The sequence below is a fragment of the Kineosporia sp. NBRC 101731 genome (assembly GCF_030269305.1).
In the GTDB taxonomy this organism is placed as follows: domain Bacteria; phylum Actinomycetota; class Actinomycetes; order Actinomycetales; family Kineosporiaceae; genus Kineosporia.
Window position 1 is genome coordinate 112936 of sequence record NZ_BSTC01000010.1, and the last position, 57671, is coordinate 170606.

Below are 57671 nucleotides of genomic sequence, written 5' to 3' on the forward strand. Positions count from 1 at the left end.
GGCCGCCTGCTGACCCGTCTGGACGAGCCCACCGAGGGCACGATCTCGCTGGACGGCCGGGACATCGCGCACCTGTCCGACTCCGCGATGCGCCCGCTGCGCCGTGACGTGCAGATGATCTTCCAGGACCCGTACTCGTCGCTGAACCCCCGCCACACCGTGGGCTCGATCGTCGGGGCGCCGTTCCGCCTGCACAAGACCCTGCCGTCCGCGCAGGTCAAGCCGGCCGTGCAGGAACTGCTGGAACTGGTGGGCCTGAACCCGGAGCACTACAACCGGTACCCGCACGAGTTCTCCGGCGGCCAGCGCCAGCGCATCGGGGTGGCCCGGGCGATCGCCCTGCGCCCCAAGCTGGTCATCGCCGACGAGCCGGTCTCCGCCCTGGACGTGTCGATCCAGGCGCAGGTGATCAACCTGCTGGAAGACCTGCAGAACGAGTTCGCCCTGACCTACGTGGTGATCGCCCACGACCTGTCCGTGGTGCGGCACATCTCCGACCGGATCGCGGTGATGTACCTCGGCAAGATCGTCGAGATCGCCGACCGGGACGACCTGTACGAGCGGCCGATGCATCCGTACACGCACGCGCTGCTGTCGGCCGTGCCGGTGCCCGACCCGGACGCCCGCGTCAACCGGGAACGCATCCGTCTGCGCGGGGAGACCCCGAGCCCGCTCAACCCGCCGTCCGGCTGCCGGTTCCACACCCGCTGCTGGAAGGCCCAGGAGATCTGCTCGGTGCAGGAGCCGCCGCTGGAGCCGATGGTGGGCAACCACGAGGTGGCCTGTCACTTCCCGGAGAACCCGCCGGGCGACCGCCTGACCGCCCACCCGATTCAGCCCTCCGAGTAAGACTTTCCGAGGTACAGCTCACGAACGCCCCGGACCAGGGCGGCGTTGCCGGTCACCGGCCCGCCGTCCGGTCCGGTGAGCGTGTCCTCCAGGCCGATCCGGGTGTCCAGGCCCAGGGCCAGGGCGTGACGGAGCACCGGCCAGCACGCCTCCTGCTCGCCGTGCAGCAGGACCGGCACGCCCGGATCGCCGAGTTCCTGGAGGATGGCGTCGGCCTCGGCCACCGCCTTCTCCGGCGGTACGCCGATGATCTCGACGAGTACCCGGATGATCCCGGGAAGAGGGCCCGACCCGAGCAGGCGGGCGTCACGGGTGGTCCAGACCCCGGCCTCGATCCCGATGCCGATCTCGCGCAGCACCGCCGCCAGTTCGAGGGCGCTGGGCTCGGACAGGTTCACCGAGGCGAAGTCGGGCCGCTCGGCAGGCCGCAGCGCCACCCAGCCCCGGACCAGCTCACGTCGCGCGGTCACGTCGCGCGCGGTGATCCACAGCCCGGTGGACACACCCACCGGAATACCGGGGCACGCCTGACGGACGGCGCTGACGGCCGCCGCCACCTCGACCGCCAGCAGCGACTCCGCCCCGTCGACCCCCCGGGGGTGCAGATGCAGGCAGTCGGCGCCGGCCTCCACCGCCGCCCGGGCGGCGCCGGCGAGCTGGGCCGGCGTGACCGGCAGCCCGGGATGTTCCGACCGGGTGCGCGATCCGTTGAGACACACCTTCAGCACGGTTCCTCCTCCACGTCCGATCAGTAATGAACCGCTTACGGACGCGGGAGTCCAGCGTAAGAACCGTGTCGTCCGGCACCGGGCCCGGCGGGCCCGGGGTCCGCACCTCTACGCCGGGCCGCGGGCCTTCTCGACGTAGGGCCGGATCGCCTCCGGCACCAGGTCGTCGGCGCCCCAGCCGGCCAGCACCTCGGCCAGGGTGGGCGCCTGCTGGATCCGGGTGTCCTCGGCCATGAGCAGCAGGGCCGCCGGAACCGGGGCGTCGCGTTCCAGCACCGAGCGCAGGCAGGCTCTCACCTCGTCCTCACTGCCGGTGCACTCGAACGGCTTGGTGCCGTGCAGCCCGGCCATCCGCTCGTAGAGCCCGGACAGCGAACGGTCTTCGAGCAGGTCCCCGCCGAGTTTGGCGACCGCCAGGTCGTGCCCGAACAACACCGAGGTGGCGAGGAAGACCCAGGCGCACTTGGCGCAGGCCCGGCACCAGCCCGTGCTCTTCGCCTGGTTACAGCTGGCGGTACGCAGGTAGGCATCGACGTCGTCGGTCAGCAGCGAGACGATCTGCAGTTCGAGCAGAGGACGCAGCGGGCTGGCGTAGGGGGGAGCCGCCGGCACCCAGCGGTGCCGGTAGTCGGCGAGGTTCGCCTCGAACTCGTACGTCTTCGTCCACTGATGATTGACGGGACGGCCGCGGTAGGCGCTGATGTTCGGCTCGTCGTCGCTGCGGGAGTTGCCGGCCAGCACCAGGCTGTTGCCGCGCAGGTAGCCGGCCAGCATCGCCGCGAACGCCAGGTAGGCCGAGTACGGCGTGTGGCCGTTGGGGTGGCCCTGGGCGTTGAGCCGCAGCAGGTCGGGCAGGATCCGGCGCTCGAGGGTGATCACGCGACCGGGCCGTAGCGTTCCGGTCAGCGCGAGCTGGCCGGGTGTGGGGTTGTAGAGGAAGACGTCGATCGGCATGGCGTGCCGGGTGGTGAGGGCCAGGGCGAGGGAGTCCTTGCCGCCGGAGAACATGACGAGGGCGGGGGCCGCGGGCGCCTCGACGGCCCGGGCGCGAGGGGCGGGGTCGTCCGGCCCGGTGGCCCGCAGCGTCAGGAAGTCTGGTGCGGTGAAGTCGATGTCGTTGCGGTAGAAGAACTCGCCCAGGGCCGGGGCCCAGAAATCGTTCCACCAGGTGAGTCGGCTGCCGCTGCCCGGAATGACGAGTTCCGGGCTGCAGAACGCCTTCCAGTAGGAGAAGGCCTCGACCACGGCGAGGGCCCGGAGGAGTTCGCGGGCCGGATCCTCGTTCGCCCGGGTCAGTTCGTGCGCCTCCAGACCGCTGAGCGTGATCGAGGGCTCGAAGGTGTGCTGTCCTACCGTGAACCGGAATCGGACGACGAGTCGCCCGTCGTCGATGACGCAGACCGGTTCGGCCACCGTGAAGGTGGGGTGTGCGGTGCGTAGGGACCGCAGGAGGCTGGGGTCCACCGGGGTGCTCACGACGTCGTCCGTTCCCTTGTTCACGAGTACAGTCGCTCGAGATCGATGAGAAGAACCTGGTCGTCCGTGGTGGCGACGGCCCTGAGTTCTTCGGTGAACCCGGCGCCACCGTACAGGGCGAGCACGGTGTTCTCGGTGTGGTAGCTCTTGTTCTGCAGCAGGTCCCGCGCTCTTCTCAGACGCCTGAGGTGATCGAGCCCGATCACCTCTCCCCATTTCACCTCACCCAGGGAGACGACCTGCCGGGGGCCGTTCGACTGCTGGGCCGAGAACGCGACCACATCGATCTCGATCTGTGTCCGGTTCGCCGGGTCGTTGATGATGCCGGAACCGACCTCGGAGGGTTGCTCGCCGAAGAGATCGGCGCCTGCGTCCAGCGCGAACGACCGGCACAGGGACTCCAGGTGAGGGCCCACGACCTGGGTGAGAAAGGTCTGCCGGGTCGTGGCCCAGACCTGTTCCGCCCGGTGGATCTCCAGTTCGGCCCAGCGTTTGCGCATGATCGCCTCGTAGAACGTGATCAGCGGTTCCACGATCCGGTAGTGGGACCGGCCGGGCCGGAACAGGTCCGGCTCCCGGGCGATCAGGGCGCAGTCCTCGAGAACATTGAGAGGGTGGGAGATCTGGTCGGACCGGCGCCCGATGAAATTCGCGATTCCCCCGTTCGTGGTGTTCCCGGCGGCGATCGCCGCCAGCACCGAGTGGTACAGCGCGGGGTCACGGATGGCGGACTCCTCGGCCAGCAGGTACCGCGCCTCCCGGAACAGGGGCGTCTGCGGGTTCAGCGCAGTGCGTACCACCCACGGGTCGAAGTCCTCGATGCTCGAAGGAGCATCTCCCCGGGTGAATTCATAGCGGTAGGCGGGGGTACCGCCGACAACCGCGTGCACCAGCACCGCGAGCCGGGGATCGGTGATGCCCCAGAACCGGGCTGCTTTGCGATACTGGAACGGCTGAACCACGAGCTCGAGACTGGCCCGCCCGCGCAGTGGCGCCTGACCGGCCAGCAGATTTCCCATGACCGACATCGCCGACCCGCACAGCACCAGACGGACCGGGCTCGTGCGGCCGCTGCCCCCGGGGCCGAGCTCACGTTGAATGATGGACGGCAGCGCCGGTGATGTCTTGGACAGGAAAGGGAATTCGTCGATGGCGATGAAGGCCGGCCGGTCCCACGAACTGCGGAACAGGTGTGCGATCGCCTCGTTCCAGTCCCGCGGGGGCGCGCCGATGAACTCTCCGGTGTGGCGGGAGAGCGTCTCGGCGAAGAGGCGGAGCGATTCGGTCTCGGTGGCCTCGGTGGCGGCGAAATACATGCCCCCGGCCGTCTCGGCCATGGCCTGGAGCAGGAAGCTCTTTCCCTGCCGGCGCCGGCCACTGACGATTCCCAGTGCGGCGCCGCCCTGGGTCGCCTCCGGGGGAGTGCCGGCGAAGGCGGCCAGGCCGTCCCACTCGCGGGACCGACCGAAGATGCGTGAGGGTTTTTCCACGGTGCGATCTCCCGGGGAGGTTCGGGTCACAGAAGTGTACTTCACGGAAGTATACTTCTGTCATGCCGGACACTCTGCGAACTGGTCCCTGGAAGCGGGGCGGGACGGCGTCCTCCAGCAGGCAAAACAAAGGTGCGGCCCGGGAGCGAACCCGGACCGCACCTGACGACCGGAGGATCAGGACGACAGGCCCGACACCGGGGAGAACTCGCCGGCCATGCTGACGGCGGCCTCCTCGCGCTCTTCCTGCGCGGGCACCGGGCGGTGGCCCCGCACGCCGAACAGGCCGATGAGCGCGACGATCGCGAAGGCGATGGCGCCCATGGTGAAGATGACCACGTAGGCACCCTCGGAGGGGAGCCCGGTCCGGTCGTCGGCCATGGCCGTGAGCAGGCTGACGATCAGGGCGCTGGCCACGGCGCTGCCGACCGACCGCATGATCGAGTTCACGCTGTTGGCCACGCCGGTCTCGGCGGGGGAGACGCTCTGCACGAGCAGGGCGGGCAGGGTGGCGAAGCCGAAGGTGACGGCGAGCTGGGTGAAGATGCCGAACACGATCATGTGCCAGGACTGGTCGTGGAACAGGGCCATGCCGGCGAAGCCGATCAGGCCGAAGAGCGCGCCGGTGGCCAGGGCCCGGCCACCGCCGACCCTGTGCACGTACTTGCCGATGAACGGGGCGGCGATCACGCCGGCGATACCACCGGGCAGCAGGTACAGGGCGCTGGCCCGCAGCACGCTGGCACCGAAGCCGTAGCCGGTGACCTGGCTCGGGGTCTCGACGAAGTCGGTGATGCCGAGGAACGCGCCGAACAGGCCGAACCCGACGAGCAGACCGGCCAGGTTGGTCATCGCGACGCCCCGGTTGGCCAGGAGTTTGGGGCTGGCGAGCGGCTGGGCGATGCGACCCTCGATGACGAGCCAGAGGCCGAGCACCACGACGGCGGCGACGAACAGGCCGATGGTCAGGGGCGAACCCCAGCCCCAGCGCTCACCCTGCGAGATCGGCAGGAGCAGCAGCACCAGGCCGGCGCCGAGGATGAAACCACCGATCCAGTCGACCGAGGTGTGGTGACCGTCGGGCGCCCGGCGGGGGAGCGCGAAGAAGCCGATGACGAGGGCGACCAGGGTGACGACGAGGCCGAACCAGAACGGGCGGTGGTAGCTCGCGTCGCCCTGCGTGAGCAGGCCGGTGGCCAGCAGGCCGACCACGCCGCCGACGCCCAGGGTGGCGCTGACCAGGGCCATCGACGAGGTGAGCTTCTGCGGCGGGACCTCTTCGCGCAGCACGCCCATGGAGAGCGGGAACAGGCCGTACGAGGTGCCCTGGAGCACGCGGGCCAGGATCAGGAGGGGCAGCGAGCTGGTGAACAGCGCCAGCAGGATGCCGATGAGCACGGTGACGAGGATGCCGAGCATCACCGGGCGGCGGCCGTACACGTCGCCCATGCGCCCGAGGACCGGGGTGGCCACGGCGGCGGCCAGCAGGTTGGCGGTGAGCACCCAGGCGACGGCGGTGAGGTCGGCGTCGAGCTGCTCGGCGATACGGGAGAGGACGGGGACGACGAGGGTCTGCAGCAGCGACAGCGTCATCACCGCCGTGGCCAGGCCGACGACCAGGAGGCCCGTCTTCTGCTGCCCGTTCTCGGACTGGGATGTGGGACTCGACGAGTCGACCGCGACCATGAAGCTTGTACTCCGCCTTCTCTTGCTGAGGGTGTGAAGCGCACACGTCGTCGCTGACGTGGGGAGGTACCCGGGGATGATGACCGTTCGTTGCGGACGGCAACTAACTCACGGGTGCAGCGTAGAGGAGGGGTATCCGTATTCCCCTCCGAAGATCTGCCGACCGGGTGACGCCCGCCACCCCCACCGGCCCACGGGCCCGCTTGCTGCGGATATGGGAAGGGATGGGGCGCGAGCGTGCTTCCGCCGGGCCCTGCGTCGGCTGTCGGGACCGCAACCTGTCGGTGGTACCCAATAGAGTCTGTGATCGTCCTTCAGGAGCACCGGGCAAGAGGTGGAAGAACGTGACAGTTTCCGTCGAACAGCGCATCGCCGACGAGCTGCAGGTGCAGCTGTGGCAGGTGGTCGCCGCGATCGGGCTCCTCGACGACGGTGCGACCGTGCCGTTCGTCGCCCGGTACCGGAAAGAGGTCACCGGCACCCTCGACGACGCGCAGCTGCGCACGCTGCAGGAGCGCCTGGCGTACCTGCGGGAGCTGGAGAAGCGGCGCGAGGCGATCCTGGAGTCCATCGGGTCCCAGGGAAAGCTGACCCCCGAGCTCGAGGCCCAGGTGCGTGAGGCGGAGACCAAGTCCCGCCTCGAGGACATCTACATGCCGTACAAGACCAAGCGCCGCACCAAGGCCCAGATCGCGCGCGAGGCCGGACTGGCGCCGCTGGCCTCCGGGTTGCTGGCCGACCCCTCGCAGGACCCGAAAGACGTCGCGGCCCAGTACGTCGACGCCGAGAAGGGCGTGGCCGACGTGAGCGCGGCGCTCGAGGGCGCGCGGTCGATCCTGGTCGAGACCTTCAGCGAAGACGCCGACCTGATCGGCACCCTGCGCGAACGCATGTGGAACAAGGGCCGGCTGGCCGCCACCGTGCGCGAGGGCAAGGAGGCGGCGGGCGCCAAGTACTCCGACTACTTCGCCCTCACCGAGGCCTACACCAAGCTGCCCTCCCACCGGGTGCTGGCGATGTTCCGCGGTGAGAAGGAGGAGATCCTCGACCTCAACTTCGAGCCCGACGACGAGGCCCCGCCCGCCCCCGGCGAGTTCGGCGCCTCCGAGCGGTTCATCGCGCACCGGTTCGGCATCACCAACCAGGGCCGCCCCGGCGACAAGTTCCTCACCGACGCCGTGCGCTGGGCCTGGCGCACCCGGATCTCGGTGCACCTCGGCCTCGACGTGCGCTCGCAGCTGCGCACGGCCGCCGAGGAGGAGGCCATCCGCGTCTTCGCCGCCAACCTGCGCGACCTGCTGCTCGCGGCCCCGGCCGGCAACCGCGCCACGATGGGCCTCGACCCGGGCATCCGCACCGGCGTCAAGGTGGCGATCGTCGACGGTACCGGCAAGGTCGTCGCCCACAGCACGATCTACCCGCACGAGCCGCGCCGCCGCTGGGCCGAGTCGCTCGACGAGCTCGAGAAGCTCGCCCGTGCGCACCACGTCGACCTGATCGCGATCGGCAACGGCACGGCCTCCCGTGAGACCGACAAGCTGGCCGCCGAGCTCATCGCCCGCGCGAGCGATCTGAACATGACGAAGGTCGTGGTCTCCGAGGCCGGTGCCTCGGTCTACTCGGCCTCCGCCTACGCCTCGGCCGAGCTGCCCGATCTCGACGTGAGCATCCGCGGTGCCGTCTCCATCGCCCGCCGCCTGCAGGACCCGCTGGCCGAGCTGGTGAAGATCGACCCGAAGTCCATCGGCGTCGGTCAGTACCAGCACGACCTGCCCGAGTCCTCACTCGCCCGCTCGCTCGACGGCGTGGTGGAGTTCTGTGTGAACGCGGTCGGCGTCGACGTGAACACCGCCTCGGCCCCGCTGCTGCGTCAGGTCTCCGGCATCGGAGAGACCCTGGCCGCGAACATCGTGTCCCACCGCGACGCGAACGGCCCCTTCACGAGCCGCAAATCGCTGCGCAACGTGCCTTTGCTGGGGGCCAAGGCCTTCGAGCAGTCGGCGGGCTTCCTGCGCATCCAGGGAGGCGACGACCCGCTCGACGCCTCCGGTGTGCACCCCGAGGCTTACCCGCTGGTGCGGCGCATCCTGACCAAGGCCGAGGTCGACCTGCCGAAGCTGATCGGCAACACGGCGCTCATCCGCTCGCTGAAGCCGGGCGAGTTCGCCGACGACACGTTCGGTCTTCCCACCGTCGAAGACATCCTGGCCGAGCTGGACAAGCCCGGCCGCGACCCGCGACCGGCGTTCAAGGCCGCGGTCTTCGCCGACGGCGTGAATACCGTCACCGACCTGCGGCCGGCCATGGTGCTCGAGGGCGTCGTCACCAATGTCGCCGCGTTCGGTGCCTTCGTCGACGTCGGCGTGCACCAGGACGGCCTCGTCCACGTCAGCGCCATGTCGAACAAGTTCGTGTCCGACCCGCGCGAGGTCGTGAAGCCCGGTGACGTGGTCAAGGTGAAGGTCATGGAGGTGGACGTCGACCGCAAGCGCATCTCCCTCAGCCTGCGGCTCGACGACGAGATCGGTGCCCCCGCCGGTGGTGGCCGGGGCGCTCGCGGCGGTGGTAACGGTGACCGGGGACAGCGTTCCGGTGGCGGTCAGGGCCGGGGTGGCCAGGGTGGTCAAGGTGGCCAGCCCGGTCAGGGTGGTCGTGGCGGCCAGGGCAGTCAGGGTGGACGCGGTGGTCAGGGCGGCCCGGGTGGACGCGGTGGTCAGGCTGGTCAGGGCAGCCGTGGCGGTCAGGGCGGTCAGGGTGGCCAGAACGGTGGACGTGGTGGTCAGGGCGGCGGGCGCAGTGGCGCTTCGGTGCCGGACACCGCGCTCGCGGATGCGCTGCGTCGCGCCGGGCTGCTGAACACGTAGGTTCCGGACCAGGAGAACCCTTACCAGCGGGTGGGTTTCGCGCGGATCACCGTGCGGCACCCACCCGCTGCCGGTCGGTGCCGGTTCCCTCTGGCCGGAACGGGCGAGAGGCGCCCGGTACTGCCGGATCAGGCGCGGGCGGCGGCGAGCAAGGATCTCACCTGGGTGAGGAGCTGCTCGGCGGTCAGGTCGAAGGGCTCGAGGGTGCGCTCGGCGCGGGCCAGGACCACGGCGCCCTCACTGGCGGCGATGAGGAGGGTGGCGAAGCCCGCAGCGCTGTCGGCGGGCAGCCCACCGTGCTCGAGCAGCTGAGCCAGTCGGGTGCGCCAGCTCCGGAACACCGAAGCGGCCTCGTCAAGAAGGGTTTTCGTATCCACGGCGGCGACGGTCACGGCGAGCACGGCGCAGCCGGTGGTGCAGTCGGAGCGGGACAGCAGCAACCGCCAGCTGTGCAGGAACCGCTCGGTGACCACGTCGGCGGCGTCACCGTCCCACCGGTCGAGCCATTCCCGGGTGCGCTGACCGGCCAGGCCGAGCGCCTCGGAGACCACCTGTTCCTTACCGCGGGGGAAGGAGTGGTACATCGATCCGCGGGCGGCCTTCGAGGCGCTGAGGATCTCGGTGAGCGACGTGGCCTGCAGGCCACGTCGGGCGAGGAGCGCGGCCGTGCCCTCGACGATGCGGTCACGGGCGCTAGCCCGATGCGCCGGTGATGTCCCGGTCCGGGGAGCCGGGACCGAGACTTCCAGGGTGCTGACCGAGATCGCGTCCGAAGTCGTTGTTCTCGCCACCATTACGTCATGCAATCACAACCGGCCCGGACAGGACCCGAAACGCGCCAGCGGTCCGGCCGTCTGATCCTCGGTGGTGGGCACTCAGGGTGGGGGCAACTGCCGGGCCTGGGCGCTCACGGCCGTCCCATCGGTGAGAGTGATGCGTAGATGGGCGAAATGGCCCTCCACGAGCAATTCTCCGAGCCGGTGCCCGGCCCGGCCGGCGGCGGCCAGGTCGGCGGTCGCGGTACCGGGCAGCGACGCCGCGGCCCGGGTGACGCGTTCCGGGTCGGCGGGCAGCGGAACGGTACGGGTACTGCCGGGCACCTGGGCCCAGGGGCCGCCGAGGCCGACGGTGAGGGCGGGGACCGCTCCCCGGCGATGTGCGGTCATCGTCAGGGGTAGGCCCGGGCGGGCCCGGGCCTCAATGAGGAGAGCCGCGTCGCAACGGCTTTCGGCGTCCAGGGCATCCGCTTCGCGGAGCAGGCCGGCGACCCGGCGGCTGACCCGGTCGCCGCTGGTGAGGCTGGTCAGGCCGGTCGGCTCGGGGTCGGTCGCAGGGCCGGGGGAGGACAGGCGCAGGGTCACCGGGAAGCCGATCTGGGCGGCGGCCAGTGCCACGGCCGTGGCGACGGCCGCGGGGTCGGAACCGCTCGGGGGGACCGGCACGACGGCGTGCCGGAGGACATCGATCCCGGCGGTGTCGAGCACGGCCTTCATGCTGTGCTCGGCTGGGAAGGGATGGCGGCTCCCGGGGCGGGTCCGGGCCGGGGTGGTGGGGGCCGCTGTCCGGGCCACCTCGGCGATCTGGGCGAACGCGGCAATCCGGTCGAGACGGGTTGCGTCCGGCGGTGGTTGGCGCAGCTGGGCCAGGGCGGCCAGGGCGGCGGGCAGACCGGAGACCGCCCCGGCCGGTTCCTGCCCGGGCATCGCGGCGACGACCAGCACGTCGATGTCACCGTTGAGGCGCAGTGGTGGGACGTCCGGTTCGTCGTGCACGTAGACCACCGTGCCCACACCGGGATCCGCGGCCACCGCGGCGGCGACGGCGTCCAGGGTGTCGGCGTGCAGCTGGGTGGTGTGGTGCAGCGGGTTGGACGGCGTCATCGTTCTCGGGAGGTGGCTGCGGAGCTTGAGCCGGGTGGTGGCCTGGAGCGCGGCCAGCTCGATCCCGGCGCCGGCGGCCAGGTCCTCGGCCAGTGCCGCATCGCTCGTGCAGGTGGTGATGACGGCAACGGGTTTTCGTGATCGTCGCCCCTGGGCCAGGGCCCGCGTGGTTTCGATCAGCTGGTGCACGTCGGCGCACGGCACCGCCCCGGCCTCGTGCAGCAGCGCGTCGAGCACCTCGGAGTCACCGGTGCGGCGGCCCGTGCGCAACACCGCGAGGCGCACCCCGGCGTCGGCGCACACGGCGAGGGCGGAGGCCAGACGGGCGCCGGGCGGGACCTGCTCCAGGTACAGCGCGATCGCCCGGACCCCGTCGGTGGTCGCCAGAACCGTCAGGGCGAGCGCGGCGTCGACGACGGCGCCGTTGCCCAGGGAGACCACGGTGTGCAGGCCGGTGCCGCCGCGGTGGGCCAGCGCCCGCCGTCCGACGGCGCTGCTCTCGGTGATCAGCGCGATGCCGGTGTCGGGCTCGGCCGGGCCGGGCAGCGTCACCGGGTCGCGCCAGAGGCAGGCCCGGGCGCGACTGCTGACCAGGCCCCCGGTGTCCGGGCCGAGCGTCGGCAACCCGTACCGGCCGGCCGCGGCGACCAGACGCTGTTCGGCGGGCAGGTCACCGGCCTCGGCGAACCCACCGGCGAAGACCACCGCCCCACCGCAGCCCAGCCGCCCGGCCTCGGTCAGGTAGTCGGGCACGGTGGCGGCGGTGGTGGCCACGACGACGGCGTCGGCCGGTGCGCCGATCAGGTCGAGTGCACCCGACAGGTCGGGCCGGCAGGCGACGCCGAGCACGTCCGCCTGCCGCGGGTGCACTCCCGCCAGGGGCCCGGTGAATCCGGAACGCCGCAGGTTGAGCAGGGTCTGGGCGGCGTAGGAGCCGGCCCGGTCGGTGGCCCCGACCACCACGACCGACCGGGGCGCCAGCAGGCGTCGCAGATCCGGGCCGGGCGACGAGGGGAAGGGTCGCGGCTCCCCGGCCTCAGTTACCACGCAGGCAAGTATTCGCGGTTCGGGTGCCGTTCGGGTGGTTTTCCCTCGATCTACCGTGATCCACAGTGATCACGGTGGAACCAGGGGTCACCGCACCGGTGCGGTGAGAGCCGGCGCGACCTCGGGGCACCCGGCGGGCTGGGTCTGCTCGGCCCGCCGGGCCAGGAGTTCGGCGCCCACGGCGAGCAGAGCCATGGCGATCACCACGAGACCGAACACCGTGGTCGTGGGCCGTAGCCCGAACTGCGGCACGGCCAGCCCGGCCAGTACCGCGGCGCCCCCGAACGCGCCGTAGCTCGGGACGAAGACGGCCGACAGCAGCTCGGCGCGCTCGTGCGGAAGGACCAGCTGGGCCACGGAACCCAGGGCCCCGACGAATCCCGCGCCGAAGCCCAGGCCGGTGACGACCAGTCCGACGAAGAACAGCGGGAGAGAGGTGATGTCGACCGCCACGAGCACCACGGCCATGCCGGCGGCGAGCACCAGGGAGGCCCACAGCATCGTGGTGCGGGCCGGCCGGCTGCGCACCACGAAGGCGGCGACCGAGCCCGAGCCGGCCATGGCCGTCACCACGATGCCGCCGATGACGTGGTTGTTCACGCCGAAGACGCCCACGGCCAGCGACCCGCCGAGCGAGAGGATCAGCCCTCCGATCGACCAGGTCGCGACCAGGACCGGAACGGCGTTGCGGAACGCGCGCCGGGCGCCGCGCGGGACGGATGCGGTGGGGCGCAGGCTGGCCAGGGCACCGGGCCGCGGCTCGGTGAGGCGGGGCAGCACCACGGCGCAGGCCACCAGCAGCACGGCCAGGAGCACGGTGAGCACCTCGAACACCAACGTCGTCGGTCGTGGGGCGAACTGCACCAGCACACCGGAGAGCAGAGCACCCGCGGCCAGGCCGAAGGTGGGCGAGGCGACGTTGAGACCGGAGGCCAGGGCCGGTCGTTCCGGCGGGGCCAGGTCGCTGATCGTGGCACCGAGCGCGCCCAGCCCGACGCCGGTGGCCAGTCCCTGCAGGGCCCGGCCGATGATCAGCTCGGTCACGCCGTCCGCGACCAGGAAGACCACCAGGGAGACGATCTCCAGGGCGACGGCCGTGACGATCACCGGTCGGCGGCCGACGAAGTCGGACAGGCCGCCGACCACGAGCAGCGTCAGGAGCAGCACGACGGCATACACCGCGAACACCAGCGTCAGCATCGGCGCCCCGAAATGCCACTGCTGCTGGTAGACGACGTAGAGCGGTGACGGCGCGCTGGCCGCCGCGAGGAATACCACCGAGGTCAGCGCGACGAGCCAGAAGCCGGCCGCCCGACGGGACTGCGTGATCATCCGGGCCCCCAGAAGGTTCGAACAGAATGGAACTGTGGCAGCCTAGGCCTAGGTTCCGAAATTGTCGAACTATCTGCCGGGCGGGTTTAGGGTGAGCGCATGAGCACGTACGAGCATCCCGAGGTCGCGGATCTCAGCCTTCCCGCGGTGCTGTTCGCCCTGAGCGACCCGGTGCGACTGGAGATCGTCGGGCAGCTCGCGCTCTGGCGCGAGGGGGAGATGCCCCTGGTGTGCGCGTCGGTCGGCCCGCAGATGCCGAAGTCCACCCGGTCGCACCATCTCAAGGTGCTGCGCGAGGCCGGGGTGACGCGTTCGGTGCAGAGTGGGCGCGAGCGCCAGTTGTCACTGCGCCGGGCGGATCTGGACGAGCGCTGGCCCGGACTGCTGGACGCCGTGCTGCCGGGGCGGACGGTGCTTGCTCCCTCGGCCCGGAACCCGACGGCCGGGCCCACGGAAGTGGACCCGGCCGACGCGTGATGTGCGTCTTCAGTGACCGGAGGACGGCGTGACCACAGCGGCCGCACCACCACCGCGCCGGGTGGGCTCGGCCGCCGCGACCAGGTGCTTTCCGCCGAGGAACCGGATGCCGGTGGCGGCGCCGATCTCAGGGTTGGCCTTGAGCTGATGGCCCAGCGTGGTCAGTCCCACGCCCAGCGCGGTGCCGGTGATGCCCGGTTCGGCCTCGGACGTGGCCCCGTTGCGCGACGACAGGCGGGGCGCGGCGATCGCGTCGACCAGGGACAGGTTCCGGTCCAGGTTCCCGAGCGCGACCTGGAGCACCGTGGTGATGATCGTGGCGCCGCCGGGTGAGCCGAGGGCCAGATAGGGCTCACCGTTCTTCGTCATGATCGTGGGGGACATCGACGATCGGGGACGTTTGCCCGGACCCGGCAGGTTCGGGTCGGGGACGCCCGCGCTGAGGGGGACGAAGTTGAAGTCGGTGAGCTCGTTGTTCAGCAGGAAGCCGTAGCCGGGCACGGTGATGCCGGAACCCCCGGTCTGCTCGATGGTCAGGGTGTACGCCGCGACGTTGCCCCAGCGGTCGGCGACGGTGAGGTGCGTGGTGCCGTGGTCGTCGCGGGCGGCCGGCTGGGCCACCGTGGTCGTGGTGCAGTCGCCGTACCGGCCGTCTGGCGTGCCGAACGGGATCGGCCGGGCCGCAGCCTTTTCCGGGTCGAACAGCTGGCAGGCCCGCTCGGCGGCGAAGTCTTGCGAGACCAGCTGCGCCGTCGGCGTGCCGACCCGGTCGCCGACGTAGCGGTTGCGGTCGGCGAACGCCGTGGCACTGGCCTCGGCCAGGCGGTGCAGGTACTGGGTCTGCGACAGCTTGCCCAGCGGCCCGCCCGGGTACTCCTCGAGCAGGTTCAGGGCCTCGGCCACCGCGATACCACCGGACGAGGGGGTGGGCATGCCGTACACGGTGAGGTCTTCGTAGCGGCTCTGCACCGGCCGCTTCACCAGGGCCCGGTAGGAACGTAGGTCTTGCGTCGTGATCTGGCCCGGGTACACGGTGGAACCGTCGGTGGTCGGCGGGGCGCTCGCGGTGGCCACCACGGCGTCGGCGATGTCGCCGCGGTAGACGGCCCGCACGCCCTGCCGGCGCAGCACTGCGTAGGTCTTGGCCAGGTCGGGGTTGGTGAACACGGTGCCGACCTCGGGGGCCTGGCCGCCGGGCAGGAAGAGCTGGGCGGTGGCCGGGAACTTCGCGAAACGTGCGGCATTGGCCGCGGTCTGGTCGTGGAACGTCTGGTCGACCACGAAGCCCTGCTCGGCCAGGCGCTGGGCCGGGGCGAGGGTCTGGCTCAGCTTCCAGGTGCCGAACTTCTGCGACGCCTTCTCCCACAGCGCGGGGGTACCCGGAACTCCTACCGAAAGGCCGGAACTCACCACGGTCGCGAAGTCGAGGGCGGTGCCGTCGGCCTTCTGGAGGGTGGTGGGGGTGAAGGTCTTCGGAGCGCTCTCGCGGCCGTCGATCGTGCTGACCCGCTTCTTCTTCGCGTCGTAGTAGACGAGGAACCCGCCCCCGCCGACGCCCGAGGAGTAGGGCTCGGTGACGCCCAGGGCCGCGGCGGTGGCCACGGCGGCGTCGGCCGCGTTGCCGCCCTGGCGCAGCACCTCCAGCCCGATCGCCGTGGCGTCGGCGTCGACACTGGTGACGGCGCCACCGGAACCGCTGGCGCTCGGCTGTTTCGGGGTGGGGGCCTCACGGGTGGACGCGGTGGCCGGGCCGGCGGCGACGGCGACAGTGGTCAGGGGCGCGCAGACCACGAGGGCGCCCAGTGCGGCCAGGCCTCGTCGGCGGACTCTCGTCCTGGCCGGCCCGGTCGGGCCGGTCAGACTGGTCGGACTGGTCAGGCTGGTCGGGAACACGATCGGGGGCCGGCTCGACATCGATTCTCCCTGGCAGGCGGCTCGGTGGCGGTACGCGGAATGCCGGCATGCTATCCGGGTCCGGACCACTCCCGGCAACCTTCGGTAACGCCACGGAAGCATGGGGTTAACGGTGGCGGGTGGCGTTGTCGATCCGGCGCCGCCCGCCACCGGCCCTCAGACCGGTACCGCCTCGGCGAGTTCTTCCGCGTCCGGCACCCGCTGTTTCTGTACGAGGGCCAGTCCCGCGTTGGCCGCGGCGAACGCGGCCGCCACCAGGATGCCCCGGTGGAAGGCGTCGACCAGGGCGGTCTGCGGATCGGCGCCCTCGGCCAGACGGCTGTTGGCCAGCGACGTGGACAGGGTGTTCACGACGGCCAGTCCGAGCACCCCGCCGATCTGGTAGCCGGCCGACACCAGCCCGGAGGCCGCGCCGGCGTCGCTGTGATCCACCTCGGACACCGCCGAGATCTGCCCCGGCACGCCGACCCACATGATCCCGAAGCCGAAGAGCGTGAATCCGGGAAGTAGTTCGGCCGCGTAGCTGCCGTCGGCGCCCGCCGTGGTGAGAAGCAGGAGCCCGGCCACGCTCATCACCGCACCTGCGAGGTGCACCGGCCGGGTGCCGATCCGGGTGACGAGGGCGGAGGCCAGGGTGGCCCCGACGATCGCGGCGAGGCCCATGGGCAGGAACTGCACGCCGGTCTCGACGGCCGAGCGGCCCCGCACCTGCTGCAGGAAGATGGCAGCCAGGAAGAACATCGACAGGAACGCGGCGCCGTTCAGGCCCAGCTGCACCGACGACAGGCTGAGCGAGCGGGAGCGGAACATCCGCAGCGGCACCAGCGGGGCGGTGGAACGGCTCTCGGCCCCGACGAACCCGGCCAGCAGCACGACCGCCGCGATCAGGGAACCGAACACCTCGGGGTCGCTCCAGCCGAGCGGTTCGGCGCGGATGACGCCGTAGGTCAGGGCCAGGGTGCCGGTGGTGGCGAGCAGGGCACCGGGAAGGTCGAAGGTGCGCCCGCCCGAGGCGTTCTGGACCCGGCTCTCGCGCACGATCAGCGGCGTGATCACGATGAGGGCGACGGCCACGGGCACGTTCACGAAGAAGACCCAGCGCCAGCTGGCGTCGTCCACCAGGAAACCGCCCGCCACCACACCGAGCGTTCCGCCCAGCCCGGCCAGACCGCCCCAGATGCCGAGGGCGATGTTGCGGTCGCGCCCCGCCGCGAAGGTGACGGTGAGAATGGAAAGGGCTCCGGGGGAGAGCATCGCGCCGCCCAGGCCCTGAACTGCCCGGAGGGCGATCAGCATGTTCGGGGACTGCGCGAAACCTCCGGCCAGCGACGCCAGGCCGAACACGACCAGGCCCGCGACGAACAGCCGACGCCGGCCCAGCAGGTCACCGGCGCGTCCGCCGAGCAACAGGAACCCGCCGAAAACCAGGGTGTAGGCGCTGATCACCCACTGCAAGCTGTCGGTGCTGAAACCGAGATCGGTCTGCATGTCGGGCAGTGCGACATTCACGATCGTGACGTCGAGCACGACCATGAACTGGGCCAGCGCCAGCACGGCCAGTGTCGACCAGGGACTACGCCTCATGGCGAAACCTTCCGAAAGGAGAACTGTACGACGTACATGTACAGCGTAAAGGAGTGCTCGCGCAAGCCCGCCCTGTACGGGGTACAGTTGGTCTCGTGGCTGGTAAGAGGAGTGTCAAAGAGCGCCTGAGCAGGGACGTCATCGTCGCGTCGGCGCTGGTCCTGGCCGATTCCGAAGGGCTGGATGCGGTCACCATCCGGCGCTTGGCAACCGACCACGGCGTCACCCCGATGGCCCTCTACTGGCACTTCAAGGACAAGGACCTGCTGCTCGACGGCCTGGCCGAGCGGGTGCTCGACGAGGTGGAGATCCCGGTCTACCCGGCCGGCGAGCTACCCGCGTGGCACGTGCGCATCCGCGACGTCTGCCGGGCGATCCTCCGGTCGCTGCAACAGCATCCCGAGGTCGCCGACCTGGTGCACAAGCGGTTCATGGGCTGCACGGCCGGGCTCGACCTGGCCGAGATGTTCTTCGCCGCACTGCGCGAGGCCGGTTTCGACGAGCAGCGGATGGGCGAGATCGGCATCCAGGCGCTGCACAACATGGTGGTACTGGTGACGATGGAGCCGGGCGAACGCGCGCCGAAGGCGTCGGAGGAGGAAGTGCACCGGCGCACCCGGGAGAAGCGGATCGTGCTGGAGAGCCTGGCGCCGGAGCGGTACCCGAACATCGTCGCCTGCGCGCCGATCCTGGTCAGCAAGTCGGTGGAAGACCACTACCTGAACCTCGGCGTGGAGCTCATGGTCGAGGGGATCCGGGCGGTGCAGGCGAAGCTCTAGGAAGGCTCGAGAGTGTGCCAGCGCTCGGCCGCCTGAAAGCCCATCGACTCGTACAGCGGTTGCCCGGCGGTACTGCTCTGCAGGCAGGCCACGGTGAAGTCCTGCGAGAGAGCGGCTTCGGTCAGCGCCCGGCCGACGCCCCGCCCGCGCGCCGACGGCCGCACCGCGACGTTGAACACGCAGAGCGCGCCGTCTTTCAGCGTGCTCAGCGCGGTGCCGACCGCACCCTCGGCGGTGCGGGCCAGATAGCCGCGGAACCCGGGCAGGCCGAGCACGGGGCCGCTCATCACCTCGCCGAAGATCCCGGCGGGAGCCCCGAAACCCCGGGTGAGGACGTCGGTGTACTCCTCCCAGCGCTCCGGCCCGACGGTCTCGACCGTCTCGACCGTCGGGGAGGTCAGAGAGGTTCGGCGGCGGACGAGATCCTCGGGTCGGCAGGTCATGAACTGAGGACGCGCGTGCTGGTCGAGTCCGAGACCGGCGGCCAGGTGGATGATGTCGTTCGAGGGCTCGGACCGGAACTCCATGCCCCACGGCACGCCGTAGGCCGGCATCGCGGCGGCAGCGCTCGCCACGTCGGCCGGGTCCGGGTCGGGCGTCATCACCATGACGTAGTTCAGGGACGAGGTGGCCGCGCCGGACACCAGAACGGTCGCGTCGCCGTGCCGCTCGAGGGCCCCGCCGGGTGTGTTCGAGCACAGTTCGACCATCGCCCAGGCGAAACCCTCGACCGCGGCGTCGATCACCGGGCCAAGACCTCCGGCAGCGGTTCGGAGTGCACCACCGTGAGCCCGGTGACGGCCCGGGTCAGCACCACGTAGAGCCGCCGCAGCCCGGTGCGCTCGTCCGGTTCCTCGGCGGCGATCGTCGTGGGCTCCAGCACGATCACCCAGTCGTACTCCAGGCCCTTGGCGGTGGTGGCGGGCACCACGCTGACCCGCAGGCTCAGGGGGTCGGGGGCATCACAGGCGCCGTCCAGCTCGGCTCCGTGCGGCCCGAGCACGGAATGCTCGATCCCGGCGTCCCGCAGCTGCGCGGCGACCGCGAGCACCTGCGAGTCCGGCACGATCAGCCCGATCGACCCCAGCTCGGCCAGGGCCTCCCGCACGGACGTCTCCACGAGCGTCCACCGTTCCCCCTCGTCCTGCGCCGGGAGGATCCGCAGGCTGCCCGGCGAGTCACGCACCGAGGTCGGGGCGTTCAGGCCGGGGGCGATCGAGGGCAGCAGCCGGGCCGCGTAACGGATCACGGCGTCGGGTACGCGGAAACCCCGGTCCAGTTCGTCGATCACGGCGCCGACCTGGCCCAGGTGCTCCAGCGTGACCTCCCACGACGGGGTGGCCCAGGGGGTGGTGCCCTGCGCGATGTCGCCCAGCACGGTCATCGAGCCGGTCGAGCACCGCCGCCCGACCGCGCGCAGCTGCATCGGGGAGAGGTCCTGGGCCTCGTCCAGCACCACGTGACCCATGCTGGGCGAACGCCGGGTGAGGTCGGTCATCTCGTCGATCAGGACCGCGTCGGCCTGGCTCCACTTCGCTGAACCAACCGTGCGCGAAGGCTTTTCCCAGATCAGCAATTTCTGCTCGGCGTCTGTGAGAATGCCCTCGGCGTGCCGGGCCAGCACCTGTGGGTCGGAGAGCAGTGAGAACAGCAGCTTCTTCGGGTCGACCGCGGGCCAGACCGTGTCGGCGTACTTCTTCACCTCGCGACTGCGGGCCACCGCGTCCTGCACCCGGTCGTCGGGCGAGTCGCCGGCCTCTTCCATCATCAGCAGCACGGCGTGCGAAATACGCTGCGGCAGCATGTCCTTGGCCGCCGCGTAGCGCACCCCGCGGTTCTTCAGCTCCTCGACGATCTCGGCGATCTGATAGCCGGGCACGCGGTACTTGCGGGCGCCGCGAGGAAGGACGAGAGCGTCGACCGGCTTCGTGACCCCGGCCCAGACCGCGCGGCGCAGCACCTCGGCCATCCGGGCATCGCCCTTCAGGCCGGTCACCGCCGGGGTGTCGGACCCCTTCACGGTGAGCAGGACCTCGGCCCCGCCCGGCGACGTCACCACCAGTTGCTCGACCGTGGCGTGCCGCACCTGCGCCTCGCCCAGGCTCGGCAGCACCGCGTTGACGTGCTCCAGGAACGACTCGTTGGGACCGACCACGAGCACGCCCGAGCGGGCCAGACGGTCGCGGAAGGCGTAGAGCAGCCAGGCCGCGCGGTGCAGGCCGACCGCGGTCTTCCCGGTGCCGGGCGCCCCCTGGATGCAGACCGAGGTGTCGATGTCGGCCCGCACGATGACGTCCTGCTCGGGCTGGATTGTCGCGACGATGTCGCGCATCGGCCCGGCGCGTGGGCGCTCGATCTCGTGCGCCAGGATCTGGCTCTTCTTCTCCGGCTCCCCCTCGGAGGCGGTGTCGGTGAGCACCTCGTCCTCGTACGCGGTGATGGTGCCCTGCTCGATGCCGAACCGGCGGCGTTTCTGCACACTCATCCGGTCGTTGCGGCTGGCCTGGTAGAAGGCCTTGGCCACCTCGGCCCGCCAGTCGATGACGACCGGGTCGCCCTTCGGGTCGGCGACGTGCCGGCGCCCGACGTACCAGCGGTTGCCGTTGTCGTGGTCGGTGCGGCCGAAGAACAACGTGGTGCCCGGGTCATCCCGCAGAGCCTGCGCACGGTGGTACAGGGCGGCGCTCAGGTACTGGGCCGACACCTCGTTCCCACCCTGAACGTCCAGCGAAAGCACCTGCTGACGCATCATTTCGAGGTCGGCGCGGGCCCGGGCCAGGTAGTCCTGCTCCGAACCGAGGACATCATCAAGGGCGGCAGACACGAGGGGGCACCTTACTCGCCCTTTTCCAGCAGGTCGAACGAATTACCGTCGGACCGGATGCTTCGTTCTCTTCGTGGGCACGGCGCGCGCCGGGTCGTCGGGCCACGGGTGCTTCGGGTACCGGCCCCGCATCTCCGACCGCACCGACGGATAAGCGTTCTGCCAGAACGATTCCAGGTCGCCGGTGACGGCCAGCGCCCGGCCCGCCGGGGAGAGCAGGTGCAGCACGACGGGCACCCGGCCACCGGCGATCCGCGGTGCGGCCGCCCAGCCGAACACCTCCTGCAGTTTCACCGCGAGCACCGGGTCGGCGGGGTCGGTCAGGTCGTCGGAGTAGGCGAGGGCGATGCTCGAGGAACTGGGGACGACGATGCGCTCGGGTGCCAGTTCGTCGAGTTGGGCCCTCTCCCGATGGTCGAGCAGGTTGCGCAGGGCCTGGACCAGGTCGACGCGCTGCAGGTCGGAGCGCTTGCGGGCGGTGAGGAGCCATTCCTGCGCGCGCTCCAGCAGGGCCGCGTCGGACACGTCGGGCCAGTCGAGGGCCCGGTGCAGCAGGGCCAGCCGCGCCCGCAGACGAAGGGCGGCGGGGGTCCACCGCAGCAGCCCCAGACCCTCCTTCTCCATCCCCGCGCGCAGCGCCTCCTGCACCAGGGGCGTCGCCGGGTTCTTCAGCGGACGTTCGCTGAGCACGATCGCCCCGAGCCGGTCGCGCTGCCGGGCGACGACGTCACCGCCCGACCAGACCACCTCGTCCACTGTTCGCAGCATCTCGCCCCCGGCCTCGAGCGCCGTGGTCTCGTCGATCGCCGCCGCCAGGCGCACCCGGGCGGCCTGCGCCCCGGCCTGGCGCTGCGCCACGGCGACCGCGAGCCAGGAGATGCCGGTGAGTCCGGAACCGGGGGAGAGCTCGGCCCCGGTGCCCCCGGACATCAGGTAGCCGCCCGTGCGGCGCAGCCGGGCAATGCGCTCGGGAAAGGCCAGCCCGGTGACGAGCCCGGCGGCCAGGTCGTCGCGGGGAGCGTCGGCAGGATCACGGACAAGGCTGTCGGGGATCGCCGACCGCAGCCGTCGCACCTCGTCCCGCCAGCGCGCGGCCAGCGGATCGCCCCTACCGGCGGTGCGCAGCCGCCGCCAGGCCGCCGCGAGATCGTCCGTGCCCCCACCCAGTGAGTCGTCGGCGAGCAGGGCCACGATCTCGGACGAACGCCGCGCACCCACCAGCGCGGCCCCGTCGAGCAAGGCCCTCGCCAGCCGCGGATGCACCCCGGCCGCGGTCAGCCGGGCACCCCGGGTGGTCACCCGGCCGTCGTCGGAGACCGCCCCCAGCGCCTGCAGGGTCTGCCGGGCGACGGCCATCGCCGAGGCCGGGGGCTGCGACGGCAGGGGCAGCGTGGCCGGGTCGGGCGAGCCCCAGACCGCGAGCGACAACGCGAACCCGGTCAGGTCGGCCACGTCCACCTCGGGCACGGGATGCGCGGGCAGTCGGTCGTGCTCGGCCTGCGACCAGCAGCGGTACACCACGCCCGGGGCCTCGCGCCCGGCCCGGCCCGCCCGCTGGTGCGCCGACGAGCGGGACACCCGCACGGTGGCCAGCCCGCTCAGCCCGCGCGACAGGTCGGTGCGCGGCACCCGGGCCAGGCCCGCGTCCACCACGCACCGCACGCCGGGCACGGTCAGGCTGCTCTCGGCCACCGAGGTCGAGAGCACCACGCGCCGCCGGCCGCGACCACCGGTGAGCACCGCGTCCTGGTCGCGCCCGCTCAGACGACCGTGCAGGCGCAGCACCTCGGCCCCGAGCGACCCGGCCGACCCGAGCGACCCGGCCGACCCGGCCGACCCGACCGACCCGACCGAGGAGAGCCGCCGCGCCACCCCCTCGATCTCGCCGGCCCCGGGCAGGAACACCAGCACGTCACCGGTGGTCTCACCCAGCGCCCGCCGCACGACCACCGCCACGTGGTCGAGCAACCGCGGATCCACCCGCAGCCCGTGGGGCGGGTCGACCGGGCCCGTCGGCGGGCACCAGACCGGATCGACGGAGAACAGCGGGGCATCCGCCCCGATCACCGGGGCATCCCCGAGAAGTGCTGCCATCCGGTCGCTGTCGGCGGTCGCGGAGGCAGCCAGCAGCCACAGGTCGGGGCGCAGCGCCGAGCGCACCTCGGCCGTGAACGCCAGCGCCAGATCGGTGTCCAGATGCCGTTCGTGGCACTCGTCGAGCAGGACCACGCCGGTGCCGGGCAGTTCGGCGTCGGCGAGCAGCCGCCGCACCAGCAGACCGGTCGTGACCACCTCGACCCGGGTGCGCCGGCTCACCCGCCGGTCACCCCGCACGGAGTACCCGACCGATTCGCCGACCTCCTCACCCAGCAGCCACGCCATCCGCCGCGCGGCGGCCCGGGCCGCGACCCGTCGCGGCTCCGCGACCACGACCCGCCCTTCGACCGAGTCGGCCAGGGCGAGCGGCACGAGCGTCGTCTTACCGGTACCGGGCGGCGAGACGAGCACACCCGCACCCGATCCGGTCAGGGCGGCCAGCAGCGTGGGGATCGTCGAGCTGATCGGCAGCGGGTTCCCGAGCGCCCGCTCGGCGGTGGCCAGGAGTGTCACGGACGCGGGCCCTTCAGCGACCGGCCGGGCCGCACGGGAACAGGGATCAGCATGGCCCCATCCTCTCAGCCCGCCCGGCCGGGATCAGCGGAGCTCAGCGGATGAGGATCTGGTCCAGGTCGGGCGCCGGGTCGTTCTGGTTGAAGAACCGGATCACGTTGTCGCCCTTCACCAGATCGATCTTCGTGCTGAACCGGGCCGGCGTGTCCCAGCTCTGCGCGCCCTTCACGCTGAAAGTCCGCACCGGGTCGGAATTCACCATGATGTCGAGCTCGCGTTCCTCGGGGTCGCAGGCGCAGGTGTAGATCACCGTCAGGGTGCGCCGGCCGCCCACCCGCAGGTTCTTCAGGCGCACGATCACGTAGTGCCCCTGCCCCAGGTACTGCACCCGTTTTCCCGAGGCGCAGGTCGGGCAGTCGATCACCGCGATGCCCGAGGTCTCGTTCGCCTTCGCCCAGGGATTGATGGTCAGGGCCTGGAACGTGGGCTTCGGGCGGGGTTTCGTGGTGGTGGGACGAGGGGACGCCGTGGTCGGCGCGGCGGTCGGGGTGACCATCGCGGTGGTGGTGGGAACCACGGTGGGCGTCATCGAGGGGGACGCCGAGGGTGACACCGTCGCCGACCCGCTCGGGAGAGCAACCTCGTCCTTCATCGGCTCTTTCGCCGGCAGCACCCGGGGCACCGCGAACGACGAGGCGGCCACCAGGAGCGACAGCAGCCCGATGCCCCACCAGTGGGTCGAGACCGGTCGTGCGCGGGATGCCATCACTAACGCCAGCCGTGCCAGCGGGCCAGCGCCTCGGTGCGGCTGGTCACGTCGAGCTTGCCGAACACGTTGCTGAGGTGGTTCTTCACGGTCTTCTCCGACAGCCGCAGCTGCTGCGCGATCGCGGCATTGGACAGCCCGTCACCCACCAGTTCGAGCACCTCGATCTCCCGCCCGCTCAGCCCGAAACCCCGCCGGGTACGCCGCAGGTTGCCGTGCCGGGCCCCGGCCGCGCGCTCGCGGGCGTAGGCGTCGCGCACGGCCCCGGTCGCGACCGAGGCCGCCGCCGGGATCAGCCAGCCCTGCCCGGAGGCCACGGCCCGCACCGCGCTCACCAGATCGGCAGGGTCGAACTTGCCGTAGACCAGGTAGCCGCGCGCCCCGCCCTGCAGCATCGGCGCGATGATCTCCTGGCTGTCGTTACTGGTCAGCACCAGCACATTGCTGTGCTGCGCGATGTCCTCGATCACCGACAGCCCGTCCGCGATCGGCATCTGGTAGTCCAGAACGGTGACGCGGGGCCGTAATCGCCGGGCCTCGGCCAGCCCGGCCGCCCCGTTGCCCGCCTCGGCCACCACACTGATCTGCCCGTCCGACTCCAGCAACGGCCGCAGCGTCGCCCGGATGGTGGCGTTGTCGTCCACCAGCAGCACCGTGATGCGGGTGTCGGTGGGGGAGACCGGCAGCGAACCGGTGTTCAGCCAGCCCACGGCATCGAAACTGGCATCGAAACCGGCGTCGGGACCGTTCACAGCACCGGCACCCGCACGCGGATCATCGTGCCCAGACCCGGCTCCGACTCCACCGTCAGTGAGCCCCCGATCGTGCGTGCGCGCTCCATCATGCCGACGATACCGGCGTGGCCCCGGTGCTGAAGAGCCGCGAGGTCCGCTTCGAACGGGACCTCGAACCCCCGACCGTTGTCCCGGACCGTCATCACCAGCCCTCGTCCACGCTCGCTGATGGTGATCCCGACCCGGGTGGCGGCCGCGTGCCGTTGCACGTTGACCAGGGCCTCGCCGGCGATCCGGCTGAGTTCGTACCGTACGGCCACCGGCGGATCGACCGGCGCGACGGTAGCCGTGGCGCTGATCCCGGTCTCGGCCGACCACAGGGCGCAGACCCGCTGCAACGTGGTGGCGAAGTCCTCCTCCGGGGCGTCCAGCCGCATCCCGTCGATCAGTTGCCGGGCCTCGGCCGACGCGGCGGTGGCGCCCTGCGAGATCACGTCGGCCAGTTGCTCGGCCAGGGCGGGCTGGCGGCGCAGCGAACCGGGCAGCGCGACCGCGGCCAGCGACATCGCGCGCAGGGTCTTGGCCACGGAGTCGTGCAGTTCCCGGGCCAGGCGGGCCCGTTCGGCGGCCGCGGCGGAGCGCTGGGCGTCGGTGATCAGCTCGACCGTCCGGCTCATCTGCCGGGTCAGCATCCGCTGGGCGAGCACCGTGCCGATCCCGGCCAGCACCGCGGCGGGCGGGGCGGCGAGCAGGAAACCGGCGAGCGCGCTGGGGACCTCCTGGCTGTCGAGCAGCACGGCACAGACCGCGAGACCCTGCACGGTCTGGGCCGCCCACAGCGGGATCGCGGCGAATCCCAGCGCGGCTCCGGCCAGGGCCGCGGCCCCGGCGGCGTACACGAAGTAGGTCATGCCGCCCGAGCTCAGCCCGAGCACGACCAGCAGCAGCACGGCGTCGGCGGTGAGCAGAGGCACGGGGGAGCGCACCAGCGTGGGCCAGCGGGGCAGCGCGGCCACCCCGGCCGCGGTGGACAGCAGCAGCACCAGGATCAGGAGGGCCGACCGCACGCCGTCGGTCTGTACGAGCAGACTGACGACAGCGCTGGTCAGACAGACGGTGGCCCGGGTGAGCAGCACCGCCCGGCTGAGCGCCACGGCCACGATCTGCTGCACCCGGTGCTGGGGGAGCTCGTCCACCTGGTCCTCTCAGCATCCTCTCCGGCGCGTTCCGTCGCCGTGAAGGTACCAACCAGCAGGCCCCAGCCCGGCCACGGGCCTAGGACTTTGGGCCTACAGCGGTTTCACAGGTTCGCGATTGAGTCGTCCCTGACCACCCCGAGCTCGCCCTGAAGGAGAAAAACACGTGTCACCACGACGTCCCCGGCTGCTGCGCCCGGCGCTGGCGGTGGCCACGGCCGCTGTTCTGGGACTGACGGCCGCCGTCGCGTTCGACGTCGTGCCGGGTGCCAGCGCGGCCAACTCGACGCCCCTGGCCGCCACCGCGACACACGGTCATGAGCAGGCTGCGACCAGCGAGGCGACCCAGGAGGCGAAGGCCGGGGCGAGCACGGTGGCACCCACCACCGAGCACTCCACGGCGCACGGTGAGAAGGCTGCCTCGACCGCTACGTCGAAGGCTGCGGCCCAGTCGACGACGTCGAAGGCCGCCGCGACGACCGACGCCCCGATCCACGTGATGAAGATGCCCAAGGGCAAGTGGATCAACGTGGACAAGAAGGCCTGGGCGGCCCAGCTCGCCGACTTCAAGACCACCAAGCCCCGCAAGGTCAAGGCCGGCGCGAAGATGAACCCCGAGTTCAACGCGACCTGCTCGTACAGCCATTCGGGCAAGAACGACCCGATCGTGTTCCCGAACCAGACCGGTGCCTCGCACCTGCACTCGTTCTACGGCAACAAGATCACCAAGGCGAACACCACGGTCGACGACCTGATGAAGTTCACGGCCACCACCTGCGTGCCGAAGAAGGACCACTCCTCGTACTGGGTGCCCTCGCTCACCAATAAGGCGACCGGTAAGAAGGTCCAGCCGAACATGCTGATCGCCTACTACGGAAGCCTTCTCGACGACAAGAACAAGAAGAAGACCGTGCCGATGCCGAACGGCATGCGGATGATCTACGGCGACGCCAGCAAGCAGGTGAAGACGCCGGCCGGCAGCCGCGACGCGTTCTACTGCTCGGGCGGCCCGCTGGAGGGCAAGTCGCGCAGCACCGACGGCAACTGGCCGGTCTGCGGCGACGGCGGCACGGTGCACTTCATGATGCGTTTCCCGGACTGCTGGGACGGCAAGCACCTGGACAGCCCCGATCACAAGTCGCACGTCAGCTACGGCTCGCAGGGTGACTGTCCCAAGGCCTTCCCGGTGCGGATCCCGGCGATGACCTTCTCGATCTACTACCCCACGCACGGCAGCAAGGCCGGGTACTCGCTCTCGTCCGGCATGGCCTCGTCGATGCACGCGGACGCGTTCATCGCCTGGGACGTGAAGACCATGAACGACCGGGTCAAGAGCTGCGTGCGTCAGCTGGCCACCTGCGCCAGCAACGGGAAGTTCTGATCCACCCCTGATCAACCGGGTGGGTTCGCCAGGGAGTCAGGCCCCTGCGAACCCATCCGGTTCACTAGTTTCACTAGTTTGCGGCCTATGACACTGCTGGAGATCTGCTTGGAGGACGCGGCCGGCGCCGCGGTCGCGGAGGCCGCCGGGGCCGACCGGGTCGAGATCTGCTCGGCGCTCTCCGAGGGTGGGGTGACCCCCAGCGGGGGTCTGGTGCACCGGGTGCTCGCGAGCACCTCGCGGATCGGGGTGCAGGTACTGATCCGCCCGCGGGGCGGCGATTTCGTCTTCAGTCCCGCTGAGGTCGAGGTCATGATCGAAGACGTTCGCCAGCTCCGGTCTCTCCCGCGCGTGGGTTTCGTGCTGGGTGCGCTGAGCGTCGACGGGCATGTCGACGTGCCGGTGCTGGAACGACTCCTGGAGGCCTGCGACGGGGCGCCGACCACCTTTCACCGGGCCTTCGACGCCTGCCGCGACCTGCCCGCATCCCTGGAGATCCTGGTGGGGCTGGGGTTCGACCGGGTGCTGACCTCCGGCGGCGCGGCGTCGGCCCTCGAAGGGGCGGCGGTGCTGAGGGCGCTGACGGAGCAGGCGGCGGGCCGTCTGACGGTCCTGGCCGGGGGCGGGGTCCGGCCGTCGAACGTGGCCGAGCTGGTGCAGCGGGCCGGTGTCGCCGAGGTGCACGGCCGGGCCTCGGAAACGGTCGGTTCAGCGGCGCTTTTCAGCAACCCGGCCGTGCCCTACGACGCGGCGGTGCGAGGGGTCACGTCGCGGGCGGCGGTGGAGGCGATGAGAAAGGCCCTCGACGAAGAGTTCTAGAACGCTGGGGAGGTTTTGCATGATCACGGAGGGTTTTCCCGCCTTCTTGGTCGTGATCATGCACAACCTCCCCGGAGATCTATCACTCCGGGGAGGCGTCGTGCATGATCAGGCGGCCTGGGACCTGCCCGTCGCGGCGGCGGGTTCCAGGGCGATCTCCAGGACGTCGGCGACGTCGCTGACCTGGTGCACGATCAGCTGGCCGAGGACGTCCTCGGGAAGGTCGTCCAGGTCGGGGCCGTTGCGGGCCGGGATGATCACCTCGGTCAGGCCGGCCCGGTGGGCGGCGAGCAGCTTCTGCTTCACCCCGCCGATGGGCAGGACCCGTCCGGTGAGCGAGACCTCGCCGGTCATGCCGATCTCGGCGCGCACCGGGCGGCCGGTCAGCAGGGAGGCCAGGGCCGTGGTCAGGGTGACGCCGGCGGACGGGCCGTCCTTGGGCACCGCCCCGGCCGGGAAGTGCACGTGGATGCGGCGGTGGGCCAGCTCCGACACCGGCACGCCGAGCCGGGAGCCGTTGGCGCGCAGGTAGCTCAGCGCAATCTGTGCCGACTCCTTCATCACGTCACCCAGCTGGCCGGTCAGTTCCAGCCCGCCGTGCTCCGCCTCCATCGCGGTGGTCTCGACGAACAGGACGTCGCCGCCCGCGCCGGTGACGGCCAGTCCGGTCGCCACGCCCGGGACCGCCGTGCGCTCTGCCGATTCCGGCGTGAACCGGGGCCGGCCCAGGTAGGTGACCACATCGTCCACCGACACCGTGACCCGCGGTCGTTCCGATGCGTCCGATCCGTGCGATCCGTGAGCGGACGCGTCCTCGAGCTCCGTGGTGACCTTGCGCAGAATGCGCGCGAGCGAACGTTCCAGCTGCCGCACCCCCGCCTCGTGGGTGTGCTCGGCGGCCACGGCCCGCAGGGCCTCGTCGTCGATCCTCACCTCGTCGGAGGTCAGTCCGGCCCGCTCGAGCTGCCGGGGCAGCAGGTGGTCGCGGGCGATGGAGACCTTCTCGCGCTCGGTGTAGCCGTCCAGGCGGACGACCTCCATCCGGTCGAGCAGGGCCGAGGGGATGGTCTCGAGCACGTTGGCGGTGGCCAGGAAGACCACGTCGGACAGGTCGAGGTCGAGGTCCAGGTAGTGGTCGCGGAAGGTGTGGTTCTGCGCCGGGTCGAGCACCTCGAGCAGAGCCGCGGCCGGGTCGCCGCGGAAGTCCGAGCCGACCTTGTCGATCTCGTCGAGCAGCACCACCGGGTTCATCGTGCCGGCCTCCTGCAGCGCCCGGACCAGGCGACCCGGCAGCGCGCCGACGTAGGTGCGCCGGTGCCCGCGGATCTCCGCCTCGTCCCGCACGCCGCCCAGGGCGACCCGCACGAACTTCCGGTTCAGCGAGCGGGCCACGGACTCACCCAGCGAGGTCTTGCCCACGCCGGGAGGGCCGACCAGGGCCAGCACCGCACCCGAGCCGCGTCCGCCGACGACCTCCAGGCCACGGGCGGCCCGGCGGGCCCGCACGGCCAGGTGCTCGACGATGCGTTCCTTCACGTCGTCCAGACCGGTGTGGTCGGAGTCGAGAACCTCACGGGCGTGCCTGATGTCGGTGCTGTCGACCGTCCGGGAGTTCCACGGCAGGTCGAGCACGGTGTCGAGCCAGGTCCGGATCCAGCCGGCCTCGGGAGACTGCTCCGACCCCCGCTCCAGCTTGTCCACCTCGGCCAGCGCCGCGGTGCGGACCTTCGCCGGCAGGTCGGCCGCCTCGATCCGGGAGCGGTAGTCGTCGGTCCCGCCGGCGTCCTCCTCGCCCAGTTCCTTGCGGATGGCCGCGAGCTGCTGGCGCAGCAGGTACTCCCGCTGCGTCTTCTCCATACCTTCCTGCACGTCCTCGGCGATCTTCTCGGAGATCGCCGTCTCGGCCAGGTGCTCGCGGCCGCGCTCCAGCAGGAAGTCCAGCCGCTTCTCCACGTCGAGGGTCTCCAGCAGGGTGACCTTCTCGGACGTCTCGATCCAGGTGGCGTACCCGGCCACGTCGGCCAGCTCGGACGGGTCGGTCATCCGCTGCACCGCATCGAGCACCTGCCAGTTGTTGCGCTGCTGCAGGACCGTGGTGAGAACCTGCTTGAACTCGGCCGCCTTCTCCTTCACCCGGCCGTTGGGGTTCCCGGGCACCAGGGCCTCGGCCTCGACCCACAGCGCCGCACCGGTGCCGACCACGCCCTGGCCGATCCGGGCCCGGCGGTCGGCGCGCAGCACCGCGGCGGGCTCGCCGCTGGGCAGCCGGCCGATCTGTACGACCTGCACGATGGAACCGACCACACCCGACTTACCGTCGATGCGGGGAACGGCGAGGACCTCGAGGGGCTTTTTCGGGTCGCTCCCGGACGAACGAGCAGCCCGGGCGGCGTCGATCGTCTGCTGAGCCTGGGCCGTCAGCTCGATCGGCAGGGCCATGCCCGGGAGGACGACGACATCATCGAGGAAGAGGACGGGGTAGGTCTCGGTGGTCATGCCCGATCAATGCGATGGCGTGATGACTTAGTTCCGGGTTCGCCCTGAGCGGAGTCGACTCAACGTACCGGCCGGTTCGGTGACCGGGTCACCGCGATCGGTGCCTGCCGGACGGGTGACGCAGGCCACCCCGCTCACGGTACGCACCGCCACGGGTGGTGCGGTTCCTGGTTCGAACCGTTCGAAGGGTCGCCCGGATCGGCCGTGTGACCTGCGAAGATGTGTCCCCCGAGCGGGGGACTTCCAGTTTTCCTCAGGATCGGGGCCGGTTGGGCCGATAAGAGGGTGTGACTTCCAGCCGCCAGGTCTCGCCGCCGCGAGAGACCACCAGGGTCCCCGCTGCCCGGGACCCCAGGGACGGCCGGGCTCAGCACGGCATGCTCGCCGGGTTCGAGATCGTCGAGCAGCTCGGCAGTGGTGCCGAGAGCACGGTGTTCAAGGTCCGTCGCCCCGAGGACATGGCCCAGGGCCGCCGGGCCGAGTACGCCCTCAAGATCCTCGACAAGCCCCTGGCCGACTCGCACGAGGCCGAGGTGGCCTTCCGTCGCGAGGCCGCGCTGCTCGCCGGCGTGAACCACCCCGGTCTGCCGCGGGTGTACGAGGTCGGGGCCCTGGACCGGCGCCCGTACCTGGTGATGGACCTGGTCTCCGGCAAGCAGCTGGCCGGCGTGCTCGAGGGCGGGGCGCTGGCGGCCGACAAGGTCGTGGCGCTGGCCCTCGACATCGTCGAGCCGCTGTCGGCCGTGCACGACAAGGGCCTGGTGCACCGCGACCTCAAGCCCGCCAACGTGATCGTCATGGAGGGCGGTGAGGCGCGCCTCATCGACTTCGGCCTCACGGCCCGCGACGGTGAGGACGACGAGGCCCACGCCGCTGTCGGCACCCTGGCGTACTCCTCGCCCGAGCAGGGCGGCACGCTCAAGCGCCCGGTGGACAACCGGTCCGACCTGTACTCGCTCGGCGTGATCATGTTCCAGGCGCTGTCCGGCGTGCTGCCGTTCAGCAGCCCCGATCTGGGCGAGCTGCTGCGCATGCACGCCGTGGTGCCCGCCCCCGACCTGACCCAGCTGGTGCCCAGTATCCAGCCGGCGCTGGCCGAGATCGTCGGCACGCTGCTGCAGAAAGACCCGGACGACCGCTACCAGAGCGGCCGCGACCTGGCCGCCGACCTGCGCGCGCTGGCCGGGATGCCGCGCCGCACGGCCGAGGTCACCAGTGGTGGCGAGGCTCCGCTGTTCGGCCGCAACGCCGAGATCAGCGTGCTGTCCGGGCGCTGGAACGAGGTCCGCAACGGCCGCAGCGGCATTGCCCTGGTGCACGGCGGCGGCGGCACCGGCAAGACCCGGCTGGTGGCCGAACTGCTGCACCAGGTCCGGGATTCGGGCAGCACCGTGCTGCAGGCGACCTGTGTGCCGGACAGCCCGGTGCCGTTCGCCCCGATCCGTGACGCGATCCTGGGCCATCTCCAGGAGATCGCCCGGATGCCGGTGGGCGACCGCTGGCGGCGCCGCTCGAAGATCCGCGCGGCCTCGGCCGGCTGGTCACCGTCGATGCTGGGCCGGATCGCCCCCGGGCTGGAGGCCATCCTCAACGGTTCCGACACCCTCAAGGGCAAGGACAACCTGACGGCCCGGTCGGGGCTGGGCGGCGCCCGGCACACCGCGCCGGAGCAGGCTCGCCAGTCCGAGCCCGAACCGATGAACGAGAGCCAGTTCGCCGTCGCCATCGCCGGTTTCCTGGCGGCGCTGGCCCGCCAGACCGGCGACCTGCTGCTGTTCCTGGACGACGTGCAGTGGCTCGACGAGGGTTCCCGGCAGGTGGTGTCGCACCTGGCCGGCCAGATGGCCGACAGCAAGGTGCTCATCCTCGCCGCCAGCCGCGACGAGGTGGAGTACGCCGAGGGCCTGGGCGCCTTCTACCACGCGGCCGGCATGTCGCTGGACGTCGAGGTGCCGGTGCTGGAGCTCGACGAGGGCTCCATCGGCCAGCAGATCCGCTCGCTGATCCCTGGCCTCGACGTCGGCTCCAGCCTGGTCGACATCCTCTCCCGCCGCAGCAACGGCAACCCGTTCGTCGCCGGCGAATACCTCAGCGCCGTGATCGACGCCGGTCTGCTGCAACCGTTCTGGGGTGCCTGGAAGCTCGACGAGGAGGGCCTGGACCGCCTCGAGCTGCCGCAGGACGCGGTCGGCCTGGTGCTGACCCGCCTGCAGAACCTGGCCCCGGGCACCTACGAGCTGCTCGTCACCGCCGCGGTGATCGGGAACGAGTTCCACGGCGAGATCCTCTCCTCGGTGATGGGCATGACCGGGGAGGAAGTCCTGCCGGCCCTCTCCGAGGCGGTCGGCCAGCGGCTCATCGACACCCGTGAGGGCGGGGCCTACGTCTTCCTGCACGACCGCGTGCGACAGGCACTGCAGGCCCAGCTCGACGAGGACGAGCTGGCCGCGCTGCACCTGCGCATCGCGCAGGCGCTGGAGACGGCGCCCGACTCACCGATGACGGTGCGCCCGGAGCACGCGTACTCGATCGCGCACCACTACATGCAGTGCGACCCGGACAGCGACGAACGGCTCGAGCGGATCTTCGGTGCCGCCTGGCGCGCCGGTCGCCTGGCGCTCGCCAACCACGCGCCGAACGAGGCCATCAACTTCCTCGAGTTCGCCGCCGGCCTGCAGGCCCGCCCGCCGACGGCGTTCCTGGTCGAACTGGCCCACGCGCTCAAGCAGAACGGCCGGATGGAGGCCGCGCGCAACCGCACCCAGCAGGCGCTCGCGGGCGAGACCGACCCGGTGCGCCGGGCCGAGATGTACTCGCTGCTCGCGGACCTCTACAAGGACGACTGGGACAACGACGCGTCGCTGACCGCGGTCCGTAGCGGTCTGGCCGAGCTCGGGGTGGAGTGGCCCCGGACCCGGACCGCGCTGGTCGTCACGTCGATGCTGCTGTTCGCCGGCGCCACCCTGCGCGGCCTGTTCGGCGACCGCCACCCGCTGACCGACGAGGACCGGCAGCGCCGGCTCGTCACGGTACAGCTGCACAGCACGGCCTCGTTCGTGGCGCTGTTCGCCCAGGACCACCTGCTGGCGTTCTCGCACGCGCTGCGGGCCCGGGTCTGGGCGCTCCGGCTCGGCGAGGGCACCGCGAACGTGATGTCCCACGCCGCGATCGGCATGGTCGCGGCGTTCAACGGCTGGCGCGGCAGTGCCCGCCGGGCCTTCGCGCGGATGGACGCCGACCCGGTCTCCGAGCTTCCCACGCGCCGGGCGACGAACGCGTACCTGCGCGGAACGGCCCTGTACGGGGGCGGTCTCGCCGACGGCACGCAGTGGGCGCGCGACATGGAGGCCGACGGTCCCTGGATGGACCTCGGCCAGGAGCTCGACGCCATCGCCGTGTTCGCCGTGCGCTCGGTCGTCATGGGCCGCACCGCCGAGGCCCAGCACTGGCTGGACCGTGGCCGCAGCCGTCAGACCGGCCGCAACGTCGACGCCACGCCGTTCATCGTCGCGGCCCCGATGACCCTGTCGCTGCTCGGCCGTTTCCCGGAGGCGGGTACCGAGCTGCGGCACATCCGGCAGGTCTGCGAGCGGGTACCCACCCTGGACCTCCTGCGCCACATGGCCACCCTGTTCCAGCTCGCCGAACAGCAGGACTTCGCCTCGGCCTTCGAGACCGTCGCGTCCGAGGTGGAGGCCGCCAATCCCCGCCCCGAGCAGGTCTTCCGCGCCCACCACCCGCTGTTCTACCTGATCGCGACGGGCCGCCTGGCCCAGCTGCGGGCGGCGGACGAGGCGGAGCGGCCCGTGCGCCTGGAGATGGCCCGGTTCGCCGTGGAGCAGGCCACCCGGCACCCGGACGCCCCCGAGCTGGAGGCCCTGGCCCGGCTGGTGCGCGCCGACCTGGAGGTCGCCGAGGGGCGGCCGGGCGACGCCCTGGTCACGCTCACCCGCATCGGCCAGTTCCTGACCCCGGACGCCCCGACCGTGTCGTTCGAGGTGGCCCGCATCCGGGCCCGGGCGCTGAAGGCACTGGGCACCCCGGAGGCCCGCCGGCAGGCGCAGCACGCCTACGCCGTCGCGGTCGGTGAGGGCTGGCCGCACCGCGCCCAGGCCGTCAGCACCGAGTTCGGGCTCGGCACCGACTGGCTCGGCGTCGCCAGCAGCGGCTCGCACAGCACTACCGGCAACGGCACGCACACGACGGCGGGGCACGACCGGCTGCGGCTGCAGGCCCTGCAGACCGTCAGCGCGGCCGCGGCCAAGGTGCTCGACCCGCGGGTGCTGGCCCGGATCGCCCTGGACGAGACCATCAAGCTGCTCTCGGCCGACCGCGCCTACCTGTTCCTGGTGCCCGACGACGAGGAGGAGGCCAGCCTCTCCGGCGGCCTGGCCAAGTACCTCGGGCGCGACGCCGACGGCCGGGACGTCCCCGAGCTCACGGGCTACAGCACCACCCTGGTCGACCGGGTGCGCCAGACCGGCCAGGCCCAGGTCTTCACCGGCACCGAGGAGGGTGCCGTGCTCGGCACCAAGAGCGTGGTCGCCCACGGTCTGCGCTCGGTGCTGGCCGCGCCGATGAAGGTCGACGGCCGGATGACCGGTGTGGTCTACCTGGACAGCCAGGTCGCCAAGGGCATCTTCACCTCCGGCGACGTGGAGATCCTGTCCGCGCTGACCAACCACATCGCCACCTCGATGGAGACGGCCCGCGTGGCCCAGCTGGAGGTCTCGGTGAAGACCGCCGACCGGGAGCGGGCCGTGGCCAACAACCTGCGCGACGCCCTGCGCGAGATGGCCGAGAAACTCGACGACCCGAGCAAGGTGCTCAAGGAGCTGCTCCTGTCGACCTTCCCGGTGCTCGGGACCGACCGGGCCTGGCTGCTGTCGGTCAAGGACGGCACCCATCTGCTGCGCGACGCCGGCGACGGCGATCCGGTCGAGATCGCCGAGGACGCGAAACTACGCGGCCTGCTGACCATCCAGCAGCCCCGGGTGGGCAGCGCCGAGCTGGTGCCGGGCGGTCTGTCCGATCAGCTCGGCGAGGCCACCTCGTGGATCGCCGTGCCGATGCGCTCGCGGCGCGCCGACCTCGGCGTCATGATCGTGGCCAGCACGACCACCAACGGACCCACCGTTGACCTGGCCCAGACCATCGACACCGCAGCGGTTCTCGCGGCGCAGGGAATGAGCGCCTACGACAACTCCACGCTGTTCCAGCAGGTGCAGAACCTGGCCGTGGTGGACGAGCTGACCGGGGTGCCGAACCGCCGCCGCTTCTTCGAGGTGAGCGCGCGGGACCTGGCCGGCGCCAAGCGGCACGGTCGCAGCCTGACCGCGCTGATGATCGACATCGACCACTTCAAGAAGGTCAACGACACCTACGGGCACCCGACCGGGGACGACGTGATCAAGACCGTCGCAGACCGGTTCCGCCAGCAGATCCGCAAGACCGACGTGCTCGGCCGCTACGGCGGCGAGGAGTTCGCGGTGCTGCTGCAGGACGCGCAGTTCGACGGGGCCCTGCCCGAACGACTGCGGGCCTGTATCGCCGAGGAGCCGGTGCAGACCCGGTCCGGCCCGCTGGAGATCACGGTCAGCGTGGGCATGACCTTCCTCGGCGACGACGACGACACCGTCGAGACCCTGCTGGCCCGGGCCGACCAGGGGCTCTACAAGGCCAAGCAGAACGGCCGCAACCAGGTGCGGTTGCAGGAGGAACTCGAGGAGAACACCGCCGGGTAGCGGGTTAGGGTCTGCCGTGTGGTCTGCCCTGAGGTCGTCATCGTCGGAGCGGGGCCGGTGGGGCTGGTGCTCGCCCTGCTGCTGGCCCGCCAGGGGGTGCGCTCGACGGTCCTGGAACGACAGGACGCGGCGTACCCGCTGCCGCGGGCGGTCCATCTCGACGACGAGTGCGCGCGGATCCTTCAGAACGCCGGTTTGGCAGCTGGTTTCGCCAGTATCAGCCGTCCCGCGGCGGGTCTGCGCCTGCTCGATGCCCGGCACCGGCCGCTCGCGCAGTTCCGGCGGTCGCAGCCGGTCGGTGTGCACGGGCATCCGCAGGCCGGGCTGTTCGACCAGCCCGAACTCGAAACGCTTCTGCGGGAAGCAGTCTCGAACTCACCACTGATCTCGATGCGGCTCGGTACCGAGGTCACGGGGGTGGACGCGGCGGGTCGGGTGCACTGCGGCACCACCGTTCTGGCGGCGGACGCGGTGGTCGGGTGTGACGGGGCCGGCAGTGTGGTGCGAAGGGCACTGGGAGCCCGGTGGCGCACCCTGGCGGGCGACCAGACCTGGTTCGTCACCGACCTTCTCGGTGAACCTCCGGTGCGGGAGGAGGACTTCGTCGAGCAGATCTGCGATCCCCGACGGCCCGCCACCTACCTGCGGGTGGGCGAACGGCGGCTGCGCTGGGAGTTTCGCCTGTGGCCGGGGGAGACCGCCGGTGACCTGACCGCCCGGCTCGGTGAGCTCGTCGACCCCTGGACCCACGACGGGGTGGGGGAGCGACAGGTACTGCGCACCGCCGCCTACACCTTCCGCGCCGTGGTCGCCGACCGCTGGCGCCGCGGCCGCGTCCTGATCGCCGGTGACGCCGCCCACCTCACTCCACCCTTCATCGGCCAGGGCCTCGGCTCGGGACTGCGCGACGCCGCCAACCTCAGCTGGAAACTGGCCCGGGTCCTTCGGGGTCAGGCCGGGGACGACCTCCTCGACACCTACCAGGCCGAGCGCGCCCCGCACGCCACCGCCCTGATCCGGCTGGCCGCGCTCGCCGGTGGTCTGATGGCCTCACCCGCCGCCCCGCTGGCGGGGATCGCCGGGCGCTCGGCGCGCCTGACCGAACGGATCCTGGCCAGCACCGGCCCACCGTTACGGGCGGGCGCGCTCACCCCGCCCCGCCGTTCCCGGCGTGCCTCACTGGTCGGCACGCTCGTCCCTCAATTCCCGACAGGGGACGAAACAGTGGACGAGGAAAGCCTTCCCTGCTTCGACGATCTCCTGGGCCCGGGGTTCGCCCTGCTCACCCGGGGCGGCCCGGGTGCGGCCGGGCTCGAGGACCTGGCCGCCCGGCTGGACGCTGTCGTGCTCCGCACCGACCGAGGCACCGACCGAGGCACCGACCGAGGCACCGACCGAGAAACTGAGCGACCGGAGCTGACGCGCGTCCACCATTGGCTGATCGAGAACGCGACGGACGCCGCCCTGGTGAGACCCGACCGGGTCGTCGTCGCGACCGTACCCGCACGGGGTGCGGCGCGAAACCTGGGTGTGATGTCAGTGTGACGAAGTTGTCCGGACACCTGCCCGGCCTATCCGGGGCGCCCTGGATAGAGTGAACACGACGCACATCCGCCCGTAGCAACCTCGAGGAAGAGAAGGCCATGACTTCGTCCGCACCATCAGCAGTCACTGTGACCGTCACGGGCGCCGCCGGTCAGATCGGCTACGCGCTGCTGTTCCGGATCGCCTCCGGGCAGCTGCTGGGTGCCGATGTCCCGGTCAAGCTGCGCCTCCTGGAGATCCCCCAGGCCGTGCGCGCCGCTGAGGGAACCGCGCTGGAACTGATCGACGGAGCCTTCGGCGCCCTCGCGTCCGTCGACGTGTTCGACGACCCCACCAAGGCTTTCGAGGGTTCGAACGTCGCCCTGCTGGTCGGCGCGCGCCCCCGTACGAAGGGCATGGAGCGGGGCGACCTGCTCGAGGCCAACGGTGGCATCTTCAAGCCGCAGGGGGCCGCGATCAACGCCGGCGCCGCCGACGACATCAAGGTGCTCGTGGTCGGTAACCCGGCCAACACCAACGCCCTGATCGCCGCCTCGCACGCCCCCGACGTGCCGGCCGAGCGCTTCACCGCCATGACCCGCCTCGACCACAACCGGGCCCTCGGTCAGCTCGCCATCAAGCTCGGCGTGCCGGTCTCGAGCCTGGCCAAGGTCACCATCTGGGGCAACCACTCCGCGACCCAGTACCCGGACCTCACGCAGGCCACGGTCGACGGCAAGAGCGTCACCGAGGCCATCAACGACCAGGCCTGGGTGGAGAACGAGTTCATCCCGCGCGTCGCCAAGCGCGGCGCCGAGATCATCGAGGTCCGGGGCGCGTCCTCGGCGGCCTCCGCCGCGTCGGCCGCGATCGACCACGTCTACAGCTGGGTCAACGGCACGCCCGAGGGCGACTGGACCTCGGCCGCGATCGTCTCCGACGGCTCCTACGGCGTGCCCGAGGGCCTGATTTCTTCGTTCCCCGTCACCTCGACCGGTGGTTCCTGGGAGATCGTCCAGGGCCTCGAGCTCGACGCGTTCTCCCGCGCCCGCGTCGATGCCTCCGTGGCCGAGCTGGCCGAGGAGCGCGAGGCCGTGCAGAAGCTCGGCCTCATCTGATTCGTCCGTACCGCTTGCCCGTGCTCCCGGTGAACTACAGCCGGGAGCGCGGGTCGGCCGGGGGAAGCGGCGGCGGCTCCCAGTTCACGATCGACGCCAGACCGCTCGCCAGCGGCGTGCCCGGCAGGGCATTGAGCACCTGGGCCGTCAGTACCTGCGCCCGGTGCGGGGCCGCGGAGTTCAGCCGGCCCAGCTGCCGGGACCGGCGCGCCACCATCTGGGTGCGTGCCTGCCGCACCTGCGTGAACTTCTCGAGGGCCGGCGGGATCGGCACGTTCTCGAACTCCGGACCCACCCGGCCCTCACCCACGAGCGACGCGAGCACCACCGCGTCCTCCAGCGCCATCGAGCCACCCTGACCCAGATCGGGGGTCATGGCGTGCGCGGCGTCACCGATCAGGGCGACCCGGCCCTGGTGGAACGCGGACGGCCCGGGGTTCAGCTCCTCCACCGGGTGCCGCATGACCTGTTCCTCCACCAGGTTCTCCAGGAGGGCGGGGATCGGGTCGTGCCAGTCGCCGAAGAGTCGCCGTAGCTCCTGCACACCCGACGAACCGGTCTCGTTGTCCCCGTCATCCCTGTCATCCCTGTCATCCCCGGCACCCCCGTCACTGGCAGCCGTGGCGTAGCAGTACAGGCTCTGGTCCTTCAGGGGCATCACGGCGAACCGGCGTCCGTCCGGGCCCCAGGTCTCGAAGCCGGTGTCCTCCGGCGACAGGCCCCCCGGATCCGGCACCACCATCCGCCACGACGTGTACCCGACGGGCGCGGGGGCGACGGGCGAGGGGAACAGCAGGCTGCGCACCACCGACCGGATGCCGTCGGCCGCCACCACCAGGTCACCCTCGCTCTCACCGTGCTCGGTGATCAGCGCGGCGGGAGTGTCGGCGTCACCGGCCCGCACCCCGGTCACCCGGGTGTCGGCCTGCACCACGCCGAACGGCAGGGCCTGCACGATCACGTTCGCGAGCTCGGCCCGGTGCAGCGCCACCACCGGGTCGCCGTACTTCTCCTGAACGGCCGCGGAGATGTTGTTGCGGATCAGCCAGGTGCCGTCGGGCTGCCGCAGGCCACCGGGGCCCGGGACCCGGCCGATCTCCCGCACGGCGTCACCGATGCCGAGCCGGTCGAGGGAACGCAGCCCGTTGGGCCACACGCTGATGCCGGCGGCGACCGGTTCCAGGGTGATGGCCTGCTCGAACACGCAGACGTCCCAGCCCCGGCGGTGCAGTGCCGCAGCGGCGGTCAGACCCCCGAGGCCTCCGCCTGCGATCAGTGCGCGCCGTCGTGTCACGTAGGCCTCCTCGGGGGAAATGGGGTTGATGATCACCATAGGTGCGGATGGTTCGATCGGCGCGTTATCGGTGTCGGGGCCGGCCAAAGCACGAAGAGGCCGGGAGCTCGATGGCTCCCGACCTCTTCCGCCCGCAGGAGGGGGTGCGGGCGTCGGGCCCATTGTCTGGACCCTGACGTGTCGTTCCGGGGTGCTGCCCGACCTAGACCTTGACCCGTCCCACCGAGTAGCTGGAGGTCCAGATGGTTTCCTTCTTCACCGAGCTACCGGGCTTCGGCGCGTGCCAGATCTTGCCGTCACCGGCGTAGATGCCCACGTGGTAGACGTGACCGCCGCTGGAGAAGAAGACGAGGTCGCCCTTCTTCTTCGCGCGCTTGGAGACCTTCTTGGTGTCGGACACCAGGCCCGACGAGGTGCGGTTGAGGTGCGTCACACCGGCCTGCCGCAGCACGTAGCCCACGTAGCCGGAGCAGTCGAAGGCGTTCGGGCCGGTGGCGCCGTAGACGTACGGCGTGCCCTTCTTCTTCGCCGCGTCCGAGACGATCTTGGCGCCGAACTTGACCCGGCCCAGACGCTCGGCCTTCTCAACGGCCCGGTGCTTGGCCTTCTGCTTGGACTTGGCGACGGCCTGTTTCTTGGCCGCGGCGATGGCGGCCGCCTTCGCCCGCTCGTGCGCCTTCTTCTTGGCCGCGGACCGCGCCTGGGCGACTGCTCCGTCGTAGCTGGAGGCGCTGGTCGTGACCGTGACCGTGCGGGTGGCCTTGGCGGTGCGGGTGCTCCACGCCGTGACCTTCGCGGTGGCCTTGACCTTCTTGGTGATCCGCGCCGTGGCCTTGGCCGTGGCCTTGCGGGTGATGCGTGCGGTCTCGGTGTCGCTCACCTTGACGGTGGCGGTCTTGAGACTCGCTGTTTCGGTGTTCGCCTCATCGTTGCCTGCGGCCGCGGAGCTGTCCGCGGCCATGGCCGGAATGCCTCCCGAGAGCGTCAGCGCAGCACCGGTGACGACGGCGCTGAGCGGCATGACGGATCTTCGAACGCGCGATTTCTGCAAAGGGGTGGGTGTCCTTCCCTCGCCTACCAGGTGAGCTGACGGGCTCGGGCGGAAGTTGCCCGGACGGCTCTCGCGAGCCGCCTTAGCCCCGTGACGACCGGACTGTGGGTGGTCCGGTGTCGAGGTGGTTCCCCGGCGTCCGTCTGGGAACTTGGGTGGCCGCCGACGGACCTCGGCAGGACGGTCACCCGGTCCTTCGGGTGAAGGACCGATGGGGAATCTACGGGCATTCGGGGAGTAATCAAAATGTGATCACCAAAATGTGACCCGTGTAATAGGCCGTGGCACCTTGTGTGCTACGTGTCCGGACACCCTCCGTGAGGCTCCAGAACGTGTATTTCTGCAGCTCAGACGCTCTGATGATCAACGGTGACACGATGTGTCCAGTATCATGCGGATTTAACATGCACCACTACGCACTGTGTCGTGCGTCGCCCTTTCGGGCATCCCTCCAGTTCAAGCCTCAAATAGCTCACCGTGATTATTAAATAACGTAAAGCTTCCATCAAAACGGGACCGACCGGGGGCACTGCCCCGGCCGGTCGTGACGCGCTGTGAGGCGAAGGCCTACTTTTTGTTGCCACCGAAGAGCTCCAGGAACTTCTTCCCGCCCTGGGGGAACGACTCCGTCAGGCTGTGCTCGCCCTGGTAGGAGTTGAGGTTGAAGTAGCTCGCGTAGGCGACGTTGTTGGGCGCCCAGGTGATGTAGTCGTGCATGAACTCGATGAAGAGCGGGTTGTCCTGGCCCCCGGAGCCGTCGTAGCGGTCCCACAGCCCCCACTCCGGCAGCGAGATCGGCTTGTCGTGCTGCTGGGCGAAGTCGGTCCAGAACACCAGGCCCCGATCGCCCCCGAAGATGACCTCGTTCCAGGCCCGGGTCTGGCGGTTCTCCTTGCAGGCCTGGTTGCAGTTCTTCGGGTACGGGTACAGGCCGCTGTGGAGGTCGTAGACATCCACCCCGACGTAGTCGACGTACGCGTCGCCGGGGTAGTAGTCCTGGCCGTCGTAGGGGTTGTAGCCGTTGTTGGGGTTCCAGTCGAACTCGAACTCCTGGCCCGGCACCGACCGCATCGCGGTGACGATCTGCCGGTAGAACGTGATGTACGTGGCGTGGTCCTCGATGCCCCACGGCCATGACTTCAGGTTGAACTCCCAGCCGACGCGCAGGATCGCCTTCTCCTGGCCGTTCTCCACCAGGTGCTCGGCCAGCGTCACGAAGTACTCGTTGAAATCGCCGCTCGCCCCGTCTTTCATCGAGGCGAGCTTGGTGTCGTTCAGGTTGTCCGGAATCATCGGCACGGCCATGACGACCCGGTAGCCACTGTCCTTCCACTCGGTCAGGTGCTCGCCCGGATTCGCGATGTCGTCCCAGGTCTCACGGTCGCCGAAGATCGTGGCGTAGGTGAGTTTGCGGCCCATCCACGTCTCGAAGGCCTTCGTCCGGGCCAGATCGGTGCCGCTGAACACACCCAGCTTCCCCTTCAGGGACGCCTCGGTCACCAGGGGCGTCGGGGTGGCGGTCGCGGGACCGGTCGTCGCCGACGCGCCCAGGCCGGTGGTCGTGGACCGGCCGGACTTGTACGCCCCGGCCACCGCGATGAGGATCACCAGGGCGGTGACCAGCCCGAGCGTGATCACCTGGCTGCGGCGCAGGGTGATCTGGTGGGGACGCCAGTCGCGCCAGGTCTTCTTCTGCGGGCGCAGGCCCTGCGGCTGCGGCCGGTTCTGTGGGCGGTTCTGTGCGCGGCCCGCGCCCCGGTTCTGGTGGGGCGGGCGCTGCGGGGGACCGCCGAGCAGGCTCGGGCCGTCCTCGTCGAAGGGCCGGCCGGGCAGGCCACGCGGTGCTCCCTGGTCGAGGTGGTCAAGATGGTCAACGTGGTCGAGGTGGTCGAGGTGGTCCCGGGCGGGCGGGGCGCCGTCGAAGCGCGGCATGGAGCGGTCGCGCCGGCCGTTCGCACCCGGGTTCTGGTGCGGGTCCGGGTTCGGCCCCGGACCACGACCCAGCACGGGACGCCGACTCGGGCCCGGGAACTCGGCGTCCGGTCCGGCGAGCCCCTGAACCGGTGACCCGGAACCGAACCCGGGCAACCGGCCGTCCCGCCGCCCCCACCCGCGGGGGGCCTCGGCCCCGTCGGACCGGACGCCCTCCTGGGTGCTCCCGGTGTCGTGGGTGTTCTCGGCGTCCCGGCCGAGCAGACCCGGCAGCGGTGTGCCGGACCCGTCGGCACCGCGTTCCCGGCGACCCCGCATCCGGGCCCGGGCGTCGCGGCCGAGCAGACGTTCCGGCGGGTTCCCGAGTTCGGGTTCGGGGGAACCCGCGGGATCGGGGAGGTCCGGCTGGGAACGCGCGAAAGGACTCTGGCCCGGCGGTTCCTGGTCGGGGCGGTCATCGTAGGCCGTCAGTTCCGGGGCGGACACGTGCGGGGCGGGCCCGGCGGAGAACCCGAAAACGTCGTCCTCCGGGTGACCCGGCCCGGTGAAGGGGACCTCCTGGCTCCGCTCGCGCCGCCCGTGCACCGGCGTGCCGGGGCGGTCGCCGGGGAGAGGGGTGTCGCGGCTGCCGGGAAGTTCACCGGGCAGCGGGGCGCGATGCGAGCTGGGGTCCCCGAGGGGAGAGCCACCACGGTGAGATCCGTCGCGGCGCGATGCGCTCCGGCGGGAGTCGCTGCGGTGGGAATCGGCGCGCGGAGAATCGTTGCGGGATGCCGGGAACGGGTCTGCCTCGCGAGGGGAATCATCCGGCGGGGAGGCGGGGAAGGGGTCCGTCTCGCGACGGGAAGTTTCCGGCGGGGAGGCGGGGAAGGGGTCCGCCTCGCGACGAGAAGTTTCCGGCGGAGAGATGGGGAACGGATCCGGATCGCGGTCGGAACGGGTTCCCGGGAAGACCGGGAACGAGTCCGGGTCGCGGGGGGAGTGAGCCCCCGGGAACGGGTCGTCGAGCGAGCGCGCCTCGTGGCCCGGGCGTGGGGAACCGCCGGTCGTCGGGCCGCCGGACAGGGATCTTGGGGGTGCCGGTGTGTAGGGGCCACCCGCGTCGCGGTTGCGTGGACCAGTCCCCTCCGACAGCGGGGAGGCGGCCGGGCGGGATCCGGGCAGGGGACGGTTCCAGCGTGCGTCCGGCTCGCCCGGGGAAACGCTGGATCGGGAGATACCGGGCCGTGGTGTGTCGGGCCGGGCCGAATCGGGCCGGGCCAGATCGGGCCGGGCGACATCTGGCCGGGCCGTACCGGGCCGAAAATCGTCGGGGCCTGCAGTACCGGATCGGTTGCGCCGCAGACCACACTGCTCCACCACGCGCTGACCAAAGTCGCGTGGATCGGCGTCGCGTGGATCGGCGTCGCGTCGATCGGCGGGGACGCCGAAGCTGGGCCGGCCGTCAGTAGTGCTGACGTCGCGCTGGTCCTGGGGGGCTCGGTGGTCGCGCCGGTTCTGGGGGGAACCGGTGGTCCGATGCCCACCGGCCGGGGGAGTGTCGATCGGAAGCGGGATGGACGCGGGGGTTTCCGCCGACGGGCTGAAGATTCCCGATCCTCCGTCGAGCCCGGAGGGCTGCGAGACGGGTGGCACGGGTGAGGGACGCGGAGGGGCCCAGGCAGGGCCGTCCGGGCGCGCGGGCGGCGCGGGTTCGGAACGGCGGTGCCCCGGGGCGGTACCGGACTGGGGTCGGGCGCCCGGGTGGCCCGGAACGTCCTGGACCCACTGCTGCTGCGCGGGCTCGTGCCCGTCGCCGCGGTGGCGGCTCCAGGCCAGGTCGCTGCGGCGGCCGAGCGAGTCCAGGCCCGACGGGGCGGAGTCTTCGGTTACGGTGGAGGTGGCTGTGGGTGCCTGTCCGAATGCGGTGCGTGGTGCTTCCGGTTCGACCGGCACCCCGGGCGCCGACGGCTGCGGGCCCGGCCCGGAATCCGGGTCGGAGGGGGCGGAATCAGGGGCGGCGTCGGACTGCGGGGCTGATGCCCTTCGGCGTTCCAGCTCCCGCATCTCTCTTCGGCTGCGGGGGCGCTCTTCCTGATCCGGCGCGCTCGGGTGCGGCATGTCGCAGCTTTACCTCTCTGCCTTCGCTCAAGCATGGACGGGCTTCTCGTCAATGGCCCGGCATCACGCGAGCGCTCGGCCACCCTAATCGTTCCCGGGTGGACAGGTCAGCCGATCGCTCACATCCGGTGCACGGCATGTGAGAAGCCACACCCCGACTCACAGGTGCGTCTTTGCTGGTCAGAGGTAATTCACAGGCAAATGCGGCAGACCGGGGTAACGCGGAGAGGGCCCGAACGGGCGATCCGGGATATACGCGTTGTCATCAACCGGCAACGCCGGAGGGAAGCCACGCACGCCATTTATCCTCATTCGCGTCCAGCCATTTCTGGGCTGCTTCGTCGGGCTTCATCCCGTCGTTCAGATCGCGGGCAACCTGGTTCTGATCGTCATTGCTCCACTGGAACTTCTGGATCAGTTCGGCGGCCGGACTGCCCGAATAGGCGAATTCCCGGTTCTGGATCTTGTCCAGGTCGTAGGGCTGATAGTCGCAGCGCACGGTCTTCGGGTCGGCGTCGCAGCCCGGGGTGTAGGCGGGGAGCTTGATGTTGACGAGGTCGATCTCCGACAGCAGCCACTGCGGTGAGTAGAAGTAGCCGATCATCGGGGTGCGGTCGGCCTCGGCCTGCCGGAACGCCGTGATCAGCTTGTCCTCGCTGCCGGTGTAGGCGACGGTCAGGTCGAGCCCGAGGTTCTCGATCAGGGCCTTGTCGTTGGTGACGTAGCTGGGGTCACCGTCGAGGAACTTGCCGTCGAACAGGTGGGCGTACTTGTTCAGGTTCTTCCAGTTGGTGATGTCGGGGTACTCCTTCGCCATCCACTCCGGCACGTACCAGCCGATCACGCCCTTGTTGCCGGTCAGCCCGGCCTCGACGGCGACCTTCTCGTTGTCGATGTACTTCTTCTTCTCCTCGTCGTGACCCCAGTTCTCCAGGATCGCGTCCACGCTGCCGTCGGCCAGGTGCTGCCAGGACGCGTCCTCCGCCTCGGCGCTCACCGTGACCTCACAGCCCAGCTCGGTGCGGGCGAGGTAGCTGATGACGGCGAGGTTGGCCGAGTACCCGACCCACGGGTTCTCGGCGAGCGTCACCGTGCCGCAGTCCGTGGGCTGGATGCCGGGCGCCGCCACCCGTTCGGGCGCCGGCCCGCCGCAGGCCGTCAGGGTGCTGAGGGCCAGGAGGCCCGCCCCGGTGAGGCGGGCGATCAGGGGGGTGCGGCGGGTCACGGTCTCTCCTCGAAGAACAGAACACAATGGGGGACGCCGGTGGGCGCGGTCGATCGGCCGGCTCACCGGTCCGGTTCAGCGGCTCAGCACGGTTCAGCAGCTCAGCGCGTTCAGGGACTCAGCGCGTTCAAAAGCTCAGTACGCGGCTGCCTGCTCGGCGAGCCGGCGCACCAGGACCTCCTCGGTCAGCGCGACCAGCACGCTCTTGACCGATTCCCGCCGCCGCGCGTCACACAGCACCAGCGGTACCAGTCCGTCGACGCCGAGCGCCTCGCGGACCTCCTCCAGCTCGAACCGGCGGGTGTCCTGGAACTGGTTGACGGCCACGAGGAACGGCACACCGTGTTCCTCGAAGTAGTCGATGGCGGGGAAGCAGTCCTCGATGCGGTTGGTGTCGAGTAGCACCACCGCCCCCAGGGCGCCCTCCACCAGGTCGTCCCAGAGGAACGCGTAGCGGTCCTGCCCCGGCGTGCCGAACAGGTACAGGCGCAGGCTCTCGTCCAGGCTGATCCGGCCGAAGTCGAGGGCGACCGTGGTGGTGACCTTGCCCGGTACCGGGTCACGGTTGTCGATGCCCACCGACTCGTCGGTCATGTCGGCTTCGGTCAGCAGTGGCTCGATCTCGGAGATCGAACCGACGAAAGTGGTCTTGCCGACGCCGAAACCGCCACTGATGACGATCTTGACGGAAATCGGGGCGACGGCGTTACCGGGGTGACGGCCGGTGGACCGGTCAGAGAGCGCGGACACGATCGCGGATCCTCTCGATCAGCTGTATCGACAGCTCTTCGCGTTGGGTGACGACCACCGACCCGTCGGCGACCAGGTCGGACACCAGCACCCGGGCCACCCCGAACGGCACCTTCAGCGAGGCGGAGATCTCCGCCAGCGAGGTGGGTTCGCGGCACAGCTGGACGATCTGACGATGTTCGAAACGCAGCCCGGCCGAGGTGATCCGGTCGCGGGCGTGAATGAGTGTCTCCACTCTCAGCCCGTCCTGCACCGGCCGGGTGCGGCCCCCGGTGAGGAGGAACGGCCGGATCACCATGTCCTCGGCCGCATCGTAGGCGTCCGCGTTCATCGGGGCGTTCATTGGGGCAGGTGCTGCCGCGACTCGGAGATCAGAGACGGAGTCAGCAGTGGACCGAAACGTTCTGCCAGGGAGGCAATCTCGTAGCCGATCAGGCCCAGGTCGCAGTCTCCCTCGGCCACCACGCCCAGGCAGCTGCCACCGGCGATCGCGGAGACCAGCAGGAAGCCGCGGTTCATCTCGATCATCACCAGCTTGAGACCGTCGAAGTCGTAACGCCGGGCGGCCGAGCGCCCCAGGCTGGACAGGCTGGAGACGATCGCGGCCAGATGGTCGGCCTCGGTGCGGCTCAGGCCGTCGGAGCTGGCGATCAGCAGCCCGTCGGACGAGACGGCCACCGCCTCCCGCACCCCGTCGGTGTTGTGCACGAAGTTACCCAGCAGCCAGCCGAACTGATGCCGGTCGGTATGGGTGTGGACGCTCATCCTCTAGGACTCCTCTGACGTCGGGCGGCTGGAGGTGTTCGTGACCGTCCCGGTGGTACCGGATCTGGTACCGGGCTGGTCACCCTGACCGCCCTGCCCACGGCGCATCCCTGCGCGCAGAGCGGTCAGACGGGCGCTGACGTCGGCAGGTGAGTCGGCCATACCCGGCCGGCCCCGCTGGGAGCGTTCGGCCGCCGCGTCCAGGTCGATGACCCGGCGCGGAGAGCGGGCCGGACCGCCGCCATCCTGCCGCTGGCTGCGGGGAACCCGCTTGCGCAGGCCGTTCTGGGTGTGATCGACGGGGCCCCCGGCGAGCGGGATGCCCGCCGTCTGGGGGGACCCGGAGGGCGACACCCGGCGGGGCGTACCCGGGGTGCGCGCCTGCGCCGGCCGCAGCGATCCGGTCGGGCGAGTACCCGAGGGTGGGGTGCCGGGAGCCGGCTTGGCCGCGGGCAGCCCCAGACCGGCGGCCGGGGTGCGAAGATCGATGAAGCTGCCGTTGTGGGGCTGGGAACCCGGCCCCCCACGGTCCTCGTCGTCGGCGCCGGTGCCCTCGTGCGTCCTCTGCTCGAACTGGTGGGCCACCAGATCACCCGGCTTCGCCCACCGGGGGGTGCCCGCGACATGGCCGGGCGCCGGAAGGTCGGCGGTCAGGCCCTGACCGCCGAGAAGCTGGTCGTCGAAACCCGGGCCGGCGAAGTTCTGCTCACCGGGACCCTGATCGTCACCCCGGTGGGCCGGGGCCCGGCCGATCTCGGGGGCGAACCCGCGCTCGTCGAACCGGTCGACGGCCGGCTCGATCACCGGCAGGTCCTGGACCCGGGGACCGGGAACCCCACCGATCTCGCTGATCTGGGCGTCGTCGACGAGCTCGCCCGGGTCGTCCGGCACCCGGGGGATGTCGCGCAGCTGGTCGTGCAGCGGGTCGTCCAGTGCGTCGAGCCGCGGCAGGGCCAGCAGCGGGGCGGGCTGGTCGTAGTGCTGGACGACCGGCGCCTCCTGCAGCGAGCGCACCTCGACCGACAGCGACGCCGCCAGCAGCGAGGCCGGCAGGATCACCCGGGCGGTGACCCCGGTGACCGGGGAAGGCAGCAGTTCGACCTGAACACCGGTGTCACGGGCCAGTTTACCGACCACGAAGTGCCCGAGGAAGCGGGTCGGGGCGGCGATGAAGTCGCCCTCGCCGCGCAGTCGGCTGTTGGCCAGACGGAGTTCCTCGGGAGTCATGCCGACGCCCTGGTCGGTGACGGCGATGAGGTAGCCGTCGGCGATCCGGCGGCCCTGCACCTCGACCTCGCTGTCGGGCGGGGAGAAGGTGAGGCCGTTCTCGATCAGCTCCGAGAGCAGGTGCGCGATCGAGCCGATCGCGCTGCCCAGCACGTTGGCCTCGTCCACCCGCCGCAGTGCGACCCGGCGGTACTCCTCGACCTCGGAGACGGCGGCACGGATCACGTCGGCCACCGGGACGGCCTGGGACCAGGTGCGTGGACTGGACGCGTCGACCAGCACCAGCAGGCTGGAGGCGTTGCGCCGCATGCGGGTGGCGAGGTGGTCGAGCTCGAACAGGTTGGCCAGGGCGTTCGGGTCGACCTCCTCGCGCTCCAGCGAGGTGATGAACCCGAGCTGGCGGCGGATCAGGTTCTGGTTGCGGCGGCCCAGGTTGGCCAGCGACTGGATGGTGTCGCGCCGCTGCAGGGCCTGCTCGGTGGCCAGTTCGTAGGCGGCCGCCTGAAGGTGGTCCAGAGCAGTTGCCACGGAACGAATCTCGTCGGTGGCGCGGGCCGGGACGCGGACGGTCCCGGGCGGCTGCGGCGGGGAGTCCGGATCGGCGTTCTGCGCGCGGCGCACGGCCTCGGGCAACCGGTTGACGGCCAGGTCGTCGGCCTCGGCGGCGAGCGAGGCCAGCGGTCGGGAGATCGACAGCGCGGCCAGGGTGGACAGGTAGATCGACCCGGCGAAGCAGACCAGCACGGCGACCAGCAGCAGCCCGATGCGGCCGGCGGCCGCCTGCTGCAGGTCGTGGGCGCGCTCCTGGATCTGCGAGCCGACGTGCTGTTCCAGCTGGTCGGCGTCAGCGAGCAGGGTGCCCATGCCCGACCACCACGACTGCGGGTTGACGTTCAGGTGCCGGCCGTCGCCGGCCTCCAGCGCGGTCTGCTCGAACGACTGCACCACCTGTGCCGCACCGGTGGAGAAGATGAAGCTCAGCGACTGCTTCTGCCCGGTGGTCGCGTACTCGCCGAACTGGTCGAGCGAGTACTGGTACTCGGCGCGCATCTCGGACAGGCGCATGAACTCGTCGCCGCTGAAGCCGCCGGCCGAGTAGACGCCGTTGAGGAAGGCACGTTCCTGGGACAGGCCCTCGATGCCGTGCTGCAGCGAGCGGAAGGCCGTCAGACCGCGGCGCAGCTGGGTGTCGCCGCTGTTACCGAGGCCCAGGTCGACGTCGGCCAGACCCGCGATGCGCTCGGTGTAGTACTCGAAAGTGGCCGTGCGCCCGGCGCTGTCGATGTCCTTGCCGGCGTCGGTGGAGGCCCGGATCGCGGTCAGCCCGTCGAGCTGGCTGAGGGCGGAATCGACCCGGGCCCCGTCGCCGTCGCTGTTGCCGACGAGCCCTTGCACCACCCGGCGCTGGCCGTCGACCTGACTGCGGGCTGGCGCGAGCTCGGGGGTGAAGCTGCTGTTGCCGCCCTGCACCGCGGCGGTGACACCACGCTCGGTCTGCAGGGCAGTGACCAGCTTCTGCACCTCCAGCGACAGGGTGACCGCGTCGGCGGTGGCGGCGGCGTCGCGGTAGCTGCCGATCTGCTGGGCGGACAGGATGCCCAGCAGGAGCAGGATCACGGCGGCGGGCAGTGCCAGGATGCGCGCGACGCGGCGGCCGATGGTGCTGCCACCCCCGCCCGGGCCACCGGCTCGGTTCCCTCCGCGCCGTCCCGGTGGCGTGCGATGACGCGGCTCGGGAAAGGCGGTACCGGCCGAGGAGCCGGCTGGGTTCGCCGGATCCGGGGACGGTCCCGGCCGACCGGAGCCGAGTTGCGCCGGCTCGTGCTGGACCGCTGTCAACGGTTCCTCCGTGGCTGCTGTTTGGCCCGCCCGGCAAAAGCACTTGCCCGGCGGCCCGACCCGTACGAATGGTTCGTAGCTGTGTGTAAAGGAGTAGTCGCGGCTGGATGTACTTAACCAGTCCTTCGCGCCTCTTGAACAGCCAAATGACGGAATTCGTTGACAGAACGCGATTCTGGATGCGCCTCGGGTCGTCAGGGGTGGCGGGAGTGAATGATGTCGCCTCGGATAACCTGATGTTTCGAACGAGATCCGGGTTCAATCGGATTGACGACGAGGCGGCCAATTGCGGTTTTATCCAGGGCCAATTTCAGCGATTTGAAAATTGCGAGGAATCCGCGCTGTCATGGCAGTGCGACATCTGAGACCCGTGTTACAGATGATGTCTCTGGTAATGCTTCTTGTTAACCCTTGGTCAAAGGCGAGGCGTGCTTATTTCGGAATTCCCCGAATGCGCAAGGCTGAGAGTTTGAGCACGTCGCGCGCCCTATCCCGGGACTACCCGGAGTAGTGATGCCTGGCCAGGTCCGGATCATGAATGGATCAGCTGTGGATCAGGTGTGGATCGGGTGCGGATCGGGTGCGGATCGGGTCGAGCTCACGTCCGGCCGGGCACGACCAGACCGGACTCGTAGGCCAGCACCACGGCCTGCACCCGGTCCCGCAGATCCAGCTTGGACAGGATGCGGCCCACATGGATCTTCACCGTGCCCTCGGACAGGTGCAGCTCCTGCGCGATCTCCCGGTTCGACCGGGCGGCGGCCACGAGCAGGAAGACCTCGCGCTCGCGATCGGTCAGCCCGGCAACGGCGTCACGGCTGGGCCGGCCCTCGCCGGCGTCGTGCCGGTCCGGGGGCAGCAAGGTGACCAGGCGGCTGATCAGCCGGGTCGTGGTGGTCGGCGCGAGTACCGATTCGCCCCCGGCCACCGTGCGGATGGCACCGATCAGCTCGTCGGTCGGGGCGTCTTTCAGCAGGAAGCCGCTGGCCCCGGCCCGCAGCCCGGCGTACACGTACTCATCCACGTCGAAGGTGGTCAGGATCAGCACGCGGGCGGAGGGGTCGGCCTTCAGGATCGCCTCGGTCGCCGAGATGCCATCCATCCCCGGCATTCTCACATCCATGAGCACGATGTCGGGCTTCAGTGCCGACGCCATGCCGACACCGGACCGGCCGTCGCCGGCCTCACCGACCACGGTCATGTCGTCCTCGGCGTCGAGGATCATCCGGAACCCCATGCGCAGCAGCTGCTGGTCGTCGACGAGGAGAACACTGATCACGACGCCACCTGTTCGCTCGCTCCGCTCACTCCGGCCGGACCCCGATGCGGGCGTGGACCTGCCAGCCGGCCGGGGACATCGGCCCCGACCCGACCTCACCACCATAGGCGTGCACCCGCTCGCGCATGCCGGTCAGGCCGCGTCCGCCCCCACGTTCGGGGGCCGGCGCCGCGCGCAGGCCGCCGCCGTCGTCCTCGATCGTGACCAGCACCTCGTCCTTCCCGAACGACAGCCCGACCCGGGCGCTCGCCCCGGCCCCGGCATGCTTCATGGTGTTGGTGAGCGACTCTTGAACCAGACGGTAGAGGGTGAGCTGAACTCCCGGGCCCACCACCACGTCCTCCATCCTGCCGGTGACCTCGTACGCCACCGGTAACCCGGCCGCCCGCACGTTCTCCAGCAGGGCGTCGAGGCCGCCCAGGTCGGGCACCGGGTCGCGGTCGTGCGGATCGGCGCCGGAACCGTTCTGGGCCGAGGAGTTGCCGTCGAGCACCCGCCGGGTCTCCGCCAGCGCCTGCCGTCCCGTCGCGGATACCTGCCGCATCACCTCGGCCGCCCGTTCCGGCGACTTCACCGCCGTGCGGGCCGCCGCGTCGCTGAGGGCCACCACGACGGTGAGGTGATGCGCCACGATGTCGTGCATCTCCCGCGTCATCCGGGCCCGCTCGGTCTGAACGGCCAGCTCGTGCTGCTGGTCGCGCTCGCGTTCCAGGCGCTCGGCCCGGTCTTTCAGTTCGGCCAGGTAGGTGCGGCGGGTGGCGGTCCACAGGCCCAGGCCGATCGCCGCGGCCGTGGCCGCCAACGTGAAGATCACCGAGTCGGTCAGCGTGACCTGGGGCGACGTGTTCAGCGTGGTGATGAACACGATGTCCAGTCCGACGGCGGCGACCGCGGCCCGCAGCCGCGACTGGTAGGCCGCGACCGTGTAGAGCGCGACCAGCAGCGCCAGGTTCGGGCCGGTGATCTCGCTCCAGAGCGGCACGGTGGCGAACAGGGCGGCCAGCGTCCAGAACACCGGTGCCGGGTGGACCCGGCGCACCACCAGGGGCAGGCAGCACAGCATCTGGATCACGGCGGAGGTGCCGCTCACCCCCCGCACGTCGGACCGGAGCACGAACGTGGACATCACCAGCAGCGTCACCACCACGTCGAACGCCCAGGAACGCCTGCTCATGATGCTCATCCTCGACGCTTGTCCGCCGCTTCTACACGTCGACCCGGCGCAGGCGCCACGCGGCGATCCCGACCAGCACGACCGTGTAGACGCAGAACACCCCGAAACCGGTCCACGGGGCCAGGGAACCGTCACCACCGTTACCGAAGACGGCCTGCCCCGCGGTGTTCGGCAGGTACTTCACGACCGCGTCGCCCAGGCTCGAGGGCAGCAGGCTGAACAGGGGAGGCACCACGAAGAACACGGCGACCAGGGCGGAGATACCGGCGGCGGTGTTGCGCAGCAGGGTGCCCAGCGCCATCGCGAAGATCCCGGCCACCGTCACGTACAGGGGCACGCCCACGATCGTGCGCAGCACCCCGTCGTGGCCCAGCGCCACGTCGAGGTCCTGGCCCGCCAGCACGGCCTGGGTCACGAGGAACGCCCCGAACGACGCCACCAGCATCACGGCGAACGTCACGGCCGCGAACACCGCGATCTTGCCCCACAGCACGGGCAGGCGCCGGGGCACGACCGTCAGGCTCGCCCGGATCATCCCCGTCGAGTACTCGCCGCTGATCAGCAGCACACCCAGCACCCCGGTGGCGAGCTGGGCGAACGTGCTGCCCTGGGCGCTCGCGGTGACCGGGTCGAAGAGGGCCCGCTGGCCCGCGTCCATCGTGTCCCACTGGCTGACCATCACGGCACTGAAGAGTGCGGCGATGCCGACCAGCAGACCGACGGCCGCCACCAGGGTCCAGACGGTGGAGCGCAGCGAGCGGAACTTGATCCACTCCGAGGCAATGACGCGGCTCTGGGTGACCCGCACCGGGTTCGCGGTGCGCTCGGGCGTCGCGGTGCTCATACCGCCACCTCCTGCTTCATCTGGTCGACGGGCTGGTTCCGGTACTCCACGGCGTCGTGGGTGAGCTGCATGAATGCCTCTTCCAGCGAGGCGCTGCGACTGGTCAGCTCGTACAGCGGCAGGCGCTCCCGCCAGGCCACGATGCCGATCTCCGGTGCGGTGAGACCGAAGACCTCCAGCACGCCCTCCGCCTCGCTGGTCACGGTGATGCCCGGGCGCAGCAGGGCCTGCCGCAGTCGGGGGGCCTCGGGGGTGCGCACGAGCACGCCGTTGCCGGTGGCGCGGGAGACGAACTCGTCGACCGTGGTGTCCGCCACCAGCTTCCCCCGGCCGACCACCACCAGACGGGTCGCGGTCTGGGCCATCTCGCTCATCAGGTGCGAGGACACGAACACCGTGCGCCCTTGTGAGGCCAGGGCCTTGAGCAGGTTCCGGATCCACAGCACGCCCTCCGGGTCCAGACCGTTGACCGGCTCGTCCAGGATCACCACGCGCGGATCGCCGAGCAGTGCGCCGGCCACGCCGAGGCGCTGGCCCATGCCGAGGGAGAACCCGCCGACGCGCTTCTTCGCCACCTCGGCCAGCCCGACCATCTCGATCACCTCGTCCACCCGCCGGGCCGGCACGCCGTTCGTGGCGGCGAGCGCGAGCAGGTGGTTGCGGGCGGAGCGGCCGGTGTGCACGGCCTTGGCCTCCAGCAGGATGCCGAGCTCGGCCATCGGGGCGGCCGACCGTCGGTAGTCGGCGCCGTTGACGCGTACGCGTCCACGGGTGGGCTCGTCGAGGCCGGCGATCATCCGCATCGTGGTCGACTTCCCGGCCCCGTTCGGCCCCAGGAACCCGGTGACGGTTCCGGGTTGCACGGTGAAGGTGAGGTCGTCGACGGCGACCTTGTCGCCGTACTCCTTGCGCAGGTTCTCCACTTCGATCATGGCTACGAGCCTAGGAAGGGGGGACGTCGGTGCGCGTCTGCCGGTCGGCACGCCTTTCGGGTGTCCGGGTAGAGCCGGCGGACGACGCGGGTATGTCTCTGGTCGTACGGGGCTGGGTGGTACGGGGCCTGGGAGTACGGGGTGCCGGCGTCACCGGCCCTGGGGTCGGCCGGGCGTCAGCGGACGGCGTGCCAGGTGCTCAGGAGCCAGGGCAGGGCCAGGGCGCCGGTGGGGACGGCGATCAGGGCGAGGGCGCCGGCGTAGACGGCCGCGGCCAGGCCTGGCGGGGCGACGGAGACGGGGGCGTCGACGAGGCGGCGCAGGCGGGGGAGTACTCCCAGACCGGTCACCTCGGTCTGTTCGCCGCTGTCCGCAGTCTTCTGCCCGGTCAGAGAGGTGGGGGAGGTGGGGGAGGCGGGGCTCTCCAGGGCGGTGCTGCTGCCCAGGGTGGCCAGGGCGGCGATCAGGGGCTGGGGTCCGTGCAGGCGGCGGGCGGCGTCGTCGGCGAGCAGTTCCACCAGCACGGCCGACTGCTCCAGTGCGGCCTGGGTGCCGGCCCGGCGGCCGGCCGCCTCGTAGAGCACGGTGAAGAACTCCAGCAGCAGGTCGTGCCGGGCCCGCAGGTGGGCCCGCTCGTGCTCGATGACGGCGGCAACCTGTTCGGGGGTGAGGTCGCGCAGGGCGGCGTCGCTGATGACGACCCGGGAGTCGCGGCCCGGAAGGCAGTAGGCGTAGGCGGTCTCGCCGCTGCTGAGCACCCGGATGTCCTGGGCGTCGGGCATCCCGGTGCCGGCCAGCAGATCGACCAGATCGCGGTGACGACTGCGGTGACGACGCAGGCGACGGGCCACCTGGATGCCCACGTAGTTGAGCTTCACCAGGGCGACCACGGTGAGGACGAGCAGGCCGGTGGCGATCGTGAGGTGTAGTGCCCCGGTGGCGTCGATCTCGGACAGGGACGCCGGGCGTTCACCCGCGCGCACGGCGGCGTCGGGCAGCAGGAGGTTGAACACCAGGGCCTGGATGGTGGCGAGCGAGGCCCCGAACACGGCCAGCAGGGCGGACACGGCGACGGCCTGCCACAGCACCACCGCGGGCCGGGGCACGGTCAGCAGCCACCGGGCCCGGGCGAGAACGGCCGGCACCGGCCAGATCAGCGTGATCGCAAGCAGCCAGAGCCAGGCCGCGGTGGTCACGGAGCGCGTTCCGGCGTGCTCTGCGCCGTTCCGCTCAGCGCGGCCTTGAGGAGTTCGGTCTCGTGGGCGGACATCCGCCCGACGAAGTGCAGCAGCGCCGCCTGTCGCGCCTGTGCGCCACCGACGTCGCCCAGCGCGTCCATCATCAGTTCGGCCGCCATCTGCTCCCGGGACTCGGAGGCGGAGTACAGGTGGGCCTTGCCGTCCCGGGTCTGGCTCGCGAGGCCCTTCTTGGCCAGTCGCTGGAGCACGGTCATCACCGTGGTGTAGGCCACGTCGCGCTGCTCGCCGAGGGCGGCGTGCACGTCGCGCACCGTCACCGGGGCCGGGGACGCCCACAGGCGGTCCATGACGTCGCGTTCGAGATGACCCAGGCTCACTCAGTCATCCTACCTTCGCTCGGCCTCCGGTACGAGGGGTCGTAGTACGACAATGGGTCGTACTACACTCTGTCGTAGATGGGCCGTAGGGTTCATCGTCCCGAACCACATCGCCACAGGTCCCAGCGCAGGTGCGTGCCGGCGGGTGGAAGTCAGAAGGGTCAGCCCAGTGGACGTCACAGACCTCGCCCGGCTCCAGTTCGCGGTGACGACCGTCTACCACTACCTGTTCGTGCCCCTGTCGATGAGTCTCTCGCTGCTCACCGCGGGATTCCACACCGCCTGGCTGCGCACCCGCCGCGACGATCTGAAGCGGGTCACGGTGCTCTGCGGTCAGTTGCTGCTCATCACGTTCGCCGTCGGAG

The 57671-nt window shown here is 70.9% G+C and carries 40 protein-coding genes and 1 riboswitch (2 of these 41 only partly in view); of the genes, 10 read left to right on the plus strand and 30 right to left on the minus strand.

Annotated features, from left to right (window positions below; all coding sequences use genetic code 11):
- On the plus strand, positions 1-849 hold the 3' portion of the coding sequence (locus tag QSK05_RS24915; protein WP_285599740.1) for an ABC transporter ATP-binding protein. It extends 219 nt beyond the left edge of the window; only the last 849 of its 1068 coding nucleotides appear in the window; its start codon lies beyond the left edge, outside the window; the stop codon is at positions 847-849.
- On the opposite strand, the gene QSK05_RS24920 is transcribed toward QSK05_RS24915, so the two are convergent.
- The 4 genes from QSK05_RS24920 to QSK05_RS24935 form a co-directional block, all read right to left on the minus strand.
- Positions 834-1577, minus strand: coding sequence for a 3-keto-5-aminohexanoate cleavage protein (locus QSK05_RS24920; protein ID WP_285599741.1), 744 nt, complete (start codon positions 1575-1577; stop codon positions 834-836). The two genes, QSK05_RS24915 and QSK05_RS24920, sit on opposite strands and share 16 nt — an antisense overlap.
- Before the next feature lie 108 nt (positions 1578-1685).
- Positions 1686-3077, minus strand: a complete 1392-nt coding sequence (locus QSK05_RS24925; RefSeq protein ID WP_285599742.1) for a MurL-like N-terminal domain-containing — start codon at positions 3075-3077, stop codon at positions 1686-1688.
- On the minus strand, positions 3074-4543 hold the full coding sequence (locus tag QSK05_RS24930) for an AAA family ATPase (protein WP_285599743.1): 1470 nt from the start codon (positions 4541-4543) through the stop codon (positions 3074-3076). Before QSK05_RS24930 ends, QSK05_RS24925 begins: the two co-directional genes overlap by 4 nt.
- Before the next feature lie 177 nt (positions 4544-4720).
- Complete coding sequence (locus QSK05_RS24935; protein ID WP_285599744.1) at positions 4721-6229, minus strand: MFS transporter; 1509 nt, start codon at positions 6227-6229, stop codon at positions 4721-4723.
- A 344-nt stretch (positions 6230-6573) separates the two neighbouring features.
- Between QSK05_RS24935 and QSK05_RS24940 the strand changes: the two genes are divergently transcribed.
- The gene (locus QSK05_RS24940; protein ID WP_285599745.1) at positions 6574-9093 is read left to right on the plus strand and encodes a Tex family protein; all 2520 of its coding nucleotides are present in this window, start codon (positions 6574-6576) and stop codon (positions 9091-9093) included.
- Between the two features lie 128 nt (positions 9094-9221).
- Here QSK05_RS24940 and QSK05_RS24945 read toward each other — a convergent pair whose 3' ends face one another.
- From QSK05_RS24945 to QSK05_RS24955, 3 genes are all read right to left on the minus strand, one after another.
- The gene (locus QSK05_RS24945) at positions 9222-9887 is read right to left on the minus strand and encodes a TetR/AcrR family transcriptional regulator (protein ID WP_285599746.1); all 666 of its coding nucleotides are present in this window, start codon (positions 9885-9887) and stop codon (positions 9222-9224) included.
- Positions 9888-9968: 81 nt separating this feature from the next.
- Positions 9969-12020 (minus strand): CoA-binding protein, encoded by a 2052-nt coding sequence (locus QSK05_RS24950; RefSeq protein ID WP_285599747.1) that lies wholly within the window; start codon positions 12018-12020, stop codon positions 9969-9971.
- A gap of 87 nt (positions 12021-12107) precedes the next feature.
- Positions 12108-13352, minus strand: coding sequence for an MFS transporter (locus tag QSK05_RS24955; protein WP_285599748.1), 1245 nt, complete (start codon positions 13350-13352; stop codon positions 12108-12110).
- Positions 13353-13451: 99 nt separating this feature from the next.
- On the opposite strand from QSK05_RS24955, the gene QSK05_RS24960 reads away from it, so the two are divergent.
- Positions 13452-13829: an ArsR/SmtB family transcription factor gene (locus QSK05_RS24960; RefSeq protein ID WP_285599749.1), complete on the plus strand. Its 378-nt coding sequence runs from the start codon at positions 13452-13454 to the stop codon at positions 13827-13829.
- A gap of 9 nt (positions 13830-13838) precedes the next feature.
- On the opposite strand, the gene ggt is transcribed toward QSK05_RS24960, so the two are convergent.
- Entirely contained in the window at positions 13839-15743 is a 1905-nt protein-coding gene (ggt, locus tag QSK05_RS24965) for a gamma-glutamyltransferase (protein WP_285599750.1), read from the minus strand.
- A gap of 156 nt (positions 15744-15899) precedes the next feature.
- On the minus strand, positions 15900-17327 hold the full coding sequence (locus QSK05_RS24970) for an MFS transporter (protein WP_285599751.1): 1428 nt from the start codon (positions 17325-17327) through the stop codon (positions 15900-15902).
- Between the two features lie 95 nt (positions 17328-17422).
- Here QSK05_RS24970 and QSK05_RS24975 point away from each other — a divergent pair, with 95 nt between their 5' ends.
- Positions 17423-18106, plus strand: a complete 684-nt coding sequence (locus QSK05_RS24975) for a TetR/AcrR family transcriptional regulator (RefSeq protein WP_285599752.1) — start codon at positions 17423-17425, stop codon at positions 18104-18106.
- Here QSK05_RS24975 and QSK05_RS24980 read toward each other — a convergent pair.
- The 6 genes from QSK05_RS24980 to QSK05_RS25005 form a co-directional block, all read right to left on the minus strand.
- On the minus strand, positions 18103-18852 hold the full coding sequence (locus QSK05_RS24980) for a GNAT family N-acetyltransferase (protein ID WP_285599753.1): 750 nt from the start codon (positions 18850-18852) through the stop codon (positions 18103-18105). The two genes, QSK05_RS24975 and QSK05_RS24980, sit on opposite strands and share 4 nt — an antisense overlap.
- The gene (locus QSK05_RS24985; RefSeq protein ID WP_285599754.1) at positions 18849-20930 is read right to left on the minus strand and encodes a HelD family protein; all 2082 of its coding nucleotides are present in this window, start codon (positions 20928-20930) and stop codon (positions 18849-18851) included. The genes QSK05_RS24980 and QSK05_RS24985 overlap by 4 nt, the downstream gene beginning before the upstream one ends.
- 42 nt (positions 20931-20972) lie before the next feature.
- Positions 20973-23540, minus strand: coding sequence for an ATP-dependent helicase HrpB (gene hrpB / locus QSK05_RS24990; protein ID WP_285599755.1), 2568 nt, complete (start codon positions 23538-23540; stop codon positions 20973-20975).
- 94 nt (positions 23541-23634) lie between these two features.
- Positions 23635-24306: a carbohydrate-binding protein gene (locus QSK05_RS24995; RefSeq protein WP_285599756.1), complete on the minus strand. Its 672-nt coding sequence runs from the start codon at positions 24304-24306 to the stop codon at positions 23635-23637.
- A gap of 2 nt (positions 24307-24308) precedes the next feature.
- A complete protein-coding gene (locus QSK05_RS25000; RefSeq protein WP_285599757.1) occupies positions 24309-25058 on the minus strand; it encodes a LuxR C-terminal-related transcriptional regulator in 750 nt (249 codons plus the stop codon).
- Complete coding sequence (locus QSK05_RS25005; protein WP_285599758.1) at positions 25055-26236, minus strand: sensor histidine kinase; 1182 nt, start codon at positions 26234-26236, stop codon at positions 25055-25057. Before QSK05_RS25005 ends, QSK05_RS25000 begins: the two co-directional genes overlap by 4 nt.
- A 166-nt stretch (positions 26237-26402) precedes the next feature.
- Between QSK05_RS25005 and QSK05_RS25010 the strand changes: the two genes are divergently transcribed.
- Both QSK05_RS25010 and QSK05_RS25015 read left to right on the plus strand, forming a co-directional pair.
- Complete coding sequence (locus tag QSK05_RS25010) at positions 26403-27617, plus strand: DUF1996 domain-containing protein (RefSeq protein WP_285599759.1); 1215 nt, start codon at positions 26403-26405, stop codon at positions 27615-27617.
- An 87-nt stretch (positions 27618-27704) separates the two neighbouring features.
- Positions 27705-28436, plus strand: coding sequence for a copper homeostasis protein CutC (locus QSK05_RS25015; protein ID WP_285599760.1), 732 nt, complete (start codon positions 27705-27707; stop codon positions 28434-28436).
- Between the two features lie 108 nt (positions 28437-28544).
- Here QSK05_RS25015 and lon read toward each other — a convergent pair whose 3' ends face one another.
- Positions 28545-30932, minus strand: a complete 2388-nt coding sequence (gene lon, locus QSK05_RS25020; protein WP_285599761.1) for an endopeptidase La — start codon at positions 30930-30932, stop codon at positions 28545-28547.
- 287 nt (positions 30933-31219) lie between these two features.
- Here lon and QSK05_RS25025 point away from each other — a divergent pair, with 287 nt between their 5' ends.
- The 3 genes from QSK05_RS25025 to QSK05_RS25035 all read left to right on the plus strand — a co-directional run bounded on the left by QSK05_RS25025 (position 31220) and on the right by QSK05_RS25035 (position 39318).
- Entirely contained in the window at positions 31220-36676 is a 5457-nt protein-coding gene (locus QSK05_RS25025; RefSeq protein ID WP_285599762.1) for a diguanylate cyclase, read from the plus strand.
- A gap of 18 nt (positions 36677-36694) precedes the next feature.
- Complete coding sequence (locus QSK05_RS25030) at positions 36695-38221, plus strand: bifunctional 3-(3-hydroxy-phenyl)propionate/3-hydroxycinnamic acid hydroxylase (protein WP_285599763.1); 1527 nt, start codon at positions 36695-36697, stop codon at positions 38219-38221.
- 98 nt (positions 38222-38319) lie between these two features.
- Complete coding sequence (locus QSK05_RS25035; RefSeq protein WP_352302500.1) at positions 38320-39318, plus strand: malate dehydrogenase; 999 nt, start codon at positions 38320-38322, stop codon at positions 39316-39318.
- A gap of 34 nt (positions 39319-39352) precedes the next feature.
- On the opposite strand, the gene QSK05_RS25040 is transcribed toward QSK05_RS25035, so the two are convergent.
- The 14 genes from QSK05_RS25040 to QSK05_RS25105 form a co-directional block, all read right to left on the minus strand.
- Positions 39353-40612 (minus strand): FAD-dependent monooxygenase, encoded by a 1260-nt coding sequence (locus tag QSK05_RS25040; RefSeq protein WP_285599765.1) that lies wholly within the window; start codon positions 40610-40612, stop codon positions 39353-39355.
- A 202-nt stretch (positions 40613-40814) separates the two neighbouring features.
- Entirely contained in the window at positions 40815-41633 is an 819-nt protein-coding gene (locus QSK05_RS25045) for a C40 family peptidase (protein WP_285599766.1), read from the minus strand.
- Between the two features lie 39 nt (positions 41634-41672).
- Positions 41673-41831: riboswitch (cyclic di-AMP (ydaO/yuaA leader) on the minus strand.
- Positions 41832-42230: 399 nt separating this feature from the next.
- On the minus strand, positions 42231-45695 hold the full coding sequence (locus tag QSK05_RS25050) for a glycosyl hydrolase (protein WP_285599767.1): 3465 nt from the start codon (positions 45693-45695) through the stop codon (positions 42231-42233).
- 265 nt (positions 45696-45960) lie between these two features.
- Positions 45961-46920, minus strand: coding sequence for a glycine betaine ABC transporter substrate-binding protein (locus QSK05_RS25055; protein WP_285599768.1), 960 nt, complete (start codon positions 46918-46920; stop codon positions 45961-45963).
- Positions 46921-47055: 135 nt separating this feature from the next.
- Entirely contained in the window at positions 47056-47673 is a 618-nt protein-coding gene (locus QSK05_RS25060; protein ID WP_502879825.1) for a GTP-binding protein, read from the minus strand.
- Complete coding sequence (locus QSK05_RS25065; protein ID WP_285599770.1) at positions 47654-48001, minus strand: DUF742 domain-containing protein; 348 nt, start codon at positions 47999-48001, stop codon at positions 47654-47656. Before QSK05_RS25065 ends, QSK05_RS25060 begins: the two co-directional genes overlap by 20 nt.
- A gap of 8 nt (positions 48002-48009) precedes the next feature.
- Positions 48010-48435, minus strand: coding sequence for a roadblock/LC7 domain-containing protein (locus QSK05_RS25070; protein WP_231482109.1), 426 nt, complete (start codon positions 48433-48435; stop codon positions 48010-48012).
- 3 nt (positions 48436-48438) lie between these two features.
- Positions 48439-51501, minus strand: coding sequence for a sensor histidine kinase (locus tag QSK05_RS25075; protein WP_285599771.1), 3063 nt, complete (start codon positions 51499-51501; stop codon positions 48439-48441).
- Between the two features lie 598 nt (positions 51502-52099).
- Complete coding sequence (locus QSK05_RS25080; RefSeq protein ID WP_285599772.1) at positions 52100-52780, minus strand: response regulator; 681 nt, start codon at positions 52778-52780, stop codon at positions 52100-52102.
- A 25-nt stretch (positions 52781-52805) separates the two neighbouring features.
- The gene (locus QSK05_RS25085) at positions 52806-53954 is read right to left on the minus strand and encodes a sensor histidine kinase (RefSeq protein ID WP_285599773.1); all 1149 of its coding nucleotides are present in this window, start codon (positions 53952-53954) and stop codon (positions 52806-52808) included.
- A gap of 31 nt (positions 53955-53985) precedes the next feature.
- Positions 53986-54798, minus strand: a complete 813-nt coding sequence (locus QSK05_RS25090) for an ABC transporter permease (protein ID WP_285599774.1) — start codon at positions 54796-54798, stop codon at positions 53986-53988.
- Positions 54795-55730 (minus strand): ABC transporter ATP-binding protein, encoded by a 936-nt coding sequence (locus QSK05_RS25095; RefSeq protein WP_285599775.1) that lies wholly within the window; start codon positions 55728-55730, stop codon positions 54795-54797. Before QSK05_RS25095 ends, QSK05_RS25090 begins: the two co-directional genes overlap by 4 nt.
- Positions 55731-55906: 176 nt before the next feature.
- Positions 55907-56926 carry a M56 family metallopeptidase gene (locus QSK05_RS25100; protein WP_285599776.1) on the minus strand — a complete coding sequence of 340 codons (1020 nt, stop codon included), beginning with the start codon at positions 56924-56926 and terminating at the stop codon, positions 55907-55909.
- Positions 56923-57306: a BlaI/MecI/CopY family transcriptional regulator gene (locus QSK05_RS25105; protein ID WP_285599777.1), complete on the minus strand. Its 384-nt coding sequence runs from the start codon at positions 57304-57306 to the stop codon at positions 56923-56925. The genes QSK05_RS25100 and QSK05_RS25105 overlap by 4 nt, the downstream gene beginning before the upstream one ends.
- 169 nt (positions 57307-57475) lie before the next feature.
- Here QSK05_RS25105 and QSK05_RS25110 point away from each other — a divergent pair, with 169 nt between their 5' ends.
- On the plus strand, positions 57476-57671 hold the 5' end (the start) of the coding sequence (locus QSK05_RS25110) for a cytochrome ubiquinol oxidase subunit I (RefSeq protein ID WP_285599778.1). The gene runs 1277 nt beyond the window's last position; the window shows 196 of its 1473 coding nt (coding positions 1-196); it begins with the start codon at positions 57476-57478; its stop codon lies off the right edge, out of view.

Coding starts and splice junctions, on each gene's coding strand:
- QSK05_RS25090 (WP_285599774.1), bottom strand. CDS start 54,798: ATGAGCACCGCGACGCCCGAGCGCACCGCGAACCCGGTGCGGGTCACC.
- QSK05_RS25050 (WP_285599767.1), bottom strand. CDS start 45,695: ATGCCGCACCCGAGCGCGCCGGATCAGGAAGAGCGCCCCCGCAGCCGA.
- QSK05_RS24995 (WP_285599756.1), bottom strand. CDS start 24,306: ATGGCATCCCGCGCACGACCGGTCTCGACCCACTGGTGGGGCATCGGG.
- QSK05_RS24970 (WP_285599751.1), bottom strand. CDS start 17,327: ATGAGGCGTAGTCCCTGGTCGACACTGGCCGTGCTGGCGCTGGCCCAG.
- QSK05_RS25045 (WP_285599766.1), bottom strand. CDS start 41,633: ATGCCGCTCAGCGCCGTCGTCACCGGTGCTGCGCTGACGCTCTCGGGA.
- QSK05_RS24960 (WP_285599749.1), top strand. CDS start 13,452: ATGAGCACGTACGAGCATCCCGAGGTCGCGGATCTCAGCCTTCCCGCG.
- QSK05_RS25095 (WP_285599775.1), bottom strand. CDS start 55,730: ATGATCGAAGTGGAGAACCTGCGCAAGGAGTACGGCGACAAGGTCGCC.
- QSK05_RS25015 (WP_285599760.1), top strand. CDS start 27,705: ATGACACTGCTGGAGATCTGCTTGGAGGACGCGGCCGGCGCCGCGGTC.
- lon (WP_285599761.1), bottom strand. CDS start 30,932: ATGACCACCGAGACCTACCCCGTCCTCTTCCTCGATGATGTCGTCGTC.
- QSK05_RS25035 (WP_352302500.1), top strand. CDS start 38,320: ATGACTTCGTCCGCACCATCAGCAGTCACTGTGACCGTCACGGGCGCC.
- QSK05_RS24955 (WP_285599748.1), bottom strand. CDS start 13,352: ATGATCACGCAGTCCCGTCGGGCGGCCGGCTTCTGGCTCGTCGCGCTG.
- QSK05_RS24935 (WP_285599744.1), bottom strand. CDS start 6,229: ATGGTCGCGGTCGACTCGTCGAGTCCCACATCCCAGTCCGAGAACGGG.
- QSK05_RS24945 (WP_285599746.1), bottom strand. CDS start 9,887: ATGGTGGCGAGAACAACGACTTCGGACGCGATCTCGGTCAGCACCCTG.
- QSK05_RS25070 (WP_231482109.1), bottom strand. CDS start 48,435: ATGAGCGTCCACACCCATACCGACCGGCATCAGTTCGGCTGGCTGCTG.
- QSK05_RS25085 (WP_285599773.1), bottom strand. CDS start 53,954: ATGAGCAGGCGTTCCTGGGCGTTCGACGTGGTGGTGACGCTGCTGGTG.
- QSK05_RS25065 (WP_285599770.1), bottom strand. CDS start 48,001: ATGAACGCGGACGCCTACGATGCGGCCGAGGACATGGTGATCCGGCCG.
- ggt (WP_285599750.1), bottom strand. CDS start 15,743: ATGTCGAGCCGGCCCCCGATCGTGTTCCCGACCAGCCTGACCAGTCCG.